Origin of the sequence: Mycoplasma zalophidermidis (assembly GCF_018913985.1) — a bacterium.
In the GTDB taxonomy this organism is placed as follows: domain Bacteria; phylum Bacillota_I; class Bacilli_A; order Mycoplasmatales; family Metamycoplasmataceae; genus Mycoplasmopsis; species Mycoplasmopsis zalophidermidis.
Genome location: NZ_JAHMHK010000005.1, coordinates 1 through 57,156, shown reverse-complemented (window position 1 = coordinate 57,156; position 57,156 = coordinate 1). Strand labels below are relative to the sequence as shown.

The window sequence follows — 57,156 nt, the reverse complement described above, 5'->3', positions numbered from 1 at the left end:
GAAAAATGGAAATAACTTTTGAAGGTGCAAGCACAAATGAGTTATTCAATGACAAAATTAATGATGGCACATTTGACAAAAAAGGACATGCTATAGAAAATCTTTTTAAGGATATGTTTGATGTCATTGATAAATTAGATAATAATTAGTTTTTAAGAATTAACTAAAATAGCAAAAAATTAACATTAATTAAAGTGTTAATTTTTTACATTATTATTGATTTTTTGTTAAAAATTACTCGGATACAAAGTAAAAATTAAAATACCAAGTGCATTTGGAATGCGCTTGGTATTTTATTAAGGGAAATCTTAGACTTGCCTAAATTTTTAAATGTGACATTTTGGTTTTTTATGGCTTTTTCTAATTAGAGCTACTTCACCATATAAGTCAAAGTCCTCATTAGTTCAGTCTATTTCAGCAGAAGATTCGGTATCAACAGCGTCAGAAACAATTGTTAGAATATGTCTATCTGAAAAAGCTCCAAATATTTCCATCAATACTTGTGTTGTGCGTGTGATAGAATCAAGGTATTCTTGATATCTAGATTGTTCTAATGCTTCTAACATTAAAATATTTCTTTTTGAATTAAATTTTTGGTTATTATCAGCATTGAAAACTAATGATTCTTTTTTACTATTTATTGCATAAATTAACTCGTTGTTTACAAAGTCGATATCAATTGGTCCAAATTTGTTATCAATCTGCAGCAAATTGTATGTAAAGCCCGTTATAACGCTCATCATATTTAAAACATTTTGCATTGGATCGCTAGTTTCAAATGAGCTAACACCATTTTTAATGATGTTTTTTAATGATGTAGTAACTTTTTTATCATCAAAAGGTTTTAGAAATAGCTCTAATTGACTTGAATTTTGCAATGCTTCAATAGCTTGTTGTTTTAATTCTTGGTATGCCAATTCGTTAATTACACTGTTATTTAAATCAAATAATCTAAATGCAGTAATAACTACTCATGGTTGCTTTTTAAGCAATCTTCTTAATAAGGTAATGGTCATTTTGTCTCCTTTAAATATGTTTTATTATACAAAGACAACAATGTATTAGCGAATAAAACTTTTAGTTATTTCGACTAATTTCTTGGATATTTTTCACTCGCGTTGCGTATGTGCAGTTTTAGATAAAATGAATAAATGCGCATTATTCAATTCTTTAGCGAGTTCATATGCTCCTGAAGGTCTGCAATCTAAATCATAAACACCATGAACTATATATGTTTCAATATCTTTGATGCGCTCAACATTATTTAGAATATAATTTTCAGGCATGAAACCTTTGTTAAAAAAATAATAGTTTTCTAAAAATGATATTTCTTTAGTTTCCTTTAAATTATCCTCACCATCAAAAGCAATTTCGTTAACACTAATTAAACACGTTTCTCAACGCGACCATTCAATAAATGCTTGGTTTCTTATTTTTTCATTATCACAATTCATTCTGTAATAGTATGCGTCTACAATGTTATTTTTTTCTTGTTCAGTTAGAAAATGAGTATATTGGTCAAATTCACGTGGTTTAAAATAACTTGCACCTTCTTGGAATAGCCATTTAATATCACTTTCTCTGTTTAGATAAATTCCTCTAAGAACCATTTTGCTAACGTTTTGCGGATATTTTATTGCATAACACAAACTCAAAGTAGTACCCCATGAGCCACCAAATAGAATTCATTGCTCTATCCCGAGCAATTTACGGATATTCTCCATATCCTCAACCAAAAAGTCAGTTGTGTTATTTAATGTAGAAATTGATGGAGTTGATAATCCACAACCCCTTTGATCAATTAGAATGATTTTATAAAATTTTGGGTCGAAATATCTACGACAAACGGGACTTGTTCCACCTCCCGGTCCTCCATGAACATACACAATCGGAACACCATTTGGGTTACCACTGACTTCATAATAAATTTTATGATTTGAATCAGAGGGTGCGTAAAAACCTTTATGAAAGGGTTCAATTTCCGGATATAAATATTTTAAATATGTTTTCATAAACTAAATTTTACATAAAAAAACTAGCATTACTGCTAGTTATTATTATTTTTTACTTGAATGAACAGTTCGTTAAGTTGTTTTTCATCAACTGTATTAGGTGCTTGTGTAAACACATCTTGTGCTTTAGCATTTTTAGGGAATGCAATAACATCACGAATACTTTTTTCATGAGCTAAAATCATAACTAATCTATCAATACCTAAACCAATACCACAATGAGGTGGAACCCCAAATTTAAATGAGTTCATGAATCATCCAAATTTTGATTGTTGTTGTTCTTCATTCATGCCAATTAAACTGAACATTTTTTCCTGTGTTTTTTTATCGAAAATTCTTGCCGAACCCGACCCTAATTCAAATCCATTTAAAACTAAATCATAACTTTTAGCCATTACTTTTTCTAATGGAAGTTTATCTAATTCTTCAAGTTCATGGTCAAATTGAGTAAATGGGTGATGTGCTGCTTGTCATGAATTATTTTCTTCATCGTATTCAAACATAGGCCAATCAGTAATTCATGATAAATGATATTCATCAGGGTTTGCGTATTGGAACATTTCGTTTAATTCGACTCTAACGGCTCCAAGTGCTTTTGAGGCGTTTTCGTATGTATTAGCAACAATGAAATATGTTCCATCAGTATTTTGACGAGATTCAATTAATTTATAAGCAGATTCGCTAACTTTATTTGCAAAATTAGTATGAACAATTTTTCCATCTTCAACAACAAAATAAAATAGAATATTAGCTTTATTTTTTAATGCAACTTCTGAAAGAGATTTAAAGTCTTTTTTACTGATTTTCGTGTCAACGAAAAGCAAACGTTTAGAAGGCGCATCTTTAATAATGTTAAAATCAGTATCGCTACAAAAATCATTGATATCTTCAATTTTATAACCATATCTCAAATCCGGCTTATCAGTTCCGTAATCTCTTAACGCGTCAAAGTATTTAACTCTTACTAATGGCGTTTTTAGATTTAATCCCAATTGTTTAAAAATGTGAATGAATAATTCTTCAATATATTTTTGGAAATCTTCCACATTCATAAACGAAGCTTCAATGTCAAGTTGAGTAAACTCGGGTTGACGGTCTTTACGACCATCTTCATCTCTAAAACAACGAGCGAATTGATAATATCTTTCAAAACCAGAAATCATTAAAACTTGCTTGAATAACTGAGGACTTTGTGGCAATGCTCAAAATTTATCTGCTTCTCTTGTTGGTACTAAGAAATCACGAGCACCCTCAGGTGTTGATCTTGCAAGCATCGGTGTTTCAATATCAATGAAATTGTGTTTGTGCATAAATTCACGAACTGCAAACATCAAATTATTTTTCATAATAATATTATTTTGCATTTTAGGTCTACGTAAATCTAAGTAACGATATTTTAATCTTAAATCTTCCTTAACATCAATATCATCTCTAACGGCAAAAGGTAATTCTTCTACTGATTCTGAAAAAATATTAAAACTTTCAACAACTACCTCAATTTCGCCGGTTTTTAATTCTTTATTTACGCTTTTACGTTGAACAACCTTGCCTGAAACTTCAATAATACTTTCTTTAGTGATATTTAAATCTTGATTAAAAACACATTGAACAATGCCACTACGATCACGTAAATCAATAAATGTTAACTCACCAAAACGTCTTTTGTTTGCCACTCATCCGTGCAAAACTACGTTCTGTCCAATGTTTTTAGCACCTAAATCATTGTTATTAATATATTTTGTTTTCATATTTAGCTCCTAATTTTGATTAATTAATTATATACGTATTTAGGTATAACCAAACTTATTCATCTAATTTATTTATGTAAATTTTAACATATGTTTTTTGTGAAAAATTTCAGAATGACAACAATATATTTAATATTTGAAGATTAAAAATAACTATAATTTGTTTTCATGCTTTGATTAATTTAATTAAAATCAACGAATAATTCACTTAAAAAAATGCAAATTAATTTAACTTGTTAATTTAACTTGCATATTATTATTAATATTAATAGCAAATATTTAATTTTTGTAATTGTTAATCTTTGGTAAAATGATATTGCTATTTTATTATTACATTAAATAGCCATGGATAGGATGCGGATGAAAGGCCGCACTTAGGTGGTTTAGCGCTAAACAATTTAATATTTATGAAAGGAAATAAATAACATGGCAAAAATTGATTTTAACCGTGATAAAGAACACGTAAATATCGGTACCATTGGTCACGTTGACCACGGTAAAACTACTTTAACCGCTGCTATTGCTTCAACATTAGCTAAAAAAGGTCTAGCTGAAGCTCGTGATTACGCTTCAATCGACAACGCACCTGAAGAAAAAGCACGTGGAATAACAATTAACACATCACACATCGAATACCAAACAGAAAAACGTCACTATGCACACGTTGACTGTCCTGGTCACGCTGACTACATCAAAAACATGATTACCGGTGCTGCGCAAATGGACGGGGCAATCTTAGTTGTTGCTGCAACTGACGGGGCTATGCCTCAAACACGTGAACACATTCTACTATCTAAACAAGTTGGTGTTCCACGTATGGTTGTATTCCTAAACAAAGTTGACATGCTATCAGACGATGAAGCTGAAATGGTTGACTTAGTTGAAATGGAAGTTCGTGAACTACTTTCAAAATACGGTTTTGACGGAGATAACACACCATTCGTACGTGGTTCTGCTGCTAAAGCTCTAGAAGGAAATGCTGAATACGAAGCTAAAATTCTAGAACTAATGGATGCAGTTGACTCATGAATCGAAACTCCTGTTAAAGAATTTGACAAACCATTCTTGATGGCTGTTGAAGACGTATTCACAATCTCAGGACGTGGTACAGTTGCTACAGGACGTGTTGAACGTGGAAAATTAAACCTTAACGAAGAAGTTGAAATTGTTGGTCTAAGACCTACAAAGAAAACTGTTGTTACAGGTATGGAAATGTTCAGAAAGAACCTAAAAGAAGTTCAGGCTGGAGATAACGCAGGTCTATTACTACGTGGAGTTGAAAGATCATCAATCGAACGTGGACAAGTTCTTGCAAAACCAGGATCAATCGTTCCTCACACAGAATTTACAGCACAAATTTATGTTCTAACTAAAGATGAAGGTGGACGTCACACTCCATTCTTCAAGAACTACAAACCTCAATTCTACTTCCGTACAACAGATGTTACTGGTGGAGTTGAATTTGAAGCTGGACGTGAAATGGTTACACCAGGTGAAAACGTTGAACTAACTGTTAAATTAATCTCACCAATCGCAGTTGAAGAAGGTACAAAATTCTCAATTCGTGAAGGTGGACACACCGTAGGTTACGGTAACGTTACAAAAATTATTAAATAATTTAAAAAATTATTTCAAGATGGGGCAACCCATCTTTTTTTATACTTTCAAATAATTAAAAACTATTAATAATATAAAATAATTATTAAAGCGAGGTAAAAATGACTAAAGAATTTTCTATTCCTACAGGTGACTCAATAAAAAATGTCGCCATTTATGTATTAAATAATTTAACAAAATCAAAAATATTATTGCTGAATGGGGACTTGGGGGCTGGCAAAACTGCGTTAGTTAAAGAATTGGCGAAGCTTATCGGCATTAGGGAAAACATAACTTCTCCAACATTTAACTACATGAAAGATTATGAAGGATTAATTCATATAGATGCATATCATTTGAGCGATGATTTAAGTGAATTCGAAGATTATTATTTGGATAATATTGTTGCTATAGAGTGATCAGATAATATTAGACATAATTATTCCAACTACTTGGATATAAGGATTAAACTAGATAGCAATAATAATCATATTTTTGAAATAAAGGAGGTCAAATAATGAAATTGTTTCTCGATACCACTACAGACACTTTTGCAATAGCTCTATATGACAAAAAATTCAATTTGATAGATTCATATATACTGGATAAGGAACCAAAAAAAGTTAATTTAATAACAGATTATACAAAAAAAATACTAGCTAAAAATGATATTAAAATTACTGATATAACTGATTTTTATACTAACTTGGGGCCAGGTTATTTTACGGGCGTTCGTATCTCACTGGTGTATTTAAGAACAATCGCCTTATTAACAAATGCAAAAATTTATACTACAAGTTCTATGCAAATTATTCAAAAACAAAATCCAAATCATAACAAATTCACTATTAATGCTTCTGGCGGAAAATCTTATGTCTTCTATCCTAATAATACTGATTTTTCTATTGATTTAGTAAAAATTGAAGTTTCAACAACTGACAACTTTGATTCTATAAATTACCACGACTTAATCAATAACTTAGAAAACTACTTAAACATATTTAGTAATAACGAAAATCTGCTCAACATTGAACCATACTATATAAAAAAACCACAAATAGGAGAAAAAAAATAATGAGAATACTCGGTATAGAAACAAGTCACGATGACACATCTGTTGCATTGTTAGAAGATGGAAAAATATTGGATTTGCACACAATAAGTCAAATAGATGTTTTTAAGGAATTTGGTGGTACGATTCCTGAAATTAGTTCGCGTCTTCACGTAAAAGCAATCAATTTAATTCAAATGTTACTTCAAAAAAAGTACGACCTTAAAACTATTGATTACATAGCTTATACTGAAAAACCTGGATTAATCGGCACATTACAAATTGGTTTTTTATTTGCTAACGCATTATCATTAACATTGGATAAACCTTTAATTCCAATCAATCATTTACATGGGCATTTTTACTCTAATGCAATTGATAGTAAAATAAATTACCCGTCATTATGTTTATTAGTTTCCGGTGGTCATACTCAATTAATGTTAGTCAACAATGCCTTCGATATTAAAATAATTGGCGAAACACTTGATGATGCCGTTGGTGAAGCTTTTGATAAAGTCAGTTCAAAATTAGGGTTAGGTTTTCCTGGTGGTCCAAAAATTGATAAGATTTATCAAAACTATAAAGGACAATATATTTCATTTACCCAACCTCACACAGAAAACGAATTTGATTTTAGTTTTAGTGGACTAAAATCACAGGTACTAAACTATTTTAATACTCAAAAAATGAAGGGTATTGAGATAGACCCTGAACAAGTTGCTGCAAGTTTCCAAAATACTGCGATTGATTATTTAATTAATAAAACAAAGTTGGCATTAAATAAATTTGATGTTAAATCTCTTGTTTTGGCTGGTGGTGTCAGCGCAAACACTGAATTAAGAAAAAGATTTTTAACTCTTAGTCCTAAGTCTTTAGTTCCAAATTTGAAATACGCTACAGACAATGGTGCAATGATCGCAATGTGTGCTTATATGCAAATCAATGAAAAAACTAGATAAATTTCTTAAATTGACTAAATTCATTGAAAATTATCTGCATATATTAAAAATAAATAATAAAATTTGAATATTATATATAATATATATATATTAATATTAATTATTTTATATATAAAGGGGTTATTATGGCATTCAAAAAACCAGAAATTACAAATAAAATTGTACGTCATATAGGTAAAATAGCTGAAACAAACAGCGGTTATACTAAAGAATTAAATTTGGTATCTTGAAATGACGGCGAAGCTAAATACGATATTCGTGATTGAAGCGAAGATCACGCACGTTCAAGCAAAGGTATTACTTTGACATTAGAAGAGTTAAAAGCTTTAAAAACTATTCTTGATGAAGAAGTTAAAAATCTTTAATTTAATCATTAAAAAATAACCTGTAAAAGGTTGTCTTTTTCTATTCAATAGGAAGTCGAGAAGATGAAATATGATTATTAAAGCAACAGAAGGGCAAAAAAATAGTATCTTAGATTTTTTAAATAAAGATCTTGACAACAATTTTTTCTTTATTGGAGATATAGAAAATTTTGGACTTCATTCTAAAATTCACTCAACATATGTAAAATTATCATCTAATAATGAGATAGTCGCTGTATTATTAATTTTTAATAATACATTACTTTTCTATGATCCTTTTTTCAAACTACACTGAAACGAAATAATCGAAATGGTAGATAAACACAAATTGATAAATATCAACATTTCAGAAAAAATGTATGAGCGCTTTATGGATAATTTCAACAATCATCGTTTCAAAGTTCATAAACAGTATCTAGCCAAACTAAATAGTTTTATTAATTTGGATACATCAAAAGCAAAAGAAGCAACAAAAGATGATGTCAAATTGATTGTTGAATCTAGATTAAGAATTCCTGAATTTACTGAATTTACCAGTGATTTCGTCAATGAATATAATTCATACCTAGAAAGTTATGAATCAGGGGTTTCCCATCCATTCATCATTAAATCATCGTCCGGAAAAGTAATCAGTTGTGCGACAATTGCTATAAATGCTTCAAATAAATCTGTAATTGGTGGAGTATATACCTTGCCAGAATTCAGACAATTAGGTCTAGCTTCAATTGTTGTTGCAGCATTAAGTAATTGAATACTAAACAGAGGTAATCAGCCAATATTGTTTTATCACAATCCTAAAGCTGGTAAAATATATCATTCATTAGGTTATAAGGATGTTGGCATCTTATACACAATAGTTGTCAACGATATTAAGGAGAAAAATGTTTAATTTTTTAGAAAATAGAATTCAAAAATCAATTCAAAAAATGAATAAAAAAACAATTATTAATGAAGAAGATATTTTAGAAGTAACAAGAGATATTAAAATGGCTCTCTTGGAGGCAGACGTCAATTTACGTGTTGTAAAGGACTTTGTTAATAATGTTAAGGAAAAAGCGTTAGAATCTAGATTGGTTGGTTCGTTGAATGCTTCTCAACAAATGATTAAAATTGTTCACGCAGAATTACAAGAAATTTTAGGTGGAGAAGTCAAGGAAATAAAAATTGATAAACGTCCATTTATTATAATGATGACAGGTTTACAGGGGTCTGGTAAAACTACAGCAGCTGCAAAATTAGCTTTCCATTTCCGTAAGAAAAATTATGTTTCTAAACCCTTACTAGTTGCTGCTGATATTTATCGTCCCGCTGCCGTACAACAACTAGTAACTCTAGCAAAAAGTATCCAAGTTGATTATTTTGAAAAAGGAACCTCGGATACAGCGCAAAATATAGTGAAAGAAGCTTTAAAATATGCAGAAGATAATAAAAATGATTTTATAATTATTGATACTGCGGGTCGTCTTTCAATTGATGAAGCACTAATGAACGAGTTAGTAGATTTAAAGAAAATTGCTAGTCCTAACGAAATATTTTTCGTTGCTGATGCACTAAGTGGTCAAGATATCATCAATGTAGCCACAGCTTTCAACGACAAGTTAAAACTGACTGGAAGTATCATTACAAAACTAGATTCAGATGCCCGTGGTGGAGCTGCCTTGAGTTTATGTAAAGTGCTTAATCTGCCAATTCGCTTTATAGGTACCGGTGAAAAAATCTCTAATCTAGATTTATTCTATCCAGATAGAATGGCAGATCGTATTTTAGGCATGGGCGATGTTTTAAGTCTTATTGAAAAAGCTGAAGAGGTTTATGACCCTGACCAAGCAAATAACATGGTTGCTAAACTTTTAAAAGGTGAATTTACACTTGACGATTTAATGAGTAATCTAGCTCAAATGAAAAAACTAGGTAAGATGAAAGCTATTCTTAAAATGATTCCAGGATTAGCTAATAAAATCAGTGAAGAGAAAATCATTGAAGCAGAAAATAAAATGGCCACTTATGAAATTTTAATTTCTTCAATGACAACAAAAGAACGAAAAAACCCTAAACTTCTTAAACAAGCCTCTCGCAAAGCCCGTATTTTAAGAGGAAGCGGTAGAAGCGCATTCGAATTTAATAGATTAATTAACGATTTCGAAGCAATGTCTAAAAATATGAATGAAATGGCAAAAAAAGTTAAAAGTGGAAATCTATCAGACCTAGCCAAATTTGGCGGTATGGGTGGTAACGGAGGATTCAGTGGGTTCTAGTTTACCTGAATTTTTCCGATGACAAGGAGAAAATAAACATTTTTCTTTCTCCGGAATAAGTTTAATTTTCTATATTATTACATTCGCAATTGTTTTTGTATGTGTACTTTTATTATGAATATTTAAAAACCTTTTGCGAAGATGATTTTCTACTAAAGATACTCATTTGCGTGTATTTAAGACAAAAATATTATTTAGATTTATCGGTATAACCACATTGATTTTTATGGTATTTAGAAGTTACATTTTATATGTATCTAACTACCCAACAAGATGAGAAATATTACCTCTTCACTTGTGTAGATTAACAATGATATTTCTTTCATTAACCTTAATCTTAAACAGAATTGATTTAGTGAAATATTTTGGTCATTTAGCAATAATTGGTTCCATTTTAGCAATCATTAAGCCGGATTTTGATTTTGCAAAAACAATCAATGATGTTTCTCCAATTGGTTTAGATTCATTTTATTATTATGACTATATTCTTGCACATTCTTGACTATTATTGGCAACAAGTTCGCTTTACGCCATTAAATACATAGATTTAAAAATAAAAGACTGAGTTATAACGGTTATTTTCTTTAGTTGCGTAGCTACTCTTATGTTTTTTATTAATTGAATAACTTTCAAATATGCACCAAAAGGTTGAAAAACCAATTATTTCTATCTTGGGGATGATTCAATCAATCCTCAAAAAAATGTGTTTGGTGTTGCTTCTAATTGGCCTTATAACCTATTATCCTGAACATTTATTGGTATTATTGCAACGTCAATTTCAACTATGTTTTGAATCTTTCAAAGCAAATTTACCTTTGATAAATTCGACAATAAATTTAAATTTAAATTAGTTAAAGCACAACGCTGAGAAGAGTTTTATCACTCGTTTAATATAAAAAAACATTAAATCAAAAATAACCGTACAACTTATCAGTTTAGGTAATAATATTTTTACTAAAGAAACTAACTATTAATATTTTGAAAAATTTAATAATAATTTTTTTGTTATGTTAGTAATTAATTTTAAAAAGGAATAACATTTATAAATGTCATTTTCTAAATTATTAAAAAGTGATATATTAATAATCATGTGGGGGTGTAATGGCTTCGACATGTAGTGGGTATTAGTAACATCAGTGGTTTGGTAGACCATAATACTTCTAGGCTTTATAGTCGCAAAAAACGAAAACAAAGTTCAAATTGAACTAAAAGACTTGATTATGGCAAACCAAAATCAAGCACACTCAAACCTAGTTTTTGCTTAATTTTGCAAACTAGTGCACCATTCATCTCGCCTTAGTTGGTTGGTGTGGTTTAAAAGGCTCGGTTGATTATTTACACCTAATATCAATTTAAATTAAAAGTGTACTAGTATTGAATGTCTTTGTTTATTTAGCATCATTATTAGCAATAGAAATAAACTAAACTGTAAGAAGTGTTGCTATGTCTTACTATGTGGACACGGGTTCAACTCCCGTCATCTCCACCATATGTAATATCACCAAATCTGCCAAGTGCGGATTTTTTATTGAATTCACTGTTGAATTATGTTGTAAAATGTAATTATGAAAAAGCAAGTTCAAAAGAATACGGAAATAATTGAAAATACCTTAGAGTTAAACGTTAGATCCGGCTTGTCTAGAAAACAAATAAAACATTTAGACAACTATGACAGAAAATATATTTTACGCAAAGCGAGAAATAACATAATAAATAATCCTTATAAAGTTAAGAACGCACTTCGTAAACGTTTGTTTTCAATTGTGGGTGTTGTTTTACTAAGTTCTTTATTATTCATTCTATTAATTGCACTAATTATTGTCATCTTTTGAAAATACTAAAAATCACCCATATGATAAGGTGATTTTTAATTATAATTTCTATCTAGTTGTTATCTTTTTTCTTGGTGTTTTTTATTATTTCGGCTGTAATTTGATCATCAAATTTTGATTTAAACTTTTCAACATCCATATTTCCTTTTGTTTTATTTGAATGATTTAGATGAGGTAATACATTTTGAATATATAGATAGCCAGACAATAAACTAAAAACTAAAGCGATAATAAGAGGAAGCGAAGCAATATAGGCGTATAAATATCACAGCCCTGCATTTTCAAAACGGAATTGAGAGAAAAAGTTCGGCGATGAAATTGCTATAATGAACAGTAAAATAATTGCAAAAGATTGAACCAATGTTTTAATTTTGCCTCATATAGATGCCGAAACATCAATGTTATGTTCTTTCATTGCGACTCTACAACCGTCAACAATTAAATCTCTAATAATAAATAAAACAACTACTCAAAATGGTATAAAACCATTTGAAATGACCATTAAAAACAATAACGAAGCTGTGGTTATCATTTTGTCCGCTATTGGATCTCACAATTTACCAAAAGAAGTAACCAAATGGTTCTTACGTGCAATATATCCATCAAAATAATCTGTAATCATCGCCCCTATAAATATCATGAGCATCAACGTTAACAAAATTCTACTAAAATATTTCGTAAATCATTCGCTGTTATAAAATCCGTTAATGCTTTTAAAAAAATAAACATTGCTAATTGTTAAATAAATAAGACCCAAAACCAATAATGGAACAAACAAGATAATTCTTATTAAAGTTAGTTTATTGGGTAAGTTAAGATTTTTAAACTTCATTTTTATAATACTCCTCAATTTCATTCTCGAATTTATTAATTTCTTCTTTTTTATTTTCTAAATCAATCAATAAAATTTCATCTTTCAAATATTCCAAAACAGTGATCGCTTTATTTCATACAGACGAACGAGTATCTCTTAAAACAACAAAATTCTTAAATAATTCAGAACAATCGGGATTATTGACTATGAATTCCCTGAATTCAGAAGATTGTTGTAAATCAAGTAAATATTTTCTAGCTGTATTGACAATTTGACTCATTTTATAGTCCCCAATGCTTGGTTTAAAATTGTCTAATAAATCTTGATTTTTCTTTAGTAAAAGATCAAGTTTTAAAACAGTCTCAGTTTTAATTCTTGTTGCATCATTTTTAAATTCAATTTCTTTTCTTTTCCGTTTCTTTTTAGCTCTCGCGTCCTTGACTGCGGAATAGACAAAAAATACAATTAAAAGTAAAATGACAACTCCGAAAATTCAATACATTAAATAACCATTCATATAACCTCCTAGTTACTATTAATTAATTATATATAAAAGTAACTGATATACATAATTAATCATAATAAATAATGATTATTCCATTGCTATGCAATATATGAATTACCAAAATAATATCTTTTATTTACTAAAACTATTGATTATTGTGTAAAAACAACAAATCTTTAACAAAATAGAATATTACCAATTAAAGTATAATGTAATCATGAAATATAAAACTCTTTTAAAATCCTTTTCAGTACCAATAACTTCAGCATTGTGTTTGTCAGCAATTTCATGCAAAGACGACTCTACAAAAATTAAAGAATCATTCAATAAATACAGAACCAGTTTAGAAAACGTTTATAAAAACAATGATAAATTTTCACGTTATATTTTAAGTAATGAAAATAAAGATCTTAGTGCAATATTGATTGACAACTTATTTCTAAATGATTTAATTGTATTAAAAAACGAAATTGAACAAGGTCGAGATAAAGACAATTTCCTCAACCGTTCAGATGTTTTGATAAACATAATAGAACAAGACGGCTCAATAAGTGAATTCAATCAAGAAAAATCAAAATTTAATGAAATCGTTGATAATATCAAAAATAATTCTCAGCAATATAACGATGTAATTAAGTCTGTGATTTTAAATCTTTTAACAAGTATTACTCAATATTTTAACGACATTGAAAAACTTAACTCTAGATCATTTTTAAATTTCATCAATCAAAGACTTAAGGTTTTATATGAATATACACAATCGCAAGAGTTAAATAAAATTGTTTCATCATTCAATAATTACGATAAATTATCAAAGCAATTCAATTATTATAAAAAAGAAATTATGGAAGACCTCAACAATAAATTTAATTCCCATTTTATATTTAAAGATAATTTTGAACATTTATGTGAATTCGGCGAAAAATACAATAATTTAAATAAATACGGATCAGATATTTATAAAAATATCCAATTTAATTTACCTTACATCGCTTTTAAGTATTTCTTTATCAAAAATTCCGAGGAATTTAATTACCTAAATAATAGTAAAAAATGAACTAATGAAGAAACAAGTAAAATAATGAATAAATTAACTGATATTATTGAAAATAATTATCGTTCGAAATACGATTATCTTGCTAAAGTGCATAATGAATTCAAGAATTTTGTATTTTTTATGGATCGAATAGGTCCCCAAGATTATACAAATATAAAGAAATTAGGTTTAATAGATACAATGAAACAATGAACCAGCAATTTTGATAAAACCGAAGATGCTTTTTTAGTTTGATTTACCAAATTAGAAAATAAAGAACCTATCTCTTATAAAGAAAATTTTAAATCGGATTTAACATATGAAATGTCATTAGACAACAAAAAAATTATTTTCAGAAATACATACGAAAGCGCAGCAAAAAACTATTCAAATTGATAATTATATTTTAAAAAAATTATCAATTACCGAAAATTTTACCTATGCTACGTAAATTAAGTTAAATTCGTCAAAGGAAAATTTTTTTCATGTTTTTAAAATTATTATAAAATAACATAATATCTTAACTTTTTTTACGCGCGCATAGGCGCATTTTTTTATAATATATTGTATAATTAAATAGCTTATAAATCATAGTGGGGTTTCATATGTTTTAATAAGCGTTAATTCAAAATAAATAAACTCAAAATATACACAAATTAACTAATTATTTGTGTATGAAAGGGAAATATGAAAAAAAATAAATTATTATTATCAATTGGCGCTATTGCCGGAACAGCATCAGTGGCTGCACCACTTTTAGCTGCATCATGTAGTAACGACAAATTTGATAAATCAAGAGAAAAACTAATTTTTGCAGTTACATTCTCGAGAGGTAAAGAGCAATGAAACGCTGTTGACGGAGTTATTAGAAAATATAACGCCGAAGTAGTTCAACCTAAACGTAAAGAACTACAAGCTAAAATTGCTAGTGCTAAAGGTGATGAAAAGGCTAAACTTGAAGCTGAGTTGGCTACCTACATGGAAGTTGAACTAAAAAATATTGGTTCAGGTTATGGAGCTGGTCACACTGAAGTTGTAAGTAGCATGAAAAACAACAACATCAAACAACTTCCGAACATGACAATTAACTACTCATCTACAATCGCTGAAATTGTTAACTATGGTAGAAAAGTTGATGTATCAGATAAATCATTCGGTGATTTAGCAATACAACGGGATGTTTTTGTAAAAAAATTCGTTGATGTTAACGACAAAATTACTGGTGTTACTGAGGGTGGACATTACTCACTACCTATTATGAAGTCAACAGTAGTATTTGGAATTAATGGTCCAATTTACAAATATGTATTTAAAACATTAAAAGAAGCAGGATATACTATTGACAAATCATTAATCAAAGATTTTAAAGTTGATACTACTGATTGAGACGGTGATGTTACCGTTATTGGTGATGATAGTCACTTTGGTAAAGCTATTACTTCTGCCGAAATTCAAAAAATCTTTACAGAAGCTAAATACCCAGGCAAAAAAATTGGTGCAAATGTCTTGACAGAATTCAAAACATATATCAAATTTATTACTGACGCAATTAAGATTTTTGAAAAATCAAAAACTCGTGATAAATCTACAGTTGCATTATTAGGTATTGATGACCCATCAGGTATTTTAAATACAGTCTTATACTCAAAATTAGGTGCTAAAGACAGTAAAATGCCAATGGCAGTTATTAAAAGTAATGACGGATCAGTTAAGGTTTCATTCACGGGTATTGCAGATAAAAACTCAGAATCATACAAAGCTACAAAAGAAGTTTATGATCTAGTCATGGACGCTGTTGAAGCTGGTGCTCTAAAAGTTTATGGTGGTGGTGCATATTCATCAGCAGACGAAACAAACCATAAAGTTGGTGCAAACTTTGGTTCAACCGCAGGTTACTCTCATAACTTTATTGATGCCGGTGACATTAAGCCAACATTTAAATTACCAAATGTTAAAACAAAAGACGGACAAGAAGTTAATATCGGTGTTTCGGACATAGGTACCGTTAAGTCAGATAAAAATGATAACAAAAAGACAAATCTACAATTCAAATATGGTAATGTAGTTCTGGATTCTAAAGCTGATACTTCTAAAGAAAAATACTTCTACCAATCAGATGCCGCAAATGATTCAATTATTGATAAACTAAATGAGTTAAAAAATAAACAAAATAAATATATTGTTCACATTGAAAATATTGATGATAATAAATCGATTATCGATGGAATGAATAAATTAACTTCAGAGTTCGAAAAACTTGGTGAATTAACACACTTTGAAAAACATGGTACAGCAGAAGAGAAAAAGACAAAATATGTATTCTATTCATTTGTTAACCCTGTAACAAAATCTTATAAGACAGATGACATTGATGTTAACTTACCATCTGCAACTGGTTCACTTCAAAAAAATGAATTAATTACCAAACAAACTCCTTCAAAATATGACGAAACTTCGACGGTTCAAACAGCATTCTTGCAGGGTCCTAACCTATTCGTTATCGATAATGGTGAAGCTCAAAACAAAGCATCGGTAAGATTCTTAAACTTTGTTCTAAAAGATAAAAAACCAAAGAATTATGGTAAGCACCACGAAAAAGATACTAACGCCGCTTACATAGCTTCAACAGCGTCTTACATCGTGCCATATAACGGTTTTGAAAAAGGTAAAGAATTAGAATACCCAAGAAAGAAAAACGCATATTTAGACGTAGCATTTAGATTATTTACAGATAACAATATTACTCTATACGAAGAACCAACAAGTAAATATTCAAATGCGTACAGAGAAGCATTCAACTCAAATATGAAATCATTTGCTGAATCATTACGTGATAATGGTACACGTAAATCATTCGATGTTTTTGCACAACAAATGCAATCAACAACAACAAACTTTAATTAAATCAAACAGAAATATAAATACATCATTTATGTCTTTTGACATAAATGTTTGTATTACTATAAATTTCCTATAAGGAGCTAAAATGAACTTTAAAAGATTATTAGTATCCACCACTCTTCCATTAACAGGTTGTTTAACCGCTTTATCAGCATCATGTTCGCAAAAAATTTCTGATGAAAAAGTCGCCGAACAATTCAATGAATTAATGAAAGATAAGGGAAATTGAGAAATAAAATTGGATAAAGAAAATACTCTAGTTCAAAAAAACGTTTTTAAAGCAAAAGTTACTCAACATGCTGATGGGGACACTATCCAAGTGTTGGCATTAGAGGACAACGGAAAACACAGCATTAAAAACGGAAAATATTACAAAATTAGACTGGCCGGTATTGATACACCCGAAAAAAATGTTGGGGGCACCGATTCAGACCCTGAAGAAATGTTTTGGGCAGTTAAGGCGTCAAAATTCTGTGAAGAAGTATTAAAAGATGATCAAATTGTTTATATTTTTGCTACTGGAAAAGATACATATGGCCGTATCACTGCAGATGTGTTTTTCAGTTATGATAATAACCAACCTAACTCAGTTGAAGAAGCAAACCATTCATATTCAGTTGAAATCACGAGAGCTGGTTGAACATTACCTTACTTAACAAATCCTAGCGACTTAGTGACTTTAATTGATAAAGGCACACTTCAAAGTTATACATTCTACTCATTAGGTTTAGCACTAAGAAGTGCATATGATAATAAAAGAGGGTTTTTCTATACCCAATCATTATTTAAGAAAAAACCTGAAGATTTTTCTAAAATCTACAAAATTAAAAAAATTGGTGAAAGCTGAAGACCATTTTGAAAAGATTCCGGAGTAAATAATGTATTTAAATACGAAACCTACGAATCAGTGTATAAGCCTGCCGTAGCACAAAATAAATAAGGACCATTATGAGATTACTTAAAAAATTATTTAACAAAATTAATGTGTCTGCATCTAAATATACAGAGGAAGACTATCAAGAATACAGAAGAATTTTGGAATCTGTTATAACGCATAAAGAAGATAAATCATTGCCAGCTATTGAATTGAAAAATGTTTACATCGATTTCGGTGAAACATTAGCTGTTGATGATGTTAGCTTCAAAATACCTGAAGGTAAATTAGTTACACTTCTAGGACCATCTGGTTCAGGTAAAACAACTGCTCTAAACGCAATTTCTGGATTACTAACCATCAGTAGTGGAAAAGTAAGATTTTATGGTAAAAACGTTACTGCGCTTACTCCACAAAAACGTAAAATTGGTTTTGTTTTCCAAAACTACGCTTTATATCCACACATGAGTGTGTATGCAAACATTGCGTTCCCTCTTAAAAACGATGCAGCCTGACAAAATGGTATCATTACCAAAAGTTTGATTGCACAAACAAAAATAAACAACATTTATCTAAAGAAATTAGGTGCAAGTGAATTAGAAACACAATCATATTTAGAAACAGTGGAAAATACTCGTGCTGTTCTAGATGAATTAGAAAGATTGCTATCTAAGTCTATTTCAAAGAGAAGACACAATTTTTCAATGGCACAAAGTGCTTACAAACTTGCTCTTAACAAATATGAAGCGAAATCTTCTATACTTGCAAAAAACGTATTAGAACGTTTTAGTGACTTAAAAGAAGATTACAAAAAAATCATATCTAATATCAAATTTGAAAAATCAATAGAAAAATCAAACGGTATCGTAAGAGAAGTTTTACCTTGCCCAATGATTCAAGAAATTGAAGAATCAGGTCTATTGGTATTTAAAAAACCTCATGTTGTGAAAGCACCTAAAGACACACAACATATTTGAGCATTTACACACGATTATGCTCAATTAGAGAAAAAATATGCTGAATACGAAGAACTATTAGCAAGAATTGATGAATTAAACAAGTTAGATTACTCTAAAGCAGATGCTATTAAATTGGCGAAACTAGAGAAAAAACTTCTTGTTAACCAAACAATTTGTAAACACGCCATGAAATTAATTAACATTCAAGACGAAAGTGTTGACAAAATTAAGCAACTTAAGAAGGAACTTAAAGATGCTGAGGTTGAGTTACGTACTATTAGTAAAGAACACATTGCTCGTGCTAAACGTAACATGAAAAAGATTCCTGTAATTATGCAAAAAGAATACAACCGTATTCACAAAGAATTGAATGATAAATACGATTTTGTACGTATCATCAAGGAAGATAAAAAATTACGTAACTTCAATTTAACTCCTGAAGAACGTGCTGAAATTGAAGAAATCTCCAAGGATATTATTTCAATTAAAAAAGCCCTTCACAGAGATGTTTTAGAAGTTGCTAAACGTGTAAATATCTTGCCTATTTTACAGAAAAAACCAACAAGATTATCTGGTGGTCAACAACAACGTGTTTCTATTGCTCGTGCTATTGTTAAAAAACCTAAAATCTTGTTAATGGACGAACCATTGTCTAACCTAGATGCTAAACTACGTATCAATACAAGACAATGAATCCGTGAAATTCAACAAAGTTTAGGTATTACAACAGTTTTTGTTACCCACGATCAAGAAGAAGCTATGTCAATTTCAGATATCGTTGTATGTATGTCGACAGCAAAAGTACAACAAATGGGTACACCAATGGAGCTATATAACAAACCAGTCAACCAATTTGTTGCTCGTTTCCTAGGTATGCCCGAAATGGGTCTATTACCTGGTGATTACACTAATGGAGTATTAAAAGTTTTAGGAGTTAATATTCCTGGAGTTAAATTACAAGGCAAAGATTCTGCCGAAGTTAATGTTGGAGTTCGTGCCGAAGATTACACAATTATTGAAGACTCTTCACAAGCACAATTCCACGGAAAAGTAACAACTGTTGAACAATTCGGTAAAGAATCAAAATTAGTCGTTACTTTAAATAAAGACACAAAACTAAACTTCCTTGTCAACAATAAATATAATTTCCATGTTGGCGATGATTTACACTTTAATATCCCATCTGACAGACTACACATCTTTGACTCGGTAAGCGAAGAAAGAATTGAGTACGATGTTCAATAATTACTTTAAGAGAAAGAGCTTAGAAACAAATAACAGATTTTTATTCAATTTCTCTATCAATAAACAAGCAAAGAAAAACAACGCTATTTCTGAGTCGGTTGTCGATCGCAGAACACCTTTTATAGCAGCATTGATTTTAATCTTACCTGCATTAGCAGTTCTAATCACATTCTCTGTTGTTCCTTTCATTATTAACGTTAAATCTACATTTACACATGTCGAAAACGTTAATGGAGTAAGAACATCAACTTGAGTAGGATTTGGTAATGTTGTAGACTTGTTTAAGCAACTAAAATTTGCCGTTGGGATAAGAAACTCATTCATTTATGGCCTTTTAGTGTTACCTATTTCTATGATTGTTTCACTATTAGTATCATCTTTAATAGCAACAGTTATTCGTAAAAAATTAAGAGGATTTTTACAAACAATTTTCTTCTTACCTTACGTTACTAACATTGTTGCCGTATCGCTAGCCTTTGTTCAAATCTTCCAACCAGATGGACAATTTAACCAAATTGCCAGATGATTTGGATTTAAAGGAAACACACCATGATTACAAGCAACCAAAGAAGGTGAAGTTGCATTCAAGGCCTTATTTGTTATGCTAGTCAATGGTGTTTGAGGCTCATTAGCTTTCAATATCTTATTATTCACTACCGCTATGCTTTCAGTGGATAAAAACCTATATAGATCTGCTTCAATTGATGGTGTTGGCGGAACTAAACAATTTTTCACTATCACACTACCATCTATCAATAAAACAATAACATTCATTATGACCATGGGTATTATCAACGGAATTAAAGTCTTTCCTCTTGCGCTTTTCGAAATGAAGCCAGAACAAGCATTTAATGCCGGTGCCTCAACCATTATGTTATTCATTTACTACTTCGTACAACAAAACAACTATGAACTTGCTGGTGCGGCATCAATTATTTTATTCATTATTGGTGTTTCATACTCAACAATCATTCGTTCAGGCTTTAGAGTATTAACTCTTGCCTCAATTAATAAAGGAGAATCTGATGTTTGAAACAAGATTAAGAATTCAGCGGAAATTAGCGAACATAAAGCTAAGACGCAAAAGAGATTCAGTTACTCTTCAAGTACATGATAGTTCTCTTTTAACAATATTTACGAAGTATTTTATCAAATTAATTTTATTGGTATTCTTTGCTATGGTTGTCTTGATTCCATTTGCTTACATGATTCTAATTTCATCAATGAGTAACAATCAAGCCGACTTAGTTAAAACTGGTCAAGCTGGTATTTGGCCACAAACATGAGAATTAGGTAAAAACCTTGCGACGGCCGCAACCGGTCAAACAAAATCATTTTGACCTTGAGAACAAGGTTGACAACAAGGTTACTTATTCTCATTCATTCTTACTTTTGCTAACGTTTTAATTTCAATTGTTTTAAAAATATTTATCACAATGTTATTAGGATACGCATTTAGTTTGAAAAAATGATGAGGCAAGGAATTTGTGTGATTCTTATTGATGACAATTCTTGTCTTACCTGAAGTTGCCTTACTTTCAGGACAAAGATGAGTTGTTGTCCAAATGGACAACGCTCTAAAACCACAAGACAGCGACAAATTCAACTTATTTAACTATAACTTATTTGTTATCGCTATTCCTTTTGTGGCTTCAATATTTAACGGATTAATGTTTAGAAATGCCTTTGAATCAATTCCAAACAGAATCAAAGAAGTTGCTATGGTTGATGGTGCAGTTGGCGCTAAATACCTATTCAAAATCGCAATCCCAATGGTTGCACCTACAACGTTAACAGTTATTATTCTTACTACGCTAGCATCTTGAAACTCATTCCTATGACCTTCGTTGATTGCTGGTACCGATTATAGAGTTATGTCTGTATGATTATTTGGGGTTGGTGTTGACCACTCTACAGCTGACGAAAGAACATACTACAATATTAAGATGGCCGGAGCAATTTGAGTTATCTTGCCAATGTTTGTTTTCTTTTTTGTCGCTAGAAATAAAATCATGAACGCAATTAGTCGTCAAGGTAGCACAATTAAAGGATAGGATTATAAAATGAAGAAAATTAATATTAAGACACGTACTATTATCTGATTATTAGCCGGAATCGTTTCACTAGCAATCATCATAGTTTGTTCGTTGATTATTCATCGCGTGACCCATGGTGTTGAAGCTATTCGTCACATAAATCTAGAAACTGAATTAGCTGGTGAATATCGTGCACATAAGGCATATGCAATTGGTATATTAAGTTTTTGTTCGGTCATTTGTGCCATTTCAATATCAATTTGCTATCTAGGCTTCAAATCTTGAAACTACAACGCAACCTTATAGGAGGAAAATATGAATAGAAAACTACTTTTATCGCTTTCACCAATTATAAGCTTTGCACCAATTGCTACAGTTTCATGTGTTAATCCTTTCACTGATAACGACTTATTAAAAAATGCTCAAAGACATAACAAAAACAACTCTATTTTTGCTAATAAATCATTCGATGAATTCAAGCAAAAATTAATTAAATCTAATATTTACCCAACTAACACCGAGCAAGAAAAAGAAGAATTCAACAAAGTTCTTTTATCATTCCAAAATTTCTTTGAAAAAGATATTGATGATATAAATTACTTAACCTTAGACAAATTCAATATTTCATTTAAAATTGAAAACGCTAAATTAACAAATAAATTAATTGTTTTTAAAGATAGAAAAAAAGTTTCAACTAGTTCTAACATTACCACGAATGCTCAAATTTTATTAATGGACTATTTATTCTCTAAATCACCATTTGGACACACTGTTTTAAATAAGGTTTGAACAGATAGTTCCAGAGTTGAAAAAACTTTATACCAACCTCTAGATCACGAAGGTTCAAATATTTTTACATTTGATAAATCTGCAGCAGATGTTAATGTTGATTCAACAATTATCATTCCTAATGCTATTATCAATTCATTAAAAAATGATGAATTTGTCACTGTTCAATCTATAGAAACCTTTATAAAAGCGTACAAACATACTATTTCAGTTCTTTCTAAATTCATAAAGAAAATTGATGAAACGAATGAACATAATTTATTAAATTCATTAGCTCCTATTTATTATGTTTTGGAAAACCCCAAACACAATTTTTGAATTAACAAAAATTATGCTCCAACGGAAGAAGGAGTCTATGCAATGTTTACTAAAGACGGTTTTGCCAAATTAGAACAAAATATTGAAAATAGAATCACTGATTTCGCAAAAGATCCGGAAGCATTTTATAAAAAACATAAAAACATAACAAATAAACACTTTCACGATGATGAAAACATTAGTGAATTTATGAAAACTATTGAAAAATATAATCAAGGTATCGGTAGATTAGGTTGAACGGAAGTTGTGACCTATTCGCTATATTTCAACTTCCCTGCTGATATTCAAATTTTAGATTTTAAAGATAAACAAAATAATAAAATTTACTTAATTCAATTTACTGATGCGGAAGGAAATTCAATTCTTGTAAACCCAGTTGCTGATTTTAAAAAAGATTCAACAACAATTTACAAAAATAAAAATGAATTAACTGCTGCTGGATATACATTAGACACAAGCAATATTTTGGGTCAAAACATCCAAAACTCAGTTTGAAAATAAACTATAATCGTAAACTAACCCTCTGTGGTTAGTTTTTTTATTGACTAATCTACATGTTTTCTGCTCAATAAGTAAAAAATCTAACCCTCAGGTTAGATTTTGATCAGTAACGACTGATTATTATAAATAGGTTAACGAAATTGAGACTAATAATAATACTATTCCTAATATTACTAATAATCAAAATATAAAATTGTAATGTTTAACTTTCTCGTTTTGAGATTGTTTAGTTTTTAGTTGCTCTAGTTCATCACTAAGTACACGCAATTCAATACGTTGGTCGGTACTTAGTGAAGCATTCCTTTGCAACTTATTAATTTTTAACTGGAGTTTTGACTGGTTGCGGTTTTGACTAATTTTAACTAAACCAGAACCTAATCCAGCTTTGATAGATAGCGTAATAACTCCATAGCATAAATATAATAATCCAGTAGCTAAGAAAGCATCGCCAAATACGTTTTTTAAATTTCCGTTATATTTATTTCCAAAATGTTGGGCAAGAACCACAGCAATAAATAGAGCTAATCCTAATACCAAAACTACTGAAAAATGGATGGTTTTAGTACGTTTAAATGATTCTTTAAAATAATTTTTCATTATTTAATTGTTTTGGCGTCCACTTGTTCTACTGAAAGATTAAATGCACTTGCTCATTCCTTTGCTTGTGCCTTAGTGCCGTAAATATAGTGGTCTTGTTCTACTTTGAACAGTTCAGGCACGTTAGGATATTGTTGTCCTTGTAAATAAGTTAATTCGAAATTAATATTTTCAAACTTCTCATTTGCATTTGAAATTTTAGGTATTGCTTTAAATAAGTTAATAGTGTAAGGGTGAACTGGTTTTTGATAAACTTTGTCAGTATCCCCACTTTCAACTATCTTACCATAGTGCATAATTTGTACTCTATCAGCAATATATTCAATCATTGATAAATCATGAGCAATAAAAATCATACCGATATTTTTCTTTTCACATAAATCTTTTAATAAATTAACAACCTGTGCTTGAATTGAAATATCTAACGAAGCAATTGGTTCATCTGCAACAATTACTTTTGGTTGTGTAATTAACGCACGGGCAATAACAATTCTTTGACGTTGTCCTCCAGAGAATTCGTGAGGATAACGATAAGCAAATTGTTTAAGTAATCCGACATCTTCTAGTGATTTATAGATTGTTGTCTTGATTAATAAGTTTCCAATCATAATTTTGGCAACAATGTTTCCAGATAATGTTTTTAAAATCTTAACAAATTTAGAGTCAACAGCGGTAGAAGTATCGATACCTAGCAATACCTTAATTGCCTTAATATCGCGGTTTAAATATTTAGCTTCAATTTCAAAAGATTTTAGAGTTGCAAGTTTTGTTTCAACCTTTGATTGATATAAACTTATTGATTTTTTAATTTCTAATAAATTCTCTTTAGATTCACCTTTTGCTTTAGCATCGTTCATATATGATTTTAATTCATTAATAAAACTACTATGAACCCTCATAACTTCAAGATTTGTAATAGTTTGCATATCTTTTAACAAATGATATTGTTTATCCGCTTCCTGAATTTTTTTATCAAGTTTAGCAATAGAAGCTTCGTGTTCAATCACATATTCAGCAAGCATTGCTTTATTAACTTCGACTGCTTTATCATAAGCAGCTTTAGCGTCCGCAATTTGTTGTGGAGTTGCAGTTTTTTGTTTATCAACCACGATAGATTTATTGGCTTGAATTTTATCTTTTAAATTAGTAATTTTTTTGTTAAATTCATTTAAATTATTTGCATTCAACTTCACGTGTTTCTCGAAATTAAAATAAAAATTATTTTCAATACATAATAGTATTTCTTTCTTAACTTCTGGCGTGTATTTGATATCTAATAAATATTTATTGAAGAAGTTTTTTGAGTAATCTTCTAATTCATTAATAACATCACGAACTTCAGTGTATTTAAGTTCTTTTAGACAAGATCTTAATTGTCTAGTAACCTTATTCAACTTTTTAGATAAATACTGATTTTTAATATTGTGAAGATACATATCTAGTTTTGTAGAAATTCATTTCGCATTTCTATATATGATTGCATCTTTATGATATTCAGTAATAAAGTTATCAAAAGTGTTTTTATTGGTTGCTTTTTCAAGCTTTCTATTTTTAACTAATTGTTTAATTTCACTCTGTCACACACGTATTTTTTGTTCCGCGTTGTATTGTTTTAGAGTCATTTTGGACAATTTGAGTGTTTTTAAATATTTTTCTTTAGCTAACTTTAATTCAGTTTCATCAAGTTCTAAATTAGAATTTCTAAAGTCCTGTTGTTTTTCAAAATAAAAACTCATTAGTTCATCAGTATTGCGGTATAAATTGTTAACAATTTGACTTTCCATATTTTGTTTCTCTTCTAAATATGAATAGTAGCTATTAAAATTATCCTCAAAACTTAGACTCTTATCAAATGTTCAGGTTTTAAATTTTTCAACCCAATCAGGGAAAAAGTCTTTAGCTAAAATGTTTATTGATTCAAGATTTTGCAATCTTAGTGTTTTATATTTATGTTGGAATGTATAGAAATACATTTCCTTGACATCAACTCAATCTTTAAAAATATCTTTAACTTGGTTTTTGACAATACCATTTACAATTAAAGGTTCTTTTAAAGTTGTGTATATATTCTTTTGACCGTTCAATGAAGCATGTGGGTCTTGGAATATCATTTGAATGTTTTTACGTAAAAATTTTGTTTGACTTCTTGAAATACGTTTACCACTGATAACTGAACCGTCTAACATTACAAATCCATTGAAATCGTCGTAAAGACGAAGCAATGAACGACCAACAGTTGTCTTTCCAGAACCAGATTCGCCAATTAAACCTACAATTTCACCTTCATGTAAGTCAAAACTTACATCATCAACAGCTTTATTAACAATACCACCATTGGTGAAATATTTTTTAAGACCTTGTATTTCCAAAATTGGTTTAGAATTATTTTTCTTCATCTTCAGTAAATACCTTTCTGAAACTTTCTAATCTAATTAATAAATCTTTAGGAAGTTCAACTTTTGGTGCGTCAGGGTGTAACAATCATGTTGCTGCTGCATGGCGTTTTTTCACCGGTAGCAAAGGGGGTTCTTTATGGAAATCAATTTCCAAAGCATATTCATTTCTAGGGGCAAACGGATCTCCAAGTGGTAAATTAGCCATGTCTGGAGGTGTTCCTTTAATCGAATATAATCGGTCTAGTGAGTTTTCAGGAATTGCTGATATAAGAGCTCATGTATAAGGGTGACGGGGGTCAGTAAAGATGTCTTTTCTAGTTCCTCTTTCAACGATTCTACCAGCATACATTACATAAATATAATCACAGAACTTAGCAACAACACTAATGTTATGACTAATTAAAATAATTGAAATATTCATTGTTTGACGTATACGTTCAAATAATGCTAGCACCGATGCTTGAACTGTTGGGTCTAATGCTGTTGTTGGTTCATCAGCAATAATTAGTTTTGGTTTTAAGGCAACAACCATAGTAATTACAACCCTTTGTTTCATTCCTCCTGACAAGGTATGAGGGTAACGGTCAAATATTTCTTCAGCGTTAGCGATACCAAATTCACTTAGTAAACCGATTAAATATTTACGTTTTTCAGTGTAAGGTTTAGTGCTTCATTCACTATTTAAGTCCAAAGCGTCTAATAATTGTTTTCCAATTTTACGGGTTGGGTTTAAAGATGTAAGGGGGTCTTGGGGAATGTAACCAATATAATGTCCCCTTATTCCCTGTCATTGTTTTTCGTTTGTTATTTTGGTTAAATCTAAATTGTCGATTTGCATTTTATCAGATACGAAGAATGCGCCTTCATTAACATTAATTAAAGCTTTTGAAGTCACTGATTTTCCTGAACCAGACTCACCAACTAAACCAACAATTTCACCTTTTTTAATTTTTAAATCAAGACCACGGACGATTCTAATAAAGTTTTTTCGTCCGTTTTTAAAGTCAACTCTTAAATTTTCCACATCCATAAGTAAGTCGTTTTCTAAAGGAAGAGTTTCAAGTGAAGTTAAATTATTTTTTTTCATGTTTCTCCTATCTCTTAACCTTAATTACTTTGGGATCTAAGGCATCATGTAAACCAACTGCGATAAATTGCAAGCTGATTGAAATACCCAACAATATCAGAGCTGGTAAGAATAATAACCAAGGATTTTCTTTCGATGATTCTAAATTATCAAGCATAAATTTACCAAGGTTTGCAGAATTATCATCTTTAAAGAATCCCAGGAAGGCTAATGAAGCAATCGAAAGAATTACAGAAGGAATTCTACGCACATAACTCATTGCAATTTTACCTAAAATTGCCGGTAATGCGTGTAAGAAGATTCTTCTTGATTCGCTTGCACCAATACTTTTGGCAGCCATAATGTATTCTTCGTCTTTAACAGTGATGATGAATAAACGTGTTACTCCAATAGGTCCAGTTCAACCAACAAATAGTAAACCAGCAATTAGAACTCAAGGATTTGTTCCTCAAATTGTAACAAATAGTAATAATCAAATAATTGAAGGCGGCGATGTGAATATTTCTATCACACGCATCATAAATGTGTCCAATCATTTACCGGCATTGAAACCTAAATATGCACCAACAAATACACCGATAATAATTTCCACTGTTGCAACAAATAAAGCAATTCAAATTGATTCTAAAGTTCCTTTTCAAACTGTTGTTCAAATGTCAGCACCATGAATATTAGTACCAAAATAAGTGTGTAATTTTGGTATTGAGTTAATTAATTCAGATAGTTTTTGGTCAGTAAGAACACTTGCTAGACTTCGATCTTGAGGCAATGATTTTTCTATATCTCTAATTTTTGCCCATAATTGAGCGCCTTCATAATAGTTGTAAGGGTCATAAGTAAGTGTTGATGGACTTGTTTTAGTGAAATTTACATAGTTTCTAAAATAAGGGCTGTATAAATCATTGTTTTTTCAAGTTTCGAGGTTGTTTATAATAGTTTGATCACTCGTTTCCTTTATACGACTGAACATTGGAGGTAATGATTCAATATTTCTAATTTTATCTTCAGAAGATCAACCAGCATCAATTCTCTGAACGCCTGGATAATCCGAAGTTACTGAAACAATTATTGAAATTAAAATAATTGCGACAAAGACTATAAAAGCAATTAATACGGCCGGGTTTGTAAAAAATCTTTTTAGTATTTCAACTAGTAAAATTTTAGGTTTACCAGCAATGTTATTACTGATTTTATCATCTTTAGAAATTTTAATTTTTTCTTGGAGTTCAGCACTAATTCCGTATTTTTTATTAAATTCAGTTGCGGATAAACTCATATTACTCACCTCCTTCCTTATTGATTGCAGCATTATTTTGCTTATTAAGCATCGTTTGATACTCTAATTTACGTTTCTTAGCAGCAGAAATAATATTGAATAAATTAATACCGCTACTTGCTTCATATTTAATTCTTGGGTCGATAAGTGGGTAAGAAATATCGACAATAACTTGTGTGAATAACCCTAATGTGGTGAAAAAGAAAATATTAAACATTACAATGTTAATTTCTCCCGCCGGGAATGAGTTTGCAATAATAGTTGCAGAACCTGGTATAAATCAGAATTTTTCAACAACAATAGATCCGGATAACAAAATTAAGTATGAAGGGATGATGATTGTTGCTAAAGGAATTGAGATATTTCTTAAAACATATTTTCTAAAAATAGCTCCGCCACTTAATCCTTTAGTTTTGGCGATTAATACATAATTAGAAGTCAATACCGTGACAACTTGATTACGTGAGTATAATGTGTAGCCAGCTAATGAACCAAGACTAACTACTGTTATGGCTGGAATTACTGATTTAATAGTCGCAGACCAGCCATCACCGATTTCAAATGGTGAAATGAATCTAATATCAAATCCAAGTTTTTGGAAAACGTTTAAAAACATAGGGGCTAAAATAAAACTTGGTACGGCAATAAACACGAATACAAAAGCGTTTATTAAGTTATCGATTCATGTACCACGTTTATATCCTGCTAAAACACCAATTAAAATTCCTAATGATGCCGAGATTATAAACGAAGGTAATGAAATTAAAATTGATCAACCTAATGGTCCAAAGAACAACTCTGGAATATTATTATAACCTTGCTGAGGTATATAAATTTCACCAAAATCACCCGAGAAAAATTTACTGAAATATGTTGCTATTTTAGTAAAAACAGGGATAGCTTTAAAAGCTTGAGATTTTGCTTCATATTGTTGTCTAAGCAAGTTATCTGTTTCATTAATTAATTTGATTTCATAAGGGTTTTTAATGAAAATTACAATTAGTGTGTATGAGAAAATTAGAATAATAAACAATGTAAGAATGGCAAGTGCCATTCTTTTAAATATATATTTAAACATTGTTTTTATTATTTGTTATTTTTTGTTTTCTCAACAACCACTTTTGTATCCATTGCTCATTGTGCTTCAGCGGCAGTAAATGGAATAATGTAATTTTTATTTGATAGCGAAGGAACAAAACCTGCAATAGAGGTGAATCTACTTTCAACTGGAACACCTAGATATACAGTAAATTCATTTAATAATTTAATGTTTTGTTCATTGGTTAAAGTTTTTACGTATTTGTTAAAGAATTTGGCTGTAATAGCCCCTCTTTCAGTGAAGACTTGTTTGTCATTAACAATCTTTAATTTTCCGTTTTCAATTGAACATTGTGTCCATTCGTCACGTAATGTAGTTAACTCCTCAGTTGATAATTTGGCAAGGTCTTCAACGTTGAATCTCACCTTGATTCTATTAGCTGATTGTTCTTCTTTAATAAATTTAACTAGAGCTTCTGACATTTTAACTAATTCTGGTAATGCTTTTTGTAAATTTGATTTAGTTTCTTTTGCTTTGACTTCAGTTGGTTGTAAACCCAAAATCATTAATGCAATATCAGCATTTGATACATTAACCATTCCATCAAATCCTGAACCAATTGAGTTAGTGTCATATCCTCAACCACCTATTGTATAAGGACTTCAGCCATGAATGTGATGACCTCAGAATTGAGTTAATTCATTTCCAGAATTAAATTTAACTGATTTAAAGTCCAAACGAGGGTCAAGATCATTGATTATTTGAGGCATTAATTTGTAAACCTGTTCAAATAAAACCGGGTTAAAATTAACTCATCTAAAGGCTTGTGTTCATGAAACTTTTTCATTTTGCTTGATTCCAGCCTCATCAAGCAATTTCTTCATTTCCTTCTTAACTTCTACAAAGTTTGGCGATTTAAAGGCTTCTAGTTCAGATTTAGCATCATTTTGTGCAGCGAAGAATTCTTGATATTCAACTGGTTTGCTTAATTTGTAATCAGTACCAATGAATGATAATTTATTAATATCTTTGTAACGAACACGTAGATAATTTTCTTGTTCGTGCCCATCAACATCATTACCGCCTATTTTTGCATCTAGTGCAAAAGCAGAAATATTCATTTTTTGTTTATGTGCACTTACTTTTTGAGCAATGCCTTCAAAATTAAATGCTGAAGTAATTAAACTTCTAAAGATTAAACCACGACCGGCAAATAAATTCATTAGTTTTTCTTCGCCTTTCACAGTACCTTTAATTAATTCTTTTCTATCTACACCATATAAAAGTTTAGAAAATGCGTCGTTAAATGTGACATTTTTTAGATATTCGTTTAAATCATCTTCATTATTTACATCAAAAGGAGCTGGTTTACCATCACTACCTTTACGTGTAGGACTTGTTTTAGGTACTGAAATATGTGGTAACATATTTCAGAATTGTTCGGCACCAATTTTACTTTTATTTAAAGTTTGATAATATTTAACTCCATATTTTTCAGGGTGTTTAGCAACATCTGTTGTATTGTTTGTTGGAATTAATGAATAAGGCAAACTAGTTAGACGACCTTTTTTAAAGTCATTTCATAATGCTTGTTTGAATTGTTCAGAATCACCGCTACCTTGATATCTTTGAATAATAGTTCTAACAGATGAATCACTATTTACTCAATCTTGATCTGCGTATTTAGTATTCATTACATATTTTTCTTCAGATGTTGATTTTGAATAACCTTCATAAATGTATGGGCCTGCATATAATGTGTATTCAGGGTCTATTCCATATCAATAAACACCAGCGATTGCTAATTTATTATCTTTTGGAAGCGATTTAACTAATTCAGACTCAAATTTAGCTTCAGTTGATTTTGATGTGATGTTTGGTAAGTTACCAGATTTGTTAACTTCGTCAATATATTCACTAGGAGCTGCATTAAATTCTTGTGAAGAAGCTAGGTTATCAATTAAATCAGCAAATTCAGCAGTTCCTTCAGTTGATTTTTTGTTAAATGTAACTTTATCATCTTCAAGGAATTTACTCTCGTCAAGAAAATCTTTTGATTCAATACCAAATAGTTCGTATAAATATTCGTTTGGATAACGGACTTTATTTGTAAAAAAACTTGAGTTAGGTACTAAAATTTTGTTCGTTGCAGCGTCTAATTTAGTAATTTTTTCTTTATCAACATTGTCTTCAGCAGCAAATTTCACTCTTTCACTTACACCTAATGAATAGGTTCTTAAGTACGAAACGTAAAAGTCTTTTGCAACAACTTCGTATTTAGTTTCTTCACCTTTTTTATCAACTCATTTAACACCTTTTTTAACTTCAATTTGAACTTTTTTGGCAGTTTTTAAAGCTTTGAAAAATTCTTTTGAGTTAATTGACTTAGGGTTTTTTGAATATCCTTGATAGATTGCATAGTTGTATGTTTTGCCGTTTTCTGGTTCGATATTAACATCGAAATCATCTTTGTCAAATTCTTGTGTGGTACCATTATTATCAGTAACAATAAATTTACCTGCAAGTTCTAATTTGTAACCTCATACAGAAGGGGCGACAATTTCATACTTATCATTACCCAAATTATTAATAACTGCATCATTTTTTGTTGTTTTTCTAATTAATAATGCTGCTAAGTTTTCTTCGTTACGATTTGATCAACCACCATATGAGTTAGATCTATCAGTGTGGTAAGCCGATTCAGAATAAACACTATTAATTGCTGTTCTAGTTGCTCTCGCCTTGACATATTGATTATCTGTCTGTGAACATGACGCAGCTATTGTCACTAATGGTAGTGACGATGATAACGTCAGGGGTGCGAGAAGTAATTTTGTTTTTAATTTCATATTTTTTTCCTTTCGCGAAAACATTTAATTGTTTTTTCATGCTTAGTATTCGTTATGTTTTTTTGACTTGCCGTCTGAAAATAAAAATTTTGTAAGACTCTAGCCCTAGTCTTACAAAATAATAAAATGTATTTATTAAGATGTAGACTATAGCTCCAATGGAATTTTCCAAAGAACAACAAACTGTTATGCATTGTTGCCATTGATTTCTGTGCCCAGATAATCAATTCGGCTTCCTTACCCTTTTAATAGTTTCATTGCACGCCTGCTCAACTATTTACTAATGTAGGAAGCTCCTCTATAGTTTTTCAAAAAAGCAGGTGTTTTTACCTGCTTTTACATAAATTTTTATCTTAAATTCATTTCACAGGTATTAATTCAAAATCGAAATAGCTCAAAATGCCATTCCATTAATATTTTTAATACGTGAAAATAAATTTGTTTTTAACATAACGCAATAATTATAAACACTAAAAGATAAAGACGAAAAAATTTTTTTTACTTTTTTATCTGAAATCAGCTCCAAAACTGTCAAAAAAGTAGAAATTTCCACATTTTATGGAACAAGTTTGTATTCAAAATAAAGAATATATAATATTATAGAAACTGAAAGGTAACAAAATATGAAGTGAAAACCGATAAACGATACATCCACAATTGAAATAGTTAAATCTAGTAATGACCAAAATCTGGAAGGAAAAATTGTAAGAGATCCTAAAAATCAAATCTCTCCTAGACCATTTAGAGTCATAAGAACAGAAAAAAACATCAAAACAATCAACATGACAATTTGTTTTACAATCATGACGGCCGCAATTATATTTTTTGTGTTAGCTTATTTAAAAGTAGGACCTTTTGTCGAAAGCTACTGGGGTTATCTAATCGCCTTTGGAATTACAGCTGGAATATTTTTAGCACTCGGTATTAAAAATATGATTGAAAATATTCAATGGTCTAACACTGTTAAGCGTTATCGTGAGGCATTAGAATTGGGTGACAAAACAAGCTCAAATACTTTCCATTTAGCCTACCGTAGAATAGTGCTCAAAGGTGTAGACTTAACATGATGTTTGATATTTGTGCTTACTTACTTAGGTTTAGTTACAGCTATTGTGTACGGAATTTATTCAAAAGGTATAACAGAAATTAATTACGAACCAACTTTCAAACTAAAGCTTAATTGAAAAGAAATTCTTGATAACGGGTTTGGAAATACACCTCTATTTTGCCTAATAAGCACAATTGTAATGGCACTATTAATTGGCTTCTATGTCACAATGAAATTGATCGATAAAAAACGACTAGCGGATTTGGGTGATTTTTTAGGAGAAAGAAGTGTCGATATTCACGAACAAATAGAAAATTCTCGTCGTGATCGTAACAAGTTATGAATGAGAGCTTATTTGGTAATTGTGTTTTTAACAATATTACTACCGTTGGCTTTATTAACTGTGGCAATTTGAAGAATGATAGTTAAACGCAAGAAACAACTTTAATTCCAACCGACAATAATGTCGGTTTTTTATTGACAAAAAACAATAAAAATTGCAACATCTTAGTTGCAATTTGGTCACAATTGATATGGTACCCAAGACAGGACTTGAACCTGCACGGATTTCTCCAGTAGATTTTGAGTCTACGGTGTCTACCATTCCACCACTTGGGCATAATTTCGTAATTATTATAATTAATTTTTTTATAATAATAACAAAATATATAAATTTCTTGATGCTGATCAATTAACTTGTATTTCTAATAGGAGGCGACAATGGCAATAGGTATCGTGGCAGAATATAATCCTTTTCACAATGGACATATTAGACAAATTAATTGAATAAAACAGAATTTTCCAAACGAAAAAATAATTGTTATTATGAGTGATAAATTTTCACAACGAGGTGAATATACAATCACGAGTTTTAATAATAGGAAAAAAATTGCTAAAAAATACGGTATTAATAAAGTTCTCAAATTAACTTTTAAAGAAACAGTTCAAGCAGCACACATCTTTGCCCATAACGCAATCGAAAAACTGTATAGAGCGGGAGTCAATAAAATTGTCTTCGGTTCAGAAACAAACAATCCAGATCGCATGATAAGAGTAGCTAAATTTTTGAAAAATAACATCGATGAATTTAATCATGTTATTAGACACTATATCAAGAAAGAAAAACTTGCTTATCCAAAAGCTTTTGCTTCTGCTTTAATAGAATTAACTGGCGAAAATTTTGATATGCCAAATGATATTCTAGGTTTTGAATATGTTAAATCAATAGTAAATAATAATTACAATATTGAAATTTTTACAATCGAACGAAATATTCCTTTTCATTCGCAACTAACAAATCAAAACTTTGCTTCAGCCTCACTTTTACGAACTAAATTAAAAAATAACGAAGATATTTCTAACTACTCACCGATGAAAATATCTCATCCGCGTTTTATAGAAAAAGACTATAAAAAATTCATTAATATTTTAACTAAAACCCCTATAAATAAATTGAGAAAAATTAAATTAATTAGCGAAGGTATTGAGAATTTATTACTGAAGAATTCTCACTTGAAAACCTATGATGAATTTGTCGATGCATGCGTTTCAAAACGTTACACTTCAAGTAGAATCAAAAGAATAATCGCCTGAATATTATGTAAAAAATGAAAATAAAGTTAAAATTAAAGACATTAGGAGGAACATTATGGAAATCTTATTACACGATGAAACAAATACTAAAAAAGCTATTGCTCGTTTAGAAAGAGAACTGGATGATATTTGAGAACAAGGCGAAAATGGCGCCGATGTAATCATGAACCTAGATGATCAAAACATGTGAAATGCTGTCATTAAATATCTAGATGAACATAAAGAAGAATTTAGTTATCAAGTAAACGAACAAAAAGCAATTATTAATGTAGAATTTGTTCTTTAAAAAGATTAAATTAATAATTTGAATGGCCTTTGTGCCATTTTATTTCACTTTTTATGATGCAAATAAACAAAACAAAGAGAAAATAAAGAACAAATTTAATTTAATTATTAATTAATAAGTTTATGGTAAAATGAATAAGCAATATTTAATTGCAGAAAGTAGATTACATCTCACCTGATGGCCATAGCCTTGGGTTTCTAGCTACAATTAAAATCTTTTTTAAGATGTAGTTTAGAAAGTGGAGATACCCACTTTTATTTTAATTTTAAAAATTATCTATTATAAAGGAGTTATTATTCAACCAACAAATACTAGAAACAAAAAACCTGCAGCAGAACACATGATAAATTCAAACATCCCTTTTTCAAAAGTCTTTTTAATTGGACCCGAAGGGGATAAGATAGGGGTCAAACCTACACGAGAAGCTATCGAAATTGCTCGTGAATACGGAATGGACTTAGTGCTAATAAGTGTTGAACCAAAACCTATTGCTAGAATATTGGATTACGGAAAATTCAAGTATGAAAGAAAGAAAAAGCAAAAAGCTGCTAAGGAAAAACAAACAATTATTCAAAATCGTCAAATCAGATTAACAGTTATGATAGGGGACCATGATTTACAAGTGAAAGCTCGTAAAGCGAGAGAATTCTTGCTAGATGGTGACCGTCTAAAGGTTAGTTTAAAATATCGTGGACGTGAAATGGCTCGTCCAGAATTAGGTTATGACACAATGAATAGATTCTTCCAATTATTGGAGGACATTGCTGAAATTACCAAAGAGGCGACGTTAGTGAATAATAGATTTCTTGATCTATACCTACAACCAAATAAAGTTAAGGTTGCTAAATATAAGAAAGAGAATAATATAGTAGATAAGAACACTACACAAGATCAAAATGATGATTCTGACGACGAAGAATTCGACGATGAAAAATAATTTTGATTAATTTAAGGAGTAATTATGCCTAAAATGAAGACAAAAAGTGCTCTTAAAAAACGTATCAAAATTACAGGTACAGGAAAAGTTTTAAGAGAACAAGCTTACCGTTCACACCTAGCCCAAAATAAAACTACAAAACAAAAACGTCAAGCACGTAAATCTGTTCAAATGCACGCATCTGACATCAAAAGATTCAAAGGGTTATTTTAATTAACCTTACATTCAATAATATAGAAAGAGGAAACTATGAGAGTTAAAGGCGGAACAGTTACTAGAGCTAGAAGAAAAAAATGACTAAAACTAGCCAAAGGATATTTTGGACACAAATCAATAGGTTATAAAGTTGCTAAACAAGCAGTTGTTAAATCATGAACATACGCATTTAGAGACCGTAAACAAGTTAAACGTAACTTTAGAAAATTATGAATAGCGCGTATCAATGCTGCTACTAGAGCAGAAGGAGTTACATATTCACAATTCATTAACGGACTTAAAAAAGCAAATATTACAATTAACAGAAAAATGCTTTCAGAATTAGCTATCAACGAACCTAAAGTATTTTCAAACCTAGTTGAAATTTCAAGAAACGGTAAATAATTATTTAACTCAGCAATGCTGAGTTTTTTTATATAATCGTTGAAAAAAAATCGTAAAAATTATAAAAATTTCCACATTTTTATCTTTTCTTAAACTTTATAATAAATATATTAATTAAAATTTTAAGAATAATAATACACAAAAATTAACTTTTTGGTAAAACTGGAAATTTTACCATATTCAAATGTGGTAAAGTTTCTGGAATAAGAATATTATTATACATAAATATATAATATAGATAGATAAACATAAAAAGTTTATTCAAGCGGTTTAACAATAAACTCGCTTCGCATATTTAGGAGGCAAAAAATATGAAAAATAAATTACTTTTAGGACTAGGAGCTGTATCGGCGCTTGGTACACTTCCTATGGTTGCTGCTGCATGTAGCAACGATAAAGGTGGAGTAATTGATGGTGTTACTGTAAAACACCTAAATTTTACTCACCCTAAAAGACCAACAGTCCCAGTTACAAAAATTACTTTGAACAAGGAATTTGGTATCACCGAAGGGCAAAAAATGAAAAGCATCGTGATGATTAACGATGGTGGAGACATCAACGATAAATCATTCAACCAATCAGCATGAGAAGGTTTATTAACTTTTGCTGATAAACAAAATGGTGTAAGTTCAAACGAATATACTGTTCTTGAAGTTAAAGAAGGAAAATATGAACAAGCATATAGAGAAGCTTTAGATAGTAAGTACCAAGTATGATTACTACCCGGGTTCCTACATCAACAAAATGTTTCAGCTTTCTTACAAAAACCTGAAAACGCCAAAAAATTTAAAGAATTGGGAATTGTTTTAATTGGTGCAGACTATACATCATTAGATAATGTTAAAGACTTAGAAGGACACGCAATATTCCAAGATTTCAAAACTAAAGAAGCTGCTTTCGTTGCGGGATATGCCGCTGCTAAATTCTTATCTACAGAAAAAGAATATAAAGATAGATCGTTTGCTACTTTAGGTGGTGGTGCCTTCCCTGGAGTTACTGACTTTAACGAAGGATTTATGAAGGGTATCTTATACTGAAATCAACAACAAAACGGAGATTCAACCAAAATACATACCACAACAAAAACTGTTGATTTAGGTTCTGGTTTTGACCAAGATCAAACAAACACTGCTTCTGTTGATGCCATGCTATCAACCGACCCTAAAATGGTTATGGCTGTAGCTGGTCAAACTACATTCCAAGTAACAAAACATGAAAAATTTAATGGTAAAGGAAAATACATTGTTGGTGTCGATGTTGACCAAGCGTTAACTGCTTCAAGTGAACAACAAACATACTTTACTTCAATTGTTAAAAACATTGGGCAATCTACATATGACGCGGTTTCAGCACTTGCGTTAGGTAAAAATGTTGAAGGGCTTGAAATTGATAAAAAAGATTCAATAATGAGCCATGGTTATGACAAAGGCTGAGTCGGAGTTTCAAAAACTCACATTGAAGGTGACAAACAAATTCTTGCTCAACAAGCTCTAGATGAAGCTGAAAAACTATTCAAGTCTTTAGATCAAGATATATTAGAATGATTACATTCTTCAAAAGCTACTAAAGATGGTGAAGAAATCGAAAACATTCAACAACGTATGGATGCTCTTAATGCCGCTTTAATAATTGAAAATAAATAATGAATGCTGTTGAATTCATTAACGTAACTAAAAAATTCCCCGGAATTACCGCTAATGACAGTGTTTCTTTTGCAGTTAAAAAAGGAACAATTCACGCATTAATTGGTGAAAACGGAGCTGGTAAAAGTACTTTGATGTCAATCTTGTTTGGCCTTTATGAACAAACAAGCGGAGAAATCCTTATAAACGGCAACAAAGTGCTTTTTTCTGGACCAAACGATGCGAACGAAATGGGTATCGGAATGGTTCACCAACACTTCAAATTAGTTGACGTATATACAAACCTAGATAACATAATCCTTGGTGAGGAGTGAACAAAAAATGCCGGAGTCTTGAATAGAGACATCGCCATTAAAAAAATAAAGGCACTTCAAAATACATACAAATTGCACTTTGATTTATTCCAAAAATCTGGAGATGCGACTGTTTCAACTCAACAAAAAGTTGAAATAATGAAAATGCTTTATCGTGGAAATGACATTTTGGTTTTTGACGAACCAACGGCCGTTTTAACCGATGAAGAAATTCAAGGGTTATTACACTCATTTGAAATATTTAAAAAAGCAGGCAAAACAATAATTTTTATTTCTCACAAATTAAAAGAAATCGAACAAGTCGCCGACACCGCAACTGTTTTACGTTTGGGAAAAGTTGCTGGAAACTTTGTCTTAAAAGATACAACCATGGATCAAATTATTATAGCAATGGTTGGTAGCGATGTTGTCGAAGTTAAAAACGACTTACCATGTGAGAAAAAAGAAGTTGTGTTTTCTCTAAAAAACATAACAACAACTAAATTAAACAAAAACTTGAAAAACATTTCTTTTGATGTTCACGCCGGTGAAATCTTTGCTATTGCAGGGGTTGCTGGAAACGGACAAGAAGAATTGGAATACATTTGTGGTGGAGTTGAACTACCACATAAAGGTTCCGTTCACTTAAAAGTATTTAACAATACTACAAACGAATATGAATTTAAAGATATTACAAAAAGTGGTGCGTGAGATAGAAGCAAACAACATGTTGCCTACATCCCAGCCGATAGACATCACCATGGCGTAATTCTGGATTTCACAATTCAAGAAAACTCGGTAATTAGAAGACTTTGGGACAAAGAATTCGTAAAAGGCGGAGTATTCAAAACTAAAACTATCAAAGAATTTACTAATGAAATTATTGAAAAATACGATGTTAGAAGTTCACAAGGTGCCAAAAGTATCGCACGTTCACTTTCAGGTGGTAACCAACAAAAATTCATCGTTGGACGTGAAATGATGTTTGAACATGATTTTATTATTATTGTTCAACCTACACGTGGTATGGATATTGGTGCAATTACTAATATTCATACTCAAATCTTGAACGAAAAAGCAAAAGGTAAAGCAATTCTGCTAATTTCATATGAATTAGACGAAGTGTTGGCATTAGCAGACACAATTGCTGTTATTAATGAAGGTAAAATTCTTTCAATTAACGATGCTAAGACTTCATCTCGTGAAGAAATTGGTAAATACATGTCTTCAAGTACTGAAAACGAACGAGATTCATGATTCAACCCAAATGATATCGAAGATTCTAAAGATAGTTACATTACATATCTAAATAAAAAATATGATAAATTAATTGAAAAGGCTTTATTAGACAAAACTTCAATTAAATCAAGTTTATACATTGCTCAACACTCTAAAGATGTTGAAAAATCAACATTGGTTGAACTTAAAAATAACTATAAATTAGCTTCAGATAATCACAAAGCCATCATTAAACAAAGAAAACATGAATTGAGTGAAGCTAAATCTTCATTTGAGCAAATTTATAAAGACTTTAAAAATAGAAAGGAGGGAGCAGTAAATGATAAAACGCAAAAACATTATGATTGAAGCATTAAGCAAGATTAGTGAAAAAATGAGTTCATTTGTCAAAATGGACAAAACAAAATCAACTGGTCGTAAGGTTGCTTCTTCTCTTTGGGCTTTGTTTTTCGGAATAGTACTTTCATTAGTCTATATCTTCCTAAAAACATCATTACTTGAACACAGAATTATTAACCCATTCGCAATCTTTACTAATGTTGTTGATAGTTTAAAATCACCAAGTAACAAAGAAGTTATTTTAAACTACTTATTGATTTTTGGTTTCTCATCATTAGCTTGTGCAATCAGCTTTAAGGCCGGACTATTCAATATTGGTATTCCAGGTCAAATGATGATTACAGGTGCAACTTCATTTGGTATTTTTATCAAGTTAGGTTACACATCATATACCTCTATTCCGGTATGGTTGTTATTATTAGCTCTAGTCTTTTCTATGATTTTTGCTTTTATAGCAGGTCTAATAGCTGGAGTTTTGAAAGCATATTTAAATGTGCATGAAGTTATTTCAACTATTATGATCAACTGAATTATTGTTGGTATTGCAATGGTTTGTTTCCAACAAAAATCTGCAAATGTTATTTGACCAGAATTCAGTTTAAACCAAATATCATATTACTTTAATGATGTTAACACAGGTACTAACCCAGGTATAGTTGGTATCAGTCAAGAAGTTAAAAAAGCATTTTCGATTGCTGGTCTAGTAATCTTATTAGTGTTAGTAATTGCTGTTGCCTTTGTCTTCAGTTTTACAAGCTTAGGTTACAAAATTAGAATGCAGGGTATGTCTAAATCAAATGGTAAATACATGGGGGTTAATGATAAAAAATTAACAATGTTAGTTTTAGCTTTCTCAGCCATGATTGCCGGAGTCGCAGGATTCTTTAACTATGTTTTGGGTTTATCAGCAAGATTTGACTCAGTTACCCAACCTCTTAACTTAGGTTTTGAATGTATCGCAATTAGTTTATTAGCTTTAAACTCTCCAATTGGTATCATCTTTACATCATTATTCTATACAGCACTATATACAGCAAACTACAAATTGCAAAAAGCTCCTCTATACCTAAAACCAGACGATGTTCAAGTTATTACATCAATGATTCTATACTTAGCAGCTACTGCAATAATGTTTACCCAATTCAAACCAATTGTGTACTTTAGGGGAAAATTCGCATTGTTGAGCGACCCTAGATATAAAGCTTATTCTAAATTGAAACGTTATAATATAGCTATTGCTAAATTAAATGCAAGAAATAAAACTCAAAATCACAACGCAAGATACACAGTATCAACCAAAAACGCTGACAAAACAATTGCTAAATTGAATTTAATTAATCAAAAATATCTTGAAGATATTGCGAAATTAGAATCAAAAATTGTAATTGCCAAATTTGAACTTCAACAAGCTCAAAAACTTAATGATTTAATTAATCAAAAACATGCAGAAAAAATGGCAAATTACAGTCAATTGAATTCAGCAATCCTTGACGCTCAAAATGTCTACTATAATAAACTAGAAGATTTAAATAATCCAGAACTAAATTACTCTAAAGATGAAATTAAATTACAAGCGTCAGCAGTAAAAGTTGCTTTAAAAGAACAAATCAAATCTCTTAAAGCTCAATATGTATCACCAAATTACAATAGCGAACTTAAACAACTACGTAACGAAAATAAAGCCTTAGTTGCAGAATTTACAAAAAATGAAAATGAAGCATTAAATCAACGTTTATCTACAATTAAAGCTGATGAAATTAATTGAGAAATTAATGAAGTTTCAAATAAAAATAAAGTTTCATTATTAAATCGCGAATTCGTGAAATTACAAGATAAATATCTTGCTGACGCAATGAACTATAAAAATACCGATGAGCAAACTTTGGTTCATTTTGAACAAATTAACTTGAAAAAATATGAATTAATTAATCAAATGAAAGAATTAGGTAAAACAGGTAAATTTGCTATTAGTCAACAAAGAACTGCTGATTTAAAATCTATTTACGCCGAATATGCTCCAATTTTTGCCGACATTATTGATCAAAGATTACGCATGGCACTGGAAACACTAAAGAAAAAGGAGGTACAAGATGGCCTTAACACTTAATGTTTATTCATCACTAATTCTATTCTTTTGTATCTTTACTCTTGGCGGAATCAGCGGTCTATTCTGTGAAAAAGTAGGTATTGTTAACATTGGTATTAACGGGATGATGGTTATTGGGGCCGCTAGCTATTTAGCATTCAGTGATACACTGGCCACAGCACTAGTTAAACACCCAAATATTGCAAATAGTGGTTGATGACAAATCTTAGGAACAATTTTTGCTGCATTATGCGCATCATTATTCTCTCTACTTCACGGATTTGCAACAATTAAACTAAAAAGCGAACACACAATTTCAGGTTTTGCAATTAACTTACTAGCTTTTGGTATTTCAATCATCTTGCTAGAAATTCACGGACACGGAAATAAAAAACCTATTTTAAACATTGCTGAACTACAATACTCAGTTGAATTGGTTAAAAACAGTACTTTAAGTTTAGAAATTATTTCTTGAAAACTTGTAATTACAGTAATTATTATTGCGGTTGCAGCCTTTGCTTTATACAAAACCAAATGAGGTTTAAGATTTAGAAGTATTGGTGAAAATCCACAAGCAGCCGATGTTGCTGGTATTAATGTTTACAAATATAAATGACAAGGTGTTGCAATCTCTGGCGCTATAGCCGGTGTTGCGGGTGCAATCTTCTCACAAGCTTACGGAATCTCATTCAATGGTGATGTTAGAGGGTATGGTTATCTAGCCTTAGCGATTATGATTATGGGTCAATGGAACATTTTCTTAGTATGTATAATTGCCTTCATCTTCTCATTCTTATATGGACTTTCAAATGCTTCAGGAGCCTTTATTCCTAGTCTAAAACCTTACGCATCATTATTACAAATTACACCATACTTACTATCATTATTAGTAATCATGGTTACAGCCAGAAAATCACACGCACCTGCTGCTTCAGGATTACCTTACGACAAGTCGGTGCGTTAAGGAGCTAAAATGAAATTTAAAAAACTATTATCATTAAGCGCAATCTCATTAACTACCTTAACACCTCTGGCTACGCTTTCATGTAATCTATACGAAGATATTGATGGTGATACTTATATTCAACTAAGAAACTCTGAACAAAAAGTATTAATTATTGATGATAAAATCACTAAAATTAGAAATTCAGCACTAATTTTCAAACACAAATTGGAAGAATTTAAATCTAATAATATAACTGATTTACCCAAAAATTTATTCCATTTCAATGACATCGCATTGAAAAACCTTAAAGCAGTTACTGTGAACTCAACAACCTCAATTGATGACAATACTTTTGCCAACTTGACGGGACTAGTAACTGTTAACGCACCAAAAGTAACCAAAATTGGTGAAGGTGCTTTCAAAAATGCTCAGAAATTAAATACTCTTAATTTAGGCGTATTAACAGCTATTAGCAAGGAATCATTTGCTGACACTGAGAATTTAAAAACATTACCTCAATTTGCTAATTCAATTACAACCTTGCCACAGTCTGTATTTGTTGGTAGCGGTATTGAATCATTCAACAATGACAACATCACCAAAGTTGAAAAATCAGCATTTTATAACTCAAGTATCAAAACCTTAACACTTAAAAATGTTCAAGAAATCGGCGAAAACGCCTTAGCAGCACCAAACTTAGAAAAAATTGAAATTTCACCAAACGCTAAACTACACCCACTAGCTTTTGGTTCAAAACTAAAATCAATGCCAAGCAAAATGTTTGATGCTAACGGTTTCTTAATTTATAACGAAACCTTATATGGTTTTGATTTGGCTAAATACAAAACAGCAAATCCTCATGCTACTGAAATTGTTTTACCAGACAATGTTAAAACAATTTCAGGTAAAGTTTTCGAAAAGAAAAACACTGGCGATTTCAAAACAATTAAAGCTAACCATGTTACAACAGTTTCAACAAATGCGTTTAGCTCAAATTCAACTATTGAATCAATAATATTACCAGAAGCTATCAAAGTTGAAACTGATGCTTTTGCTAAAATCAACAAACTTAAAACTCTAACATTAAATGCTAATTGTGAATTTGATATTACACCTTTTGGTAAAACATCATTACCACAAGGATTATTCAATCAACAAGGACTATTGATTGTTAACTCAACTTTATTCAGTGTTAAGTTAGACGAAGCTGCTTTAACAACCGATACATTAACATTGCCAGAATCAATCACAAAAATTCATTCATATGCTTTTGGAGATAAAATTAAAAAGATTACTACCTTATCAGCTAACTCAGTTACTTATGTTGCTGCCAAAGCTTTCAGCGGTAATAAATCAATCACTAAAGTAACTTTTGCTCCAAACGCGCAAATTGATGAACATGCTTACGATTCTTCCGCATTAGCCAATAAAAACAAAAAGAAATAATCTCGCATAGCGAGATTATTTCTTTCATCGCCGCTACTGAAGTGAATATTTTGGTAAAATTACTTATATTAACTAGGAGGTCAAAATGACTAAAATTTTCGCTTACGATCTTGACGGCACATTATTTACCAATGCTAACTTAATGCACCCACAAACTCCACAAGCATTAGCACAGGTACAAAAATCAGGGCACTACAATGTAATCTCAACTGGTCGTTCACTAGGCAATGTATTAAATGCCTTAGGAGAAAACATAACATTATTCAAACACATAATTGCTTCTAATGGTGCGGTGGTTTATACGCCGGAAACAAAGGAAATTAAAATCCTAGGCAAAGTAGAAATTGATGCTTTTGATTCACTTTACCAAACAGCATTAAATAGCGACTACATAATGCGGGTTGATACAGTTCACGAATCAGTTAGTTTTTTAACTCCAGGCCAAACACCAACATGATTAAAAGAACAAAATATTATGGACATCACAAAATTTAACTTTCTTGAACCCGATGTTTTTTCTACCTACGCACACAATCATAAAGACAATATCGTACAACTCGCTTTGCGTGGTTCTACAGATAACATATTAAACGAGTACACTCATTTTTCAAAGGTTTTAGGAAATAAATACGAAGTAAAATATACTAACAAGGTATATTTAGATATTAATGCCAAAAACGTTAATAAATGAACCGGCCTAAGTTATGTTTGCTCATTAGCTAATGTTAAAAGTGAAAACGTAATTGCTTTTGGAGATTCAGGTAATGATGTTGAAATGCTTAGTCATGCTGGCATCGGCATTGCTATGGGCAATGCAACTCAAGAAGCAAAAGACGCAGCGGACTTAATTATTGGCGAAAACACAACTAATGCCATTGCTATAACTCTAGACGAAATGATTCAATAATTTATATAAAAAACACCAAGAATATTCTTGGTGTTTTTTAATTAATTTTTGACTGTGTTTAACGCAGCCTGTGCTCTTTGAACAATTGTTTTTAGTGTATTAATTAGACTGAAAATATCTAATTTATCATTTCCTTCACTAACATATGGTGCAAATTCATCAAATAACAAGACCTCAATAGTAGAATTAGCGCCTTGGTAATTAGCATGCTTAGAATAATTTTCGACTTCGTCGTATATATTCTTCATTTTGGTACCAACACTTTTTAAGTCATTGTTGATATATCCATCTTTCTTATCAAATCATTCATTTGCTAAGTCGAATTTAATAAGTTTAATTATATTATTCATATTCGATTGTATTGGCTGATATCTAGTAATTAATAATTTACCAAGGTAGTCAGAGGCTGAAGCAACTTTAGAAGTTATATCACTAATATTGTTATCAATTACAGTTGCTATATCCTCTCTATCCAACGGTTTTATACCATCTAGATATTCGTTTACTTTATTAAGTTTAGTAAATGATTTACTTAAATAATTTTCCTTCAAAGCCCTATCTACAAAGTCTCTTAGGCCGGTCATATTATGACCTTGAGGTGTGCCAATGTTCGCTAATCAATTAATTGAATAATTTGATTGTTTAGTGTTAATTAAACTATTTATTCTCGCATTAGTTTCGTCAATGTTTTTAGTAACAATTTCTGAGTATCTATTTTTTAATTCATTCATTTTTTGCGTTAGTTGATCAATATTTTTTATATTTTCTCAATCAACATTTTTTAAATTTACAATATCTTCTTTGTTGATGCCATTAAGTTTGAATAATTTTCCATTATTTTCTTTTTCAAGTTCATTGTTGAAAAAATCAACCGAATCTAAAACATAATTAATCTTGGATAATATTTCCTCGGTAGGTTTAATCTTATCACCAACATTTTTTTGAATAGATTTATGGATGTTATCAACCTCTTCTGAGTTAACTTTGTTAAATTCTAGTAATTCAGGTTTAATTTCATTAATTGCTTTTGATAAGTTATCAGCGTTAGCAAGCGCTGATTTGTTGCTATCGTAAATATCTTTAACAGGGTTGTAATAATTAGGTAATTTTGAATGTAAGTCATCTACTTGTTGACTAATTTTATTCAATTCTTCTTTATCTTTTTGGATTTGTTGCAGTTGATTTTGTTTATATTCTTTAAATAAATTAATCATATTGGACTTAATTTCAGCTATTTTTGTTTTGATGGTTTCCTCATCTCATGAATCATCAATTGTCTTTTTGGTTTCAACTTCAATTTTTCTTTGAATTTCAGCAATAGCTGGGTTATAACTTTCTTGAGCATTCTTAGCTTTTAAAACGTCACCAGACAAAGCAGTTAATTCAGCTATTTCCGCCGAATATTCCTGTTGTAATTTTTTCTTGATTTCAATTTTTTGAACTAAATTATCATAATCTTGTTTTGACGAATTGTTTAATTCACTTAATGCAGAATCGTTTTTATTTACAGCAAATGGAGCAACCTCTTTAGTTCTTGCAGTTAATTTTGCTAATGCATCATTAATTTCGTTCGCAAGCTCAGGATGAGATGTTTTCAACTTATTAAATTTATTTTCTCATTCTTTTAATTGAGTCTTGGTATTATCAAATTTAGTTTTGATAGTTTCAATATCTGTATTAATTTCAGATATTTTTTGAATAGCTTTACTCGTGTTTTCTAAATTATTGTCTTTAATATTATCAAATTCAGTAAGAGCAGGTTTAATTTCGCTCATTTCTTTAATTGCGTTTTTTAAATCGGCATATTTAGAATCAACTAATTTATTATTTAATGAGTCAAAACCATCTTTAAACTGTTTAGATTTTTCAGATTTAGTCTTAATTTCACCTATTGTCAATGAATATTTATCATACGCATTGTTAATTAATTCCGTTGGCGATTCAGGATTGTCTACAGCCTTATTTAAGGTATCTTGGGCTTTTGATTTAGCGTTATCCATAAACGATTTAATCGAACTGTAAATATCGGTATTTAATTGTTTGGTTAAATTGTCAAATTCAGTGTCTTTACCTTGTTTAATTGAAATTTTATTATAACGAACACTTTGTTCAGATTTTGCAGTTTCGAGAGCCTTTTCTAGAGTAGTAATATCTGCTAAAGATTGAGTAATTGATGGGTTTTTATTTAGACCAGACGTTGCATCTGTCTTAGTTTTTATATCCCTTAGTGTTTTGTTAATATCTTTGTATTCACCTGTTAATGTATTGGTTAAATATTCATCAACTTTTTTTGCTAATTCAAGATATTCGTTATGTTTTGCGATTTTAACAGCTTTTTTATCATTAATGAATTTATCTCTTGCATCTGCAATTGATTTTTGGGCACTTTCGTATAATTCACGTTGCTTTTCCTCACTAGAATTATCGACATTTTTTAAATTTTCAGCTAATTGAGCATCTATCTCTTTGATTTTGGTATCAAAGGATGATTTTAAATCTGAGTATCCTTGTTCATTTGTAGAGTTCGATTCAGATTCTGCACCATTTTTAGTTGTTTCATAATTGTTTTTAGCAAGTTCTTTAGCTGTTGAATTAGACAATTTAATTGCATCATCTAAAGCCGCAATTTGTGCAACAAAGTTTGTTGCTAAAGCTTTATCATCAGCATATCCGTTAACATCTTTTCCAACTGCAATATTAGCATTTGTTAATGTGTTTTGTAATTCTTTAAGAACATCTGGATAATTAGATAATTTATTTACTAAGTCATTTACTTCACTTGCTTTAGCTTCATATTCAGCTTTTTTATCTTCATCTATTTGTTTTTTGGCTGTTTTGAATTCTATTTTAGCATTATCTAGAGCAATTTTACCCTCTTCGTATGCTTTACGCTTGTCGTCCATGCCATCAATCGATACTTTCGCAACTTCATCACTGATTTTTGTAATTTCTCTTTGGTATGCATTTTTAGCGCTCTCGTAGACGTCAGGATTGTCAACTTTTGCTTTTTGTTTCGCTTCGTCATAAGCAGATTCATAGACATTTTTACTCTTGTCCATTGAAGTTTTTAAAGCAGAATTGTATGATTTTAGTAAAGCTTCTTGCGCAGCAGCAATAGTTTCATAATCATTTGCTTTATTTGTTCCGTTTTGATTATTGGCTTCTTTAGCAGCATTTAAGGCAGCAATTTCATCTTTGTATAATTCACTATTTTTATTAAGTTCAGTTAGTAATTTATCAACATCTACATCGATTGATTTGTAAACATTGACAGCTGCTTCTTGAATTTTGGTTTTTAAAGCTTCTGTTTGATCTATATAGTTTTGAGCGGTAATAGATTTATCATTTTGAGCTTTTCTAATAATATCTTGTGAAGTTTGTTTTTGTAAATTCAATGCGTCGCTTTGTTGTGCTTTTTGATACTTAGAATCTTTTGCTAATTTATCAAGTAAGGCAACCTGGTCATTGTAATTTTTAATTGCGTTATCAATGACATCTTTATCTCTTTTAATTCCTTTTAATAAATCTGATAATTTAACGTTTTTATCCGTCATTTCATCACGATCATCTTTAATAATATTGGGGGGGGGGGGCTATTTGTGGTAATTTTTGATTGATATTAGCAACAATTTCTCTATAAATCGGATCTTTTAATTGATCCCTGAAATCTGCAACTTGTTGGTGCAACGAATTATATTGAGTATCTAACAAATTAAATTCTTTCACGTAAACACCATAGTTGGTATTGAATTTTTCAAAAGCCCTACTTAATGAATTGATATCATCAACATATTTTAGTGATTGTTTAAGATTAACATCATTTTGACTATTTTTGATAAACTCGTTCAATTCATTTAGCGATTTTTTCATAACTTTATCTCTAAAATCGTTGTATTTTTCGCTGACAAGTGAATCATTAATTTTATTGATTAGTTGTTGAAGTTTTACTCTATTGATTTCGTCTGTTTGTTTATCAATTTGTGCGTTTTGACCTCTTAAATCCAGTAAACTTCTGGTCATTTTTTTATATGTATCCAATAATTCTTGTTGTTTTTGAGGCAATATACCTTTATTAATAGATTCTTGAGCAAGTTTATCCAATTCAACAAGTTTATCTTTAATTTCATGATGTTGTTTGTCGCCAACAATAGATTTATTAAAATCATATAATTCGTCTTTAACGCCTTTAATTTTATCGAGAATACCTTGTTTAAATTCTAGATAATTTTTCGCCGTTTTATTGTCAATATTATTTCTAATAATTTGATTTTCTGTTTGAGCATCAATGTGATTTAACGCCATTACTGGCGATGCATCTCTGACTTTGCGTGAATTGATTAGCGCCTCATCTAATTTAGCCATCTGATCTTTATATATTATTGGGTCAGCAATCATAATTTTTTTAATTTCTTCACCTTTTTTAATTGATTCAATTAATTTTTCAAGTGAAGCGCTAATCAATTGATCTTTATCTTCTTTATTAACTTTTGCATTTTCAAGAGCTTTATTTAATTGATTTATTTTTTTCTTTAGCATCATTAAACCAGAAAAAGTTGAGTTGTTTTTCAGCGATAATTCTAAAGAGTTGATAATTTCTTGATAATTATTAACATTATTGGATTTTTTCAGTTGTTCAATAAATTTTTTAATTCTGTTCATAACATCTGAATGAATTTTAGCAATCAATTCAGGGTTGGGGTTCATATCATTTAATGAAATTTTAAATTTACGATTGTATGAATCACTGATAAAATCAGGATTTTTATTAGTGAGTACCGCATCAAATACTAAATTATTATCATTGTCGAACGATATATTATTGTATTTTACGCTATATGAGTCGCCATTATTTGTATTTACAAGTAATTTTGGTTCGTTTTTTATCAATGAATCATATACATCTAATATACTTTTAGATTTATATTCTTTTTCACTCAAATTGGATGTATATATATCATCTTTTGCTGTCTTAAAATTATCGAAAACAATGATTTTGTTTCTGTTTACATTAGTACCATCTCAGTTAAATTTAACAGTCACAGTACCTTTTGTATCGTTATAATCGATAATTTGAAAATTGTTAATTTCTTTACTTCCAAAGCGATTTTGATTTAACAACACTTTTAAGTCTTGTTTCGAAAGTAAACTCGGTTTTTTATTTAATGCATTTTGACTTCATTGAAATCTGACGATAGGCTCAGATTCCAAAATTGCTACCACGGTACCGGCAGCAGTTACTGTCGCAGCACTCGTCGTTAATAAAGTAACTATTTTTTTCATTTTATTCCTCTGTTAAAACAATTTTATTTTGTTCGTTAATATTATATTAAAATAGCTGATTTTAAACTTTAAAATTTTACCAAAATTACACATAATTAATTGATTATGACTATCTTAATCTGCAGTGATAGAATAATATATTTATTACTTCAGATTTACAAAACAAAACCTCACAATGCGTGAGGTTTTGTTTACTTAGTATATTTACCTTTCAATAAAGCAAAGTCTTTTAAGTTGTTTGTGTCTAAGACTGAGTAGTCTTTAATTACATCTCGTTTGATTTTCTTTTTGTTTTCAACTGAAGAATCTATCAGTGACATAAATTTCTTATTTATAAGAGGTTTTATATATTCGCTTCCATTCACGCTTGATAATTTAATAAATTCTTTATAAAGTAATTCATAAGTCTTAAATAAATTAGGTTTAACATTTTGTGATATTCAAGCTTTTGCATCGACTTGTTGACCTGTTGAAACAACACTAGTTTGTCCATTATTTACATAATCAACACCATTAATATTTTTACCACTTAAATCGGTGCCAATTGAAACCTGTAATACGCTATTGTATGGTTCATTTCTATCAAAAGTTTTATGATCAAATTCTTGAGTTTGTTCTTTGAAGTTTTTAAAACTATTTTCACCATTAACTTTAACTCAGCTTTTGAATGAATTAACACCATATACATCAAGAATAAATTTAGCATATTTAAATATATTTGATTTATTTGAATCTAATACAACTTTCGAATCGTATTCTCCATCTGGTTTTACCTTATTGATTTGAGTGTATTTAACTTCGTAAGCATCGATTAAACCTAATAATAAATAAGTCAAGATTTCGTAAACACCAACATGGTACCAATAAGTAGCATCATCTCCAAATAGTGAATATACCCAATAATCATTATTACTTCCGTATCAATCTCAAATGTTACTTTCTAAGATTAAATTCTTATCATTTTGAATATATTTAGAGCCATTCGGATCATCTACTAATAAGAATAAGGCATATGCAAAGGACTTGATGTTAGTTCCAACTTTTTCTGAAGTGTTATTATTGATTAAACGTGAAATATCTTTCATATATTTCGTTGCGCTTAATCCTAAACCTTCAGAAGAACCCTGAAGTGATAATAAACCCAAATCATCTAAATATTTGCTATCGTCGCTTCATTTATGTGTGTTTGTTTTACTTGCTAAACTTGATTCATAACTAAATTGCGCATAACCTCCAAGGCTGTGTTTAGATGAATAGCTACCATCATCTTCAACACCAAAAGCATAAATTATTTGACTATCAATTAATTTCTTTGTCAATAAATCTTTAATCTGTTCGCTTTTCATTCTGTTGTCATAATAACTTTTCATTGCCTGGGTTATTCCTCTAAAGTAATTGTTTTCATGAGATAGCAATTTTGTTAACTCGGTAATTTTTTCGCCAACTGATAAATTACTTGATTCAATATTTTTTATGCATTTAGCATACTCATCGTATATAGATTTAACCTTAACAACATTTTCGCCACTATCTTTATCAACTGCTAGCAGGAATTTGTTAAACAACTCTAAGTTTCAATCTGCATCACTATAGAATGATTTTTGATATTTCAATTTATTATCTTTAATTTTAGTTAAAAATTCATTAATCTTATTTGATATCCCAGTAAAAGGAGTTTCTAATTTTGTTAGTTCTGAACGAACAATGCTTTCATACGCGCTACGAGCTTGCTCACCAATTGCTAAAACATTAACTCCTGTGGAAATTGGTAATAAATCCATACCTTTGATTATCTCGTTAATAATATTTTTTTGAGTAGATAAAAAGTTTTTTACCCCACTTTGAGCTGAATTGATAAACAAGGCGTTAGATTTATCATATTTTTCTTGTTCAAATAATACTTTCATTAAACTTTCAATATCATTGCCTTTTCCAAGTCGTTTGTTTAATTCGTTATTGACAAATTTAGTAGTTATCACTTTTGTTAATTTTTTATAAGCATCTAAATAATCATTTTTAAGTAAAGTATATTCATTTATTTTGTTATGTATGTTTATATAATCTGCATCGTTGATTCCTTGTAAACTATCTTGAAGTTCTTGAGCTTTTGTTTCAAGTAATGAAGTTTGTTTATTTTTAACTTTTACTATTCATGGATTTTTGGCTTCATCAATATTATCACTCTCGCGATAGAAATTCAATATTGCAGGAATAATTGTTTTTTTGTCCGCTTTAATTTCTTCTTTAAAATCATTCTTTGCGATTTTCCCTGGAATTGAGGATAGTAATGTCCTTAAATTTTGATTAATTTTATTCAAATCTGAAACAGAACTTTGTTCACTAAAAATATAATCATTAGAAGCATTATTAGAAGGTTTTAATTTCAAAATGTTTGTTAGTTCAGAAACAATTGTAGAGTATTTTGAAGTGCTTAATGTCTTAATAAAATGTCTAATAGTTTCTCTAGAAGTTTCAATTTTTTCTTCAAAGTTTGTCCGCACTAGTCATAAATAGTTTAACTGGTGTAATTTATTTATTTTATCAACTATTATTGAATTATGCTCTCTTTGATCATCACTTAATGTTAGTTGATTTTCTACTCATTTCCCCTCAGTGCTTAATAACTTTATAAATTCATCATTGAATGATTTGGTTGGATTATTCAAGTTGTGAATTTCTTTGTATGATTTTGGGAAATCATCTTTATTATCAGCATCATTAATTATTTCTGTTTGAAATTTATCTGAAAGCTCTTTTGTTTTTAGTTCAAAAGAATCTTTAAATTCTTTAATTTTAGCTTGGTAATCCTTTAGTATAGATTCAATACTTTTATCTCCGGGTATATAAACAGTAGGGGGTTTTATCGCACTGTCTAATTGCTCTTGTAAATCACGGATTTGTTTTTTAGATTTTGTCAACTCTAATTCGGTGTTCAATTTGTTTGCCAAAAGTATTATTTCACGACTTTGAGCATCTGTTTTGTCAACGTTTTTTTGACTCTGGTCAACTAGATTATTAAGTGCTGTTATTAAATCCTTATCTCTAGTTTGGTCGAGAGAAGATAAATAATTTTTAATTTGATTTTTGACAGCTTCAAAAGCTGCTTTTGAAGCTGTGGTGTCACCCATAGGTTCTAATGAATTTAAACTATTAATTTGAGATTGCGAATCTTTTGCTTGAGCCGAACCAAGAATTAAATCAATATTAGTTGACTGATCGTTATTAACAATTTGATTTAATTTTTCAATTGTTTTTTCTTTAAAATCTTTTGCCTGGTTGTTTTTGGTCTGAACATTCGCTAATTTATCAATATCACCTTTTAGATTAACTCTAGATTTAGCATTAATGAATTTTTGATTTAACTCATAAGTTTGAAGAGTGATTTCGGCGTTATTAGCATTAGGTTTATCTACGTTTTTTTGTGATTCACTAACTAAACTATTAAGATCATCTATTGTTGCTTTATCTTTAGTTTGGTCTAAAGTAGAAATGTAATTGTTGATTTGTTTTTTTAACTCTTCAAAAGCAGCCTTAGAAGCTGTAGTGTCGTTTTTTTCAATAGTTGTGTTTAAACTATCAATTTTGTCTTGCGAATCTTTAGCTTTAGCTAAGTTAATGGCCAATTCAACATTTGTTGCATCTTTATTATTAATAATTTCATTCAATTTCTTTAACGTTTGTTCTTTTAATAATTTTGCCTGGTCGTTTTTGGTCTGAACATTCGCTAATTTATTGATTTCATCTTTTAAATTCTTTCTAGATTTAGCATTAATGAATTTTTGATTTAACTCATAAGTTTGAAGAGTGATTTCGGCGTTATTAGCATTAGGTTTATCTACGTTTTTTTGTGATTCACTAACTAAACTATTAAGATCATCTATTGTTGTTTTATCTTTAGTTTGGTCTAAAGTAGAAATGTAATCGCTGATTTGTTTTTTTAACTCTTCAAAAGCAGCTTTTGAAGCTGTGGTGTCATATTTTGTAGTCATTGAATTTAAGATATCGATCTGTGTTTGAGAATCTTTAGCTTGGGCAAACCCAATTGCTAAATCAATTACACCTGCTCTATCATAGTTAATTAATTGTGTTAATTTAGAAATCGTTTGCTCTTTAAAACTTCTTGCATGATCATTTTGTGTTTCAATATTTGAGATTTTTTCAAGTTCTAGCTTTATTTTCTTCTTGTATTTTTCTTTATCAAATTCTGTTTTTAATTTATTCGTCTCTAAAATAATTTCGGCGTTATTAGCATTAGGTTTATCTACGTTTTTTTGTGATTCACTAACTAAACTATTAAGATCATCTATTGTTGCTTTATCTTTATTCTTATCCAAAGTAGAAATGTAATCGCTGATTTGTTTTTTTAACTCTTCAAAAGCAGCTTTTGAAGCTGTGGTGTCAATATTTTTTTGAGTCGAATTGTTTAAAATTGGTAGTATTTTGGTAAATACTCTAGATTTTTTTGTTCCAACAGTAATTTGATATTTAATCACTAAACTATTGCTGTCGTTATTCTTTGAAACCCCCAGAAAATTAATTTGAGAATTATTTTTGGAGGTAATTTTATAGTTTTTTAGATCATTAATATCTTTTGATGATAATTGAGAAAACGGTTTATCTAATTGAAATTCTATTATTGGTTGAACATTATTAAAATTGGTTTGATCAACTATAGAATATAATGTCAATAAAGTGGTTAACGGAGTAATGGCTGCAATAGTTGCACTTAATACTTTTTGTTTTTTTGTTTTTTTATGCATATTATCAAATCCTTTTGTATTTAATTTTAATTAAATTAATATTTTAAATTATAACATAATATATAAATAATCAAATAAACTAACTATCAGATTATATTAAAGATTTATAGATAATTAGGACTAAAAATATTAATGTAATTACCCAAAGAAGCATATTATTAATTAGAGTAAATATAAAATAATCATAAAACAACAGAATATTTTACTGAATGTTTTAAAAAATTAACTTGTATTGCACGTTGGCAGTATTTGCAAATAACGATTTATATGATTTTTACTTTTTTAAAATAGATAAAGCAAATAATGTCAAATTTATAAAAACATTTTCATATTTTTTAACGTTTATCGAATAAGAGCGAAAACGTTTTTTTTTTTTTTTTTATAATGCGATTATTCTTAGGTGTTTATACTAACAAATTTTAAGAAAACATTGTATTCATCTAAACTAACAAGGAGTAAAAATGAAAAAAATTTTAAAAACAATTACAACACTTGCAGCTTCCACTACAGTCGCTGCAACTATCATTGCATTAATCGACAATAAAATTCAGGCAAAATTAAAATCTGGTTCCGAAAATAAAAAAGCCGGTTCAATTACAAGCGATGATATTATTTTTATCTACAAAGGTAAAAATATTAATCCAGACGATTACGTTCTTGATAATATTTCATATGATTTAATTAATACAAAAAATGATAAGAAAATAGCAAGA

Annotated in this window: 44 protein-coding genes, 1 tRNA gene, 1 other RNA gene and 1 riboswitch; of the genes, 31 read left to right on the top strand and 15 right to left on the bottom strand. The window is 30.0% G+C overall.

The annotated features are described in order from the left end of the window. Window positions 1-326 precede the first annotated feature (326 nt). Genes KQ878_RS03160 through aspS form a run of 3 tightly spaced genes read right to left on the bottom strand, consistent with a single transcriptional unit; the run spans window position 327 to window position 3,760 of the window. On the bottom strand, window positions 327-1,016 hold the full coding sequence (locus KQ878_RS03160) for a hypothetical protein (protein WP_216505748.1): 690 nt from the start codon (window positions 1,014-1,016) through the stop codon (window positions 327-329). A gap of 45 nt (window positions 1,017-1,061) precedes the next feature. Then, the gene (pip, locus tag KQ878_RS03155; RefSeq protein WP_216567917.1) at window positions 1,062-2,012 is read right to left on the bottom strand and encodes a prolyl aminopeptidase; all 951 of its coding nucleotides are present in this window, start codon (window positions 2,010-2,012) and stop codon (window positions 1,062-1,064) included. Between the two features lie 35 nt (window positions 2,013-2,047). Further along, complete coding sequence (aspS, locus tag KQ878_RS03150) at window positions 2,048-3,760, bottom strand: aspartate--tRNA ligase (RefSeq protein ID WP_216505746.1); 1,713 nt, start codon at window positions 3,758-3,760, stop codon at window positions 2,048-2,050. A 426-nt stretch (window positions 3,761-4,186) separates the two neighbouring features. Here aspS and tuf point away from each other — a divergent pair, with 426 nt between their 5' ends. The 10 genes from tuf (at window position 4,187) to KQ878_RS03100 (ending at window position 11,827) form a co-directional block, all read left to right on the top strand. Then, window positions 4,187-5,377, top strand: a complete 1,191-nt coding sequence (tuf, locus tag KQ878_RS03145) for an elongation factor Tu (RefSeq protein ID WP_216505745.1) — start codon at window positions 4,187-4,189, stop codon at window positions 5,375-5,377. A 101-nt stretch (window positions 5,378-5,478) separates the two neighbouring features. Next, window positions 5,479-5,874, top strand: a complete 396-nt coding sequence (gene tsaE / locus KQ878_RS03140; protein ID WP_216505744.1) for a tRNA (adenosine(37)-N6)-threonylcarbamoyltransferase complex ATPase subunit type 1 TsaE — start codon at window positions 5,479-5,481, stop codon at window positions 5,872-5,874. Then, complete coding sequence (tsaB, locus tag KQ878_RS03135; RefSeq protein ID WP_216567916.1) at window positions 5,874-6,431, top strand: tRNA (adenosine(37)-N6)-threonylcarbamoyltransferase complex dimerization subunit type 1 TsaB; 558 nt, start codon at window positions 5,874-5,876, stop codon at window positions 6,429-6,431. Before tsaE ends, tsaB begins: the two co-directional genes overlap by 1 nt. Next, complete coding sequence (tsaD, locus tag KQ878_RS03130) at window positions 6,431-7,366, top strand: tRNA (adenosine(37)-N6)-threonylcarbamoyltransferase complex transferase subunit TsaD (RefSeq protein WP_216505742.1); 936 nt, start codon at window positions 6,431-6,433, stop codon at window positions 7,364-7,366. Before tsaB ends, tsaD begins: the two co-directional genes overlap by 1 nt. Window positions 7,367-7,491: 125 nt before the next feature. Then, window positions 7,492-7,731, top strand: coding sequence for a YdbC family protein (locus KQ878_RS03125; RefSeq protein ID WP_171111886.1), 240 nt, complete (start codon window positions 7,492-7,494; stop codon window positions 7,729-7,731). Window positions 7,732-7,801: 70 nt separating this feature from the next. Further along, window positions 7,802-8,620, top strand: coding sequence for a GNAT family N-acetyltransferase (locus KQ878_RS03120; RefSeq protein WP_216505670.1), 819 nt, complete (start codon window positions 7,802-7,804; stop codon window positions 8,618-8,620). Next, window positions 8,613-9,986, top strand: a complete 1,374-nt coding sequence (ffh, locus tag KQ878_RS03115; RefSeq protein ID WP_216505671.1) for a signal recognition particle protein — start codon at window positions 8,613-8,615, stop codon at window positions 9,984-9,986. Before KQ878_RS03120 ends, ffh begins: the two co-directional genes overlap by 8 nt. Next, complete coding sequence (locus tag KQ878_RS03110) at window positions 9,958-10,893, top strand: YwaF family protein (RefSeq protein WP_308506972.1); 936 nt, start codon at window positions 9,958-9,960, stop codon at window positions 10,891-10,893. The genes ffh and KQ878_RS03110 overlap by 29 nt, the downstream gene beginning before the upstream one ends. A gap of 185 nt (window positions 10,894-11,078) precedes the next feature. Continuing rightward, window positions 11,079-11,475, top strand: a transfer-messenger RNA (tmRNA) gene (ssrA, locus tag KQ878_RS03105). A 76-nt stretch (window positions 11,476-11,551) separates the two neighbouring features. Beyond that, on the top strand, window positions 11,552-11,827 hold the full coding sequence (locus KQ878_RS03100) for a hypothetical protein (protein ID WP_216505673.1): 276 nt from the start codon (window positions 11,552-11,554) through the stop codon (window positions 11,825-11,827). A gap of 43 nt (window positions 11,828-11,870) precedes the next feature. Here KQ878_RS03100 and pgsA read toward each other — a convergent pair whose 3' ends face one another. Next, entirely contained in the window at window positions 11,871-12,650 is a 780-nt protein-coding gene (gene pgsA / locus KQ878_RS04440; protein WP_216505674.1) for a CDP-diacylglycerol--glycerol-3-phosphate 3-phosphatidyltransferase, read from the bottom strand. Further along, the gene (locus tag KQ878_RS03090) at window positions 12,640-13,149 is read right to left on the bottom strand and encodes an MHJ_0274 family protein (RefSeq protein WP_216505675.1); all 510 of its coding nucleotides are present in this window, start codon (window positions 13,147-13,149) and stop codon (window positions 12,640-12,642) included. Before KQ878_RS03090 ends, pgsA begins: the two co-directional genes overlap by 11 nt. 205 nt (window positions 13,150-13,354) lie before the next feature. Between KQ878_RS03090 and KQ878_RS03085 the strand changes: the two genes are divergently transcribed. The 8 genes from KQ878_RS03085 to KQ878_RS03050 all read left to right on the top strand — a co-directional run bounded on the left by KQ878_RS03085 (window position 13,355) and on the right by KQ878_RS03050 (window position 23,796). Then, a complete protein-coding gene (locus KQ878_RS03085) occupies window positions 13,355-14,572 on the top strand; it encodes a hypothetical protein (protein WP_216505676.1) in 1,218 nt (405 codons plus the stop codon). 288 nt (window positions 14,573-14,860) lie between these two features. Then, entirely contained in the window at window positions 14,861-17,077 is a 2,217-nt protein-coding gene (locus KQ878_RS04435; RefSeq protein WP_216567914.1) for a P68 family surface lipoprotein, read from the top strand. A gap of 82 nt (window positions 17,078-17,159) precedes the next feature. Then, entirely contained in the window at window positions 17,160-18,014 is an 855-nt protein-coding gene (locus KQ878_RS03075) for a thermonuclease family protein (protein ID WP_216567913.1), read from the top strand. Between the two features lie 8 nt (window positions 18,015-18,022). Beyond that, window positions 18,023-20,152, top strand: a complete 2,130-nt coding sequence (locus KQ878_RS03070) for an ATP-binding cassette domain-containing protein (RefSeq protein WP_216567912.1) — start codon at window positions 18,023-18,025, stop codon at window positions 20,150-20,152. Beyond that, entirely contained in the window at window positions 20,142-21,269 is a 1,128-nt protein-coding gene (locus KQ878_RS03065; protein ID WP_216567911.1) for a carbohydrate ABC transporter permease, read from the top strand. Before KQ878_RS03070 ends, KQ878_RS03065 begins: the two co-directional genes overlap by 11 nt. Further along, a complete protein-coding gene (locus KQ878_RS03060) occupies window positions 21,178-22,206 on the top strand; it encodes a carbohydrate ABC transporter permease (RefSeq protein WP_216505681.1) in 1,029 nt (342 codons plus the stop codon). Before KQ878_RS03065 ends, KQ878_RS03060 begins: the two co-directional genes overlap by 92 nt. A gap of 9 nt (window positions 22,207-22,215) precedes the next feature. Continuing rightward, window positions 22,216-22,494: a hypothetical protein gene (locus tag KQ878_RS03055; RefSeq protein ID WP_216505682.1), complete on the top strand. Its 279-nt coding sequence runs from the start codon at window positions 22,216-22,218 to the stop codon at window positions 22,492-22,494. 9 nt (window positions 22,495-22,503) lie between these two features. After that, window positions 22,504-23,796, top strand: coding sequence for a hypothetical protein (locus KQ878_RS03050; RefSeq protein WP_216505683.1), 1,293 nt, complete (start codon window positions 22,504-22,506; stop codon window positions 23,794-23,796). Window positions 23,797-23,916: 120 nt separating this feature from the next. On the opposite strand, the gene KQ878_RS03045 is transcribed toward KQ878_RS03050, so the two are convergent. From KQ878_RS03045 to KQ878_RS03020, 6 genes are read right to left on the bottom strand one after another with little or no spacing between them, the layout of a single operon-like run. Next, on the bottom strand, window positions 23,917-24,393 hold the full coding sequence (locus tag KQ878_RS03045; RefSeq protein WP_216567910.1) for a hypothetical protein: 477 nt from the start codon (window positions 24,391-24,393) through the stop codon (window positions 23,917-23,919). Next, window positions 24,393-26,789, bottom strand: a complete 2,397-nt coding sequence (locus tag KQ878_RS04430) for an ATP-binding cassette domain-containing protein (protein WP_216567909.1) — start codon at window positions 26,787-26,789, stop codon at window positions 24,393-24,395. The genes KQ878_RS03045 and KQ878_RS04430 overlap by 1 nt, the downstream gene beginning before the upstream one ends. Beyond that, entirely contained in the window at window positions 26,776-27,876 is a 1,101-nt protein-coding gene (locus KQ878_RS03035) for an ABC transporter ATP-binding protein (protein ID WP_216505686.1), read from the bottom strand. Before KQ878_RS03035 ends, KQ878_RS04430 begins: the two co-directional genes overlap by 14 nt. A 7-nt stretch (window positions 27,877-27,883) precedes the next feature. Next, on the bottom strand, window positions 27,884-29,152 hold the full coding sequence (locus KQ878_RS04425; protein WP_258451807.1) for an ABC transporter permease: 1,269 nt from the start codon (window positions 29,150-29,152) through the stop codon (window positions 27,884-27,886). A 1-nt stretch (window position 29,153) separates the two neighbouring features. Next, entirely contained in the window at window positions 29,154-30,230 is a 1,077-nt protein-coding gene (locus KQ878_RS04060; protein WP_216505687.1) for an ABC transporter permease, read from the bottom strand. A gap of 8 nt (window positions 30,231-30,238) precedes the next feature. Then, window positions 30,239-33,040 carry an OppA family ABC transporter substrate-binding lipoprotein gene (locus tag KQ878_RS03020; protein WP_216567908.1) on the bottom strand — a complete coding sequence of 934 codons (2,802 nt, stop codon included), beginning with the start codon at window positions 33,038-33,040 and terminating at the stop codon, window positions 30,239-30,241. Window positions 33,041-33,182: 142 nt separating this feature from the next. Beyond that, a riboswitch (Lysine riboswitch) is annotated at window positions 33,183-33,349 on the bottom strand. 314 nt (window positions 33,350-33,663) lie between these two features. Between KQ878_RS03020 and KQ878_RS03015 the strand changes: the two genes are divergently transcribed. Further along, window positions 33,664-34,536 carry an MSC_0882 family membrane protein gene (locus tag KQ878_RS03015; protein WP_216505689.1) on the top strand — a complete coding sequence of 291 codons (873 nt, stop codon included), beginning with the start codon at window positions 33,664-33,666 and terminating at the stop codon, window positions 34,534-34,536. Between the two features lie 86 nt (window positions 34,537-34,622). On the opposite strand, the gene KQ878_RS03010 is transcribed toward KQ878_RS03015, so the two are convergent. Beyond that, window positions 34,623-34,706, bottom strand: a tRNA-Leu gene (locus KQ878_RS03010). A gap of 102 nt (window positions 34,707-34,808) precedes the next feature. Here KQ878_RS03010 and KQ878_RS03005 point away from each other — a divergent pair. The 11 genes from KQ878_RS03005 (at window position 34,809) to KQ878_RS02955 (ending at window position 46,403) form a co-directional block, all read left to right on the top strand. Then, the gene (locus KQ878_RS03005) at window positions 34,809-35,705 is read left to right on the top strand and encodes a nucleotidyltransferase (RefSeq protein ID WP_216505690.1); all 897 of its coding nucleotides are present in this window, start codon (window positions 34,809-34,811) and stop codon (window positions 35,703-35,705) included. A 31-nt stretch (window positions 35,706-35,736) separates the two neighbouring features. Beyond that, on the top strand, window positions 35,737-35,967 hold the full coding sequence (locus KQ878_RS03000; RefSeq protein ID WP_216505691.1) for a hypothetical protein: 231 nt from the start codon (window positions 35,737-35,739) through the stop codon (window positions 35,965-35,967). A 340-nt stretch (window positions 35,968-36,307) separates the two neighbouring features. After that, complete coding sequence (gene infC, locus KQ878_RS02995) at window positions 36,308-36,904, top strand: translation initiation factor IF-3 (protein WP_216505702.1); 597 nt, start codon at window positions 36,308-36,310, stop codon at window positions 36,902-36,904. Window positions 36,905-36,928: 24 nt separating this feature from the next. Then, the gene (gene rpmI, locus KQ878_RS02990) at window positions 36,929-37,117 is read left to right on the top strand and encodes a 50S ribosomal protein L35 (RefSeq protein ID WP_004419201.1); all 189 of its coding nucleotides are present in this window, start codon (window positions 36,929-36,931) and stop codon (window positions 37,115-37,117) included. 36 nt (window positions 37,118-37,153) lie between these two features. After that, window positions 37,154-37,504, top strand: a complete 351-nt coding sequence (gene rplT, locus KQ878_RS02985) for a 50S ribosomal protein L20 (RefSeq protein WP_171111822.1) — start codon at window positions 37,154-37,156, stop codon at window positions 37,502-37,504. Window positions 37,505-37,815: 311 nt separating this feature from the next. Continuing rightward, window positions 37,816-39,147, top strand: coding sequence for a BMP family ABC transporter substrate-binding protein (locus KQ878_RS02980; RefSeq protein ID WP_216505692.1), 1,332 nt, complete (start codon window positions 37,816-37,818; stop codon window positions 39,145-39,147). Then, window positions 39,147-41,045 (top strand): ABC transporter ATP-binding protein, encoded by a 1,899-nt coding sequence (locus KQ878_RS02975; RefSeq protein WP_216567907.1) that lies wholly within the window; start codon window positions 39,147-39,149, stop codon window positions 41,043-41,045. The genes KQ878_RS02980 and KQ878_RS02975 overlap by 1 nt, the downstream gene beginning before the upstream one ends. Beyond that, window positions 40,999-43,125 (top strand): ABC transporter permease subunit, encoded by a 2,127-nt coding sequence (locus KQ878_RS02970; protein ID WP_216567906.1) that lies wholly within the window; start codon window positions 40,999-41,001, stop codon window positions 43,123-43,125. Before KQ878_RS02975 ends, KQ878_RS02970 begins: the two co-directional genes overlap by 47 nt. Continuing rightward, a complete protein-coding gene (locus KQ878_RS02965) occupies window positions 43,109-44,068 on the top strand; it encodes an ABC transporter permease (protein ID WP_216505695.1) in 960 nt (319 codons plus the stop codon). Before KQ878_RS02970 ends, KQ878_RS02965 begins: the two co-directional genes overlap by 17 nt. Window positions 44,069-44,077: 9 nt before the next feature. Further along, complete coding sequence (locus KQ878_RS02960; RefSeq protein ID WP_216505696.1) at window positions 44,078-45,496, top strand: leucine-rich repeat domain-containing protein; 1,419 nt, start codon at window positions 44,078-44,080, stop codon at window positions 45,494-45,496. Window positions 45,497-45,581: 85 nt separating this feature from the next. Further along, window positions 45,582-46,403 carry a Cof-type HAD-IIB family hydrolase gene (locus KQ878_RS02955; protein WP_216567905.1) on the top strand — a complete coding sequence of 274 codons (822 nt, stop codon included), beginning with the start codon at window positions 45,582-45,584 and terminating at the stop codon, window positions 46,401-46,403. A 41-nt stretch (window positions 46,404-46,444) separates the two neighbouring features. Here KQ878_RS02955 and KQ878_RS02950 read toward each other — a convergent pair whose 3' ends face one another. From KQ878_RS02950 to KQ878_RS02940, 3 genes are all read right to left on the bottom strand, one after another. Further along, window positions 46,445-49,957 carry a rhoptry family protein gene (locus KQ878_RS02950; RefSeq protein ID WP_216567904.1) on the bottom strand — a complete coding sequence of 1,171 codons (3,513 nt, stop codon included), beginning with the start codon at window positions 49,955-49,957 and terminating at the stop codon, window positions 46,445-46,447. A gap of 16 nt (window positions 49,958-49,973) precedes the next feature. Then, window positions 49,974-51,683 (bottom strand): lipoprotein 17-related variable surface protein, encoded by a 1,710-nt coding sequence (locus KQ878_RS02945; protein ID WP_216567903.1) that lies wholly within the window; start codon window positions 51,681-51,683, stop codon window positions 49,974-49,976. Between the two features lie 191 nt (window positions 51,684-51,874). Beyond that, a complete protein-coding gene (locus KQ878_RS02940) occupies window positions 51,875-56,443 on the bottom strand; it encodes a hypothetical protein (RefSeq protein ID WP_216567902.1) in 4,569 nt (1,522 codons plus the stop codon). Between the two features lie 461 nt (window positions 56,444-56,904). On the opposite strand from KQ878_RS02940, the gene KQ878_RS02935 reads away from it, so the two are divergent. Next, window positions 56,905-57,156, top strand: a 252-nt coding sequence (locus tag KQ878_RS02935; RefSeq protein ID WP_216567901.1) for a hypothetical protein, incomplete at its 3' end; no start/stop codon positions are given.